Origin of the sequence: Delftia sp. 60 (assembly GCF_002754395.1) — a bacterium.
GTDB lineage: Bacteria > Pseudomonadota > Gammaproteobacteria > Burkholderiales > Burkholderiaceae_C > Comamonas > Comamonas acidovorans.
This window is the reverse complement of the sequence record NZ_PEFD01000001.1, coordinates 3848526-3904046: the sequence shown is the minus strand read 5'-3', so window position 1 is coordinate 3904046 and position 55521 is coordinate 3848526. Positions and strand designations below refer to the sequence as shown.

The 55521-nt window shown below is 64.7% G+C and carries 53 protein-coding genes, 2 pseudogenes and 1 riboswitch (1 of these 56 cut by a window edge); of the genes and pseudogenes, 34 read left to right on the top strand and 21 right to left on the bottom strand.

The window, feature by feature from the left end; genetic code table 11:
• Window positions 1–22: 22 nt before the first annotated feature.
• Together cycA and CLV01_RS17715 are read left to right on the top strand one after the other, a co-directional pair.
• Window positions 23–1471: a D-serine/D-alanine/glycine transporter gene (gene cycA, locus CLV01_RS17720; protein WP_099733648.1), complete on the top strand. Its 1449-nt coding sequence runs from the start codon at window positions 23–25 to the stop codon at window positions 1469–1471.
• Window positions 1472–1803: 332 nt separating this feature from the next.
• Window positions 1804–3801: a TonB-dependent receptor domain-containing protein gene (locus CLV01_RS17715; RefSeq protein ID WP_099733649.1), complete on the top strand. Its 1998-nt coding sequence runs from the start codon at window positions 1804–1806 to the stop codon at window positions 3799–3801.
• 81 nt (window positions 3802–3882) lie between these two features.
• Here CLV01_RS17715 and CLV01_RS17710 read toward each other — a convergent pair whose 3' ends face one another.
• Window positions 3883–4368, bottom strand: coding sequence for a rod shape-determining protein (locus CLV01_RS17710; protein ID WP_034398539.1), 486 nt, complete (start codon window positions 4366–4368; stop codon window positions 3883–3885).
• 9 nt (window positions 4369–4377) lie between these two features.
• A complete protein-coding gene (locus CLV01_RS17705) occupies window positions 4378–4827 on the bottom strand; it encodes a winged helix-turn-helix transcriptional regulator (RefSeq protein ID WP_096916226.1) in 450 nt (149 codons plus the stop codon).
• A gap of 76 nt (window positions 4828–4903) precedes the next feature.
• On the opposite strand from CLV01_RS17705, the gene CLV01_RS17700 reads away from it, so the two are divergent.
• Window positions 4904–6115 carry an MFS transporter gene (locus tag CLV01_RS17700; RefSeq protein ID WP_099733650.1) on the top strand — a complete coding sequence of 404 codons (1212 nt, stop codon included), beginning with the start codon at window positions 4904–4906 and terminating at the stop codon, window positions 6113–6115.
• Here CLV01_RS17700 and CLV01_RS17695 read toward each other — a convergent pair.
• Window positions 6112–6879, bottom strand: coding sequence for an AraC family transcriptional regulator (locus tag CLV01_RS17695; RefSeq protein ID WP_099733651.1), 768 nt, complete (start codon window positions 6877–6879; stop codon window positions 6112–6114). The genes CLV01_RS17700 and CLV01_RS17695 overlap by 4 nt on opposite strands.
• A gap of 128 nt (window positions 6880–7007) precedes the next feature.
• On the opposite strand from CLV01_RS17695, the gene CLV01_RS17690 reads away from it, so the two are divergent.
• A complete protein-coding gene (locus CLV01_RS17690) occupies window positions 7008–7814 on the top strand; it encodes a sulfite exporter TauE/SafE family protein (RefSeq protein WP_099733652.1) in 807 nt (268 codons plus the stop codon).
• Window positions 7815–7823: 9 nt separating this feature from the next.
• Here the strand turns inward: CLV01_RS17690 and CLV01_RS17685 are convergent, their stop codons facing one another.
• Both CLV01_RS17685 and CLV01_RS17680 read right to left on the bottom strand, forming a co-directional pair.
• Complete coding sequence (locus CLV01_RS17685) at window positions 7824–8015, bottom strand: helix-turn-helix transcriptional regulator (RefSeq protein ID WP_013802457.1); 192 nt, start codon at window positions 8013–8015, stop codon at window positions 7824–7826.
• A gap of 111 nt (window positions 8016–8126) precedes the next feature.
• Window positions 8127–8516, bottom strand: coding sequence for a hypothetical protein (locus CLV01_RS17680; protein ID WP_017406629.1), 390 nt, complete (start codon window positions 8514–8516; stop codon window positions 8127–8129).
• Window positions 8517–8612: 96 nt separating this feature from the next.
• Window positions 8613–8838: riboswitch (cobalamin riboswitch) on the top strand.
• A gap of 70 nt (window positions 8839–8908) precedes the next feature.
• Here CLV01_RS17680 and CLV01_RS17675 point away from each other — a divergent pair.
• Together CLV01_RS17675 and CLV01_RS17670 are read left to right on the top strand one after the other, a co-directional pair.
• Window positions 8909–10822: a TonB-dependent receptor domain-containing protein gene (locus CLV01_RS17675; protein ID WP_099735116.1), complete on the top strand. Its 1914-nt coding sequence runs from the start codon at window positions 8909–8911 to the stop codon at window positions 10820–10822.
• A 16-nt stretch (window positions 10823–10838) separates the two neighbouring features.
• Window positions 10839–11789, top strand: coding sequence for an ABC transporter substrate-binding protein (locus CLV01_RS17670; protein ID WP_099735117.1), 951 nt, complete (start codon window positions 10839–10841; stop codon window positions 11787–11789).
• A gap of 42 nt (window positions 11790–11831) precedes the next feature.
• Here CLV01_RS17670 and CLV01_RS17665 read toward each other — a convergent pair.
• Window positions 11832–12151, bottom strand: a pseudogene (locus CLV01_RS17665) (heavy metal-binding domain-containing protein).
• A gap of 480 nt (window positions 12152–12631) precedes the next feature.
• Here CLV01_RS17665 and CLV01_RS17660 point away from each other — a divergent pair.
• Window positions 12632–12859 (top strand): hypothetical protein, encoded by a 228-nt coding sequence (locus tag CLV01_RS17660; protein ID WP_017406633.1) that lies wholly within the window; start codon window positions 12632–12634, stop codon window positions 12857–12859.
• 86 nt (window positions 12860–12945) lie between these two features.
• On the opposite strand, the gene CLV01_RS29330 is transcribed toward CLV01_RS17660, so the two are convergent.
• From CLV01_RS29330 to CLV01_RS28870, 4 genes are all read right to left on the bottom strand, one after another.
• Window positions 12946–13572, bottom strand: coding sequence for an RHS repeat domain-containing protein (locus CLV01_RS29330; protein ID WP_218968191.1), 627 nt, complete (start codon window positions 13570–13572; stop codon window positions 12946–12948).
• Window positions 13573–13702: 130 nt separating this feature from the next.
• Window positions 13703–14011: a hypothetical protein gene (locus CLV01_RS28875; protein ID WP_143290027.1), complete on the bottom strand. Its 309-nt coding sequence runs from the start codon at window positions 14009–14011 to the stop codon at window positions 13703–13705.
• Between the two features lie 3 nt (window positions 14012–14014).
• Window positions 14015–18337: an RHS repeat-associated core domain-containing protein gene (locus CLV01_RS17645; protein WP_143290028.1), complete on the bottom strand. Its 4323-nt coding sequence runs from the start codon at window positions 18335–18337 to the stop codon at window positions 14015–14017.
• A gap of 96 nt (window positions 18338–18433) precedes the next feature.
• Complete coding sequence (locus CLV01_RS28870; protein WP_218968190.1) at window positions 18434–19336, bottom strand: hypothetical protein; 903 nt, start codon at window positions 19334–19336, stop codon at window positions 18434–18436.
• A 287-nt stretch (window positions 19337–19623) separates the two neighbouring features.
• On the opposite strand from CLV01_RS28870, the gene CLV01_RS29660 reads away from it, so the two are divergent.
• From CLV01_RS29660 to CLV01_RS17635, 3 genes are all read left to right on the top strand, one after another.
• A complete protein-coding gene (locus tag CLV01_RS29660; RefSeq protein ID WP_257221607.1) occupies window positions 19624–20040 on the top strand; it encodes a hypothetical protein in 417 nt (138 codons plus the stop codon).
• Window positions 19995–20252, top strand: a complete 258-nt coding sequence (locus tag CLV01_RS29920) for a hypothetical protein (RefSeq protein ID WP_373681061.1) — start codon at window positions 19995–19997, stop codon at window positions 20250–20252. Before CLV01_RS29660 ends, CLV01_RS29920 begins: the two co-directional genes overlap by 46 nt.
• Before the next feature lie 65 nt (window positions 20253–20317).
• A complete protein-coding gene (locus CLV01_RS17635; protein WP_013802462.1) occupies window positions 20318–20659 on the top strand; it encodes an H-NS histone family protein in 342 nt (113 codons plus the stop codon).
• Between the two features lie 212 nt (window positions 20660–20871).
• On the opposite strand, the gene CLV01_RS17630 is transcribed toward CLV01_RS17635, so the two are convergent.
• The 4 genes from CLV01_RS17630 to CLV01_RS17615 all read right to left on the bottom strand — a co-directional run bounded on the left by CLV01_RS17630 (window position 20872) and on the right by CLV01_RS17615 (window position 24130).
• Window positions 20872–21240 carry an antibiotic biosynthesis monooxygenase family protein gene (locus CLV01_RS17630; protein ID WP_012205544.1) on the bottom strand — a complete coding sequence of 123 codons (369 nt, stop codon included), beginning with the start codon at window positions 21238–21240 and terminating at the stop codon, window positions 20872–20874.
• A 95-nt stretch (window positions 21241–21335) separates the two neighbouring features.
• On the bottom strand, window positions 21336–22040 hold the full coding sequence (locus CLV01_RS17625; RefSeq protein ID WP_099733654.1) for a glutamine amidotransferase: 705 nt from the start codon (window positions 22038–22040) through the stop codon (window positions 21336–21338).
• 51 nt (window positions 22041–22091) lie between these two features.
• Complete coding sequence (locus CLV01_RS17620) at window positions 22092–23171, bottom strand: 2Fe-2S iron-sulfur cluster-binding protein (protein ID WP_099733655.1); 1080 nt, start codon at window positions 23169–23171, stop codon at window positions 22092–22094.
• Window positions 23168–24130: an AurF N-oxygenase family protein gene (locus CLV01_RS17615; RefSeq protein WP_012205541.1), complete on the bottom strand. Its 963-nt coding sequence runs from the start codon at window positions 24128–24130 to the stop codon at window positions 23168–23170. The genes CLV01_RS17620 and CLV01_RS17615 overlap by 4 nt, the downstream gene beginning before the upstream one ends.
• Before the next feature lie 495 nt (window positions 24131–24625).
• On the opposite strand from CLV01_RS17615, the gene CLV01_RS17610 reads away from it, so the two are divergent.
• The gene (locus CLV01_RS17610; RefSeq protein WP_170962038.1) at window positions 24626–25906 is read left to right on the top strand and encodes a serine hydroxymethyltransferase; all 1281 of its coding nucleotides are present in this window, start codon (window positions 24626–24628) and stop codon (window positions 25904–25906) included.
• A 30-nt stretch (window positions 25907–25936) separates the two neighbouring features.
• On the opposite strand, the gene pdxR is transcribed toward CLV01_RS17610, so the two are convergent.
• The gene (pdxR, locus tag CLV01_RS17605; RefSeq protein WP_034393446.1) at window positions 25937–27451 is read right to left on the bottom strand and encodes a MocR-like pyridoxine biosynthesis transcription factor PdxR; all 1515 of its coding nucleotides are present in this window, start codon (window positions 27449–27451) and stop codon (window positions 25937–25939) included.
• 191 nt (window positions 27452–27642) lie between these two features.
• Between pdxR and CLV01_RS17600 the strand changes: the two genes are divergently transcribed.
• Genes CLV01_RS17600 through glyA form a run of 4 tightly spaced genes read left to right on the top strand, consistent with a single transcriptional unit; the run spans window position 27643 to window position 32372 of the window.
• Complete coding sequence (locus tag CLV01_RS17600; protein WP_012205538.1) at window positions 27643–28899, top strand: benzoate/H(+) symporter BenE family transporter; 1257 nt, start codon at window positions 27643–27645, stop codon at window positions 28897–28899.
• Window positions 28900–28903: 4 nt separating this feature from the next.
• On the top strand, window positions 28904–29755 hold the full coding sequence (locus tag CLV01_RS17595; RefSeq protein WP_099733657.1) for a YggS family pyridoxal phosphate-dependent enzyme: 852 nt from the start codon (window positions 28904–28906) through the stop codon (window positions 29753–29755).
• A gap of 57 nt (window positions 29756–29812) precedes the next feature.
• A complete protein-coding gene (locus tag CLV01_RS17590; RefSeq protein ID WP_099733658.1) occupies window positions 29813–31051 on the top strand; it encodes an aspartate aminotransferase family protein in 1239 nt (412 codons plus the stop codon).
• Window positions 31052–31097: 46 nt separating this feature from the next.
• Window positions 31098–32372 (top strand): serine hydroxymethyltransferase, encoded by a 1275-nt coding sequence (glyA, locus tag CLV01_RS17585; RefSeq protein WP_099733659.1) that lies wholly within the window; start codon window positions 31098–31100, stop codon window positions 32370–32372.
• A gap of 21 nt (window positions 32373–32393) precedes the next feature.
• Here glyA and CLV01_RS17580 read toward each other — a convergent pair whose 3' ends face one another.
• The 3 genes from CLV01_RS17580 to CLV01_RS17570 form a co-directional block, all read right to left on the bottom strand.
• Window positions 32394–33452 (bottom strand): patatin-like phospholipase family protein, encoded by a 1059-nt coding sequence (locus CLV01_RS17580; protein ID WP_043821927.1) that lies wholly within the window; start codon window positions 33450–33452, stop codon window positions 32394–32396.
• Window positions 33453–33527: 75 nt separating this feature from the next.
• Complete coding sequence (locus CLV01_RS17575; protein ID WP_099733660.1) at window positions 33528–34430, bottom strand: LysR family transcriptional regulator; 903 nt, start codon at window positions 34428–34430, stop codon at window positions 33528–33530.
• 14 nt (window positions 34431–34444) lie between these two features.
• A complete protein-coding gene (locus tag CLV01_RS17570; protein ID WP_013802477.1) occupies window positions 34445–34981 on the bottom strand; it encodes a MarR family winged helix-turn-helix transcriptional regulator in 537 nt (178 codons plus the stop codon).
• Window positions 34982–35185: 204 nt separating this feature from the next.
• Between CLV01_RS17570 and CLV01_RS17565 the strand changes: the two genes are divergently transcribed.
• From CLV01_RS17565 to CLV01_RS17545, 5 genes and pseudogenes are all read left to right on the top strand, one after another.
• On the top strand, window positions 35186–36394 hold the full coding sequence (locus tag CLV01_RS17565; RefSeq protein ID WP_099733661.1) for a 3-hydroxybenzoate 6-monooxygenase: 1209 nt from the start codon (window positions 35186–35188) through the stop codon (window positions 36392–36394).
• 16 nt (window positions 36395–36410) lie between these two features.
• Window positions 36411–37448 carry a cupin domain-containing protein gene (locus CLV01_RS17560; RefSeq protein ID WP_012205530.1) on the top strand — a complete coding sequence of 346 codons (1038 nt, stop codon included), beginning with the start codon at window positions 36411–36413 and terminating at the stop codon, window positions 37446–37448.
• 38 nt (window positions 37449–37486) lie between these two features.
• A pseudogene (locus CLV01_RS17555) lies at window positions 37487–38193 on the top strand (fumarylacetoacetate hydrolase family protein).
• 19 nt (window positions 38194–38212) lie between these two features.
• On the top strand, window positions 38213–38854 hold the full coding sequence (gene maiA, locus CLV01_RS17550; protein ID WP_099733663.1) for a maleylacetoacetate isomerase: 642 nt from the start codon (window positions 38213–38215) through the stop codon (window positions 38852–38854).
• Window positions 38855–38969: 115 nt separating this feature from the next.
• Window positions 38970–40007 (top strand): Bug family tripartite tricarboxylate transporter substrate binding protein, encoded by a 1038-nt coding sequence (locus tag CLV01_RS17545; protein ID WP_099733664.1) that lies wholly within the window; start codon window positions 38970–38972, stop codon window positions 40005–40007.
• Window positions 40008–40021: 14 nt separating this feature from the next.
• Here CLV01_RS17545 and CLV01_RS17540 read toward each other — a convergent pair whose 3' ends face one another.
• Both CLV01_RS17540 and CLV01_RS17535 read right to left on the bottom strand, forming a co-directional pair.
• Window positions 40022–41260 carry a flavin-dependent oxidoreductase gene (locus tag CLV01_RS17540; protein WP_099733665.1) on the bottom strand — a complete coding sequence of 413 codons (1239 nt, stop codon included), beginning with the start codon at window positions 41258–41260 and terminating at the stop codon, window positions 40022–40024.
• A 50-nt stretch (window positions 41261–41310) separates the two neighbouring features.
• Complete coding sequence (locus CLV01_RS17535) at window positions 41311–42291, bottom strand: tripartite tricarboxylate transporter substrate binding protein (protein ID WP_099733666.1); 981 nt, start codon at window positions 42289–42291, stop codon at window positions 41311–41313.
• Between the two features lie 122 nt (window positions 42292–42413).
• Here CLV01_RS17535 and CLV01_RS17530 point away from each other — a divergent pair, with 122 nt between their 5' ends.
• The 9 genes from CLV01_RS17530 to CLV01_RS17490 all read left to right on the top strand — a co-directional run bounded on the left by CLV01_RS17530 (window position 42414) and on the right by CLV01_RS17490 (window position 50620).
• Window positions 42414–42965 carry a MarR family winged helix-turn-helix transcriptional regulator gene (locus CLV01_RS17530; RefSeq protein WP_257221361.1) on the top strand — a complete coding sequence of 184 codons (552 nt, stop codon included), beginning with the start codon at window positions 42414–42416 and terminating at the stop codon, window positions 42963–42965.
• A 190-nt stretch (window positions 42966–43155) separates the two neighbouring features.
• The gene (locus CLV01_RS17525) at window positions 43156–44679 is read left to right on the top strand and encodes a CoA-acylating methylmalonate-semialdehyde dehydrogenase (protein ID WP_099733668.1); all 1524 of its coding nucleotides are present in this window, start codon (window positions 43156–43158) and stop codon (window positions 44677–44679) included.
• Window positions 44680–44740: 61 nt separating this feature from the next.
• Window positions 44741–45142: a lysozyme inhibitor LprI family protein gene (locus tag CLV01_RS17520; protein WP_099733669.1), complete on the top strand. Its 402-nt coding sequence runs from the start codon at window positions 44741–44743 to the stop codon at window positions 45140–45142.
• Window positions 45143–45221: 79 nt separating this feature from the next.
• The gene (locus CLV01_RS17515) at window positions 45222–46388 is read left to right on the top strand and encodes an acyl-CoA dehydrogenase family protein (RefSeq protein WP_065345865.1); all 1167 of its coding nucleotides are present in this window, start codon (window positions 45222–45224) and stop codon (window positions 46386–46388) included.
• Between the two features lie 23 nt (window positions 46389–46411).
• Window positions 46412–46876, top strand: a complete 465-nt coding sequence (locus CLV01_RS17510) for a TfoX/Sxy family protein (RefSeq protein ID WP_034393410.1) — start codon at window positions 46412–46414, stop codon at window positions 46874–46876.
• A 22-nt stretch (window positions 46877–46898) separates the two neighbouring features.
• A complete protein-coding gene (locus tag CLV01_RS17505; protein WP_099733670.1) occupies window positions 46899–47366 on the top strand; it encodes a DUF488 domain-containing protein in 468 nt (155 codons plus the stop codon).
• Between the two features lie 37 nt (window positions 47367–47403).
• On the top strand, window positions 47404–48300 hold the full coding sequence (gene mmsB / locus CLV01_RS17500) for a 3-hydroxyisobutyrate dehydrogenase (RefSeq protein WP_099733671.1): 897 nt from the start codon (window positions 47404–47406) through the stop codon (window positions 48298–48300).
• A gap of 451 nt (window positions 48301–48751) precedes the next feature.
• Window positions 48752–49933, top strand: coding sequence for a tryptophan synthase subunit beta (gene trpB / locus CLV01_RS17495; protein WP_099735312.1), 1182 nt, complete (start codon window positions 48752–48754; stop codon window positions 49931–49933).
• Window positions 49934–50074: 141 nt separating this feature from the next.
• Window positions 50075–50620 (top strand): PepSY domain-containing protein, encoded by a 546-nt coding sequence (locus CLV01_RS17490; protein WP_099733672.1) that lies wholly within the window; start codon window positions 50075–50077, stop codon window positions 50618–50620.
• Between the two features lie 120 nt (window positions 50621–50740).
• Here the strand turns inward: CLV01_RS17490 and CLV01_RS17485 are convergent, their stop codons facing one another.
• Complete coding sequence (locus tag CLV01_RS17485; protein WP_306563461.1) at window positions 50741–51046, bottom strand: hypothetical protein; 306 nt, start codon at window positions 51044–51046, stop codon at window positions 50741–50743.
• A gap of 229 nt (window positions 51047–51275) precedes the next feature.
• Here CLV01_RS17485 and CLV01_RS17480 point away from each other — a divergent pair, with 229 nt between their 5' ends.
• The 5 genes from CLV01_RS17480 to CLV01_RS29320 form a co-directional block, all read left to right on the top strand.
• On the top strand, window positions 51276–51521 hold the full coding sequence (locus CLV01_RS17480; RefSeq protein WP_099733674.1) for a helix-turn-helix domain-containing protein: 246 nt from the start codon (window positions 51276–51278) through the stop codon (window positions 51519–51521).
• A 302-nt stretch (window positions 51522–51823) separates the two neighbouring features.
• Entirely contained in the window at window positions 51824–53431 is a 1608-nt protein-coding gene (locus tag CLV01_RS17475) for an ATP-dependent nuclease (protein ID WP_218968189.1), read from the top strand.
• Between the two features lie 47 nt (window positions 53432–53478).
• Window positions 53479–53778, top strand: a complete 300-nt coding sequence (locus tag CLV01_RS29325) for a hypothetical protein (RefSeq protein WP_218968188.1) — start codon at window positions 53479–53481, stop codon at window positions 53776–53778.
• Entirely contained in the window at window positions 53778–55181 is a 1404-nt protein-coding gene (locus CLV01_RS17470; RefSeq protein ID WP_218968187.1) for a UvrD-helicase domain-containing protein, read from the top strand. The genes CLV01_RS29325 and CLV01_RS17470 overlap by 1 nt, the downstream gene beginning before the upstream one ends.
• Window positions 55166–55521, top strand: the 5' portion of a protein-coding gene (locus tag CLV01_RS29320; RefSeq protein WP_218968186.1) for a 3'-5' exonuclease. The gene runs 151 nt beyond the window's last position; the window shows 356 of its 507 coding nt (coding positions 1–356); the start codon lies at window positions 55166–55168; its stop codon lies beyond the right edge, outside the window. The genes CLV01_RS17470 and CLV01_RS29320 overlap by 16 nt, the downstream gene beginning before the upstream one ends.

Below are 55521 nucleotides of genomic sequence, written 5' to 3'. Positions count from 1 at the left end.
CAGTCTTCCCCGGAGTTCTCTGATGACACACAAGGCCCCGCCAACCGGCCAGGGCCTGCACGGTCAAGACGACCTGCAGCGCAATCTCACCAACCGCCATATCCAGCTCATCGCCATCGGCGGGGCCATAGGCACGGGCCTGTTCATGGGCTCGGGCAAGACCATCAGCCTGGCCGGCCCATCCATCATCTTTGTCTACACCATCATCGGCGTGATGCTGTTCTTCGTGATGCGGGCCATGGGCGAGCTGCTGCTGTCCAACCTGCAGTACCGGTCCTTCATCGACTTCTCGTCCGACCTGCTCGGCCCCTGGGCCGGCTTCTTCACGGGCTGGACGTACTGGTTCTGCTGGATCGTCACGGGCATTGCCGATGTGATTGCCATATCGGCCTACTCCCAGTTCTGGTTCCCGGACCTGCCGCAGTGGGCACCGGCCATTGCCTGCGTGGGCCTGCTGCTGGGCCTGAACCTGCTGACGGTGAAGCTGTTCGGGGAGATCGAGTTCTGGTTCGCCATGATCAAGATCGTGGCCATCGTGGCCCTGGTGGGCACGGGGCTGTACATGGTGGGTGCCGCCTTCGTCTCGCCTGCGGGACGTGCGGCCAGCCTGTCCAACCTCTGGAATGACGGCGGCATGTTCCCCAACGGGATGATGGGCTTCTTCGCGGGCTTCCAGATCGCGGTGTTCGCCTTCGTGGGCATCGAGCTGGTGGGCACCACGGCGGCCGAGGCCAAGGACCCCGAGCGCACGCTGCCGCGCGCCATCAATTCGATTCCCGTGCGCATCATCGTGTTCTACGTGCTGGCCCTGATCGCCATCATGGCCGTCACCCCCTGGCGCGACGTGGTGCCCGGCAAGAGCCCGTTCGTGGAGCTGTTCGTGCTCGCAGGCCTGCCGGCCGCCGCGGGCGTGATCAATTTCGTGGTGCTGACCTCGGCCGCCTCGTCGGCCAACAGCGGCGTGTTCTCCACCAGCCGCATGCTCTACGGCCTGGCGCTCAAGGGCGATGCGCCCCGGGCCTTCCACCGGCTGTCGCGCAGCAGCGTGCCCTCGCGCGGGCTGCTGTTTTCCTGCACCTGCCTGCTGGCCGGCGCGTTTCTGATGTGGGTGGTCCCCGATCTGGTGGAAGCCTTCACGCTGGTGACCACGGTATCGGCCATCCTGTTCATGTTCGTGTGGTCGCTGATCCTGCTGTCGTACATGGCCTACCGGCGCCAGCGCGCGGCCCTGCATGAGGCCTCGCGCTACAAGATGCCCGGCGGCGTGGCCATGTGCTGGGCCTGCTTGGTGTTCTTTGCCGCCATCCTGGGCCTGCTCACCCTGCAGGCCGACACGCGCCAGGCTCTGGTGGTGACGCCGGCCTGGTTTGCCCTGCTGGCCATCGCCTACCAGTTCGTGCGCCGCCAGGCATCGCGCCAGTCGGCGGAGCGCTCCCCCGCCCTTGCAGGCACGGCGGCCGAAACGCGCTGACCCTCTCCCGGCCGCCCCCTGCGCATGGGGGCGGCCATTACAGGGGGCCTTTGGCGCCCGCGCTCCCTCTGCGGCCCCCCTTCAGCGCCTCCCTCAGCGCCTCCGCTGCCCCTCTTGCTGCGCACCAAACTTGTGCACAGCATCTTTGGCCTGTCCAGCAGCTAGATAACGAGTGAACAAAAATACAACTGTCTTTACGCCAACAAAAAGATGTGGATACAAATCGTTATCATTCGCACCTTGATTTTTAACCAAACCGGAACTTTACAAAGATGGTCAGAATCTCGGTGCTCCGCCCGCTTCCTCTTTGCGCCGCCCTGGCATGCACAGCCATGGCCCATGCCCAGTCAGCCGACAACAAGGCCGACACGTCCCTGTCCACCGTGGTGGTGACCGCCTCGGGCACAGCCGTGGACATCAAGGAAGCGCCGGCCAGCATCAGCGTGATTACCCGCGAGGACATCGAGCGCAAGCCCGTCACCAGCATCGGCGAGCTGCTGTCCACCATTCCCGGCGTGACCGGCGGCCTGTCCGGCACGGGCGCCCAGTCCAAGATCAAGCTGCGCGGCCTGCCGGAGAAGTACACGCTGATCCTGGTGGACGGCAAGCGCCAGGGCAACTCGGCCGGCATCAACTACCGCGACGACCTGGGCTCGCAGGATCTGGACTGGATCTCGCCCGAGATGATCGAGCGCATCGAGGTGGTGCGCGGCCCCATGTCCTCGCTGTACGGCTCCGACGCCATGGGCGGCGTGATCAACATCATCACGCGCAAGATCGGCAAGCGCTGGAGCGGCTCGACCACGCTGAACTACAGCAAGCCCTCCGACAGCGACCGCGGCGACACGCGCCAGCTGGGCTTCAACATCAGCGGCCCGCTGTCCGACAAGTTCGGCCTGCGCCTGGGCGGCAACTACACGGACCGCGCTGCCGATGAGAGCACGGGCGGCTTCCCGGGCACCTACCAGTCCACGGCCGGCTCGCGCAAGCAAAACCTCAACGCCCTGCTCAACTGGCAGCTCACGCCCGACCAGGTGATCGGCATCGAGGCCGCGCAAGGCATCCAGCGCGCCACGGGCTCCGACGCGCGCACGGCGTCGGGCGACCAGGTGGTCTATCCCTGGGGCCTGAGCAAGCTGGAGCAGACCAAGTTCGGCCTCAGCCATGACGGCCGCTGGGGCGACCTGACCTCCAAGCTCAACCTCGTGCACAACAAGTACGAGGACAAGGGCGACACCATCGGCAACAACTCCAAGGAAACCACGCTGGACGGCCGCATCGACAAGCCGTTGAAGCTGTGGGGCCTGGACCAGGCCATGACGCTGGGCATGCAGTGGCGCCGCGAGTCGCTGGACAACCGCGACACCATCGGCCTGGCTCCCATCGACTACGCGGGGCGCCCGGTCTCGGGCTCGGGCCTGAGCGCCACCACCTGGGCGCTGTTCGGCGAGGACCAGATCTTCCTGCGCGAGAACCTGGCGCTGACGCTGGGCCTGCGCATGGACCACCACCAGAAATACGGCAACAACTGGAGCCCGCGCGCCTACCTGGTCTACCACCCGGCCTCGGAGTGGACGGTGCGCGGCGGCGTCTCGCGCGGCTTCCGGGCGCCCAACCTGAAGGAAAACTCGGCCAGCGCCGCCACGCAATCCGGGGGCAACGGCTGCCGCAGCCTGGCCGGCATGGGCTGGACCAGCACCAGCGTCAACGCCGACGGCACGCGCGGCTGCTACATGGCCGGCAACCCCGACCTGCAGCCCGAGACCAGCACCAACTTCGAGCTGGGCACGAGCTGGGACCGCAATGGCTGGGCGCTGGGTGCCACCTACTTCCACACCAACTTCAAGAACAAGATCGACTACCAGCCGCTGGGCTTCTACAACGGCTTCTGGTGGACCCGCATGGCCAACGCCCAGCGAGCCCGCACGCGCGGCCTGGAGGGCTTCGTGAACGTTCCCCTGGCCAAGGGGCTGACCTGGAACACCAACATCACCAAGATGTTCGAGTCCAAAAACCTGAGCACGGGCGCCTCGCTGCTGGCCGTGCCCGAGCTGTCCATCTACTCGTCGCTGCAGTGGCAGATCCGCCAGGGCTGGTCCGCCATGTTCAGCGCCCGCCACGTGGGCAAGGAAGTCGTGACCACGGGCACGGCCACCACCTTCGCCAAGGCCTATACGACCTTTGACGTGTCCATGAACTACAACGTGACCGACACCCTGACCCTGCGCGCCGGCATCATCAACCTGGCCGACAAGGAAACCCGCACCATCGGCGCCAACTATGACAACGGCGGCCGTACCTACTTCGTGGGGATGACGGCGCGGTTCTGATGGCCCGTTACCGGCCCTTGCGCTGACCCAGACAAAGCGCCCGTTGTGACGGGCGCTTTTTTCATGGCGAAGAGCAAAGCCTCACTCCCAGACACCGCCCTGCGCAGGGGGCTTGCGCGTCAGCAATTCCTCGTCTGTCAAGGGCCGGCCTGTCCAGACATTCACCTTCGAGGCGCCGGCCGCGTTGGCCAGCTCGCGCAAGGCCCTCAGTTCCACCTGGGTGAATCCGCCCTCGGGGTCGCCGAGCGGATGGATGACGATGTGCGGGGAGGCCGCCAGCCAGGCACGCCGATGCATGCGCCTGAGCTGGTACTTCAGAAGCTGCTCGGCCAGGATGAAGTCCGATATCAGCGAACGCGGGTGGGCGAAGGGATTGACGACTTCGGCAGGCTCCGATGCAGCCGCGAGCCTGGCCTGCGGGCCGGCCGCGAGAATCCGGCGCCGGGGCGGCGGACTCAGGGCCAGCTCGGGAACCTCCGACAGGGTCTGCCCGGTCTTCGGATCCTTCAGCGTCAGGCGCTCGGGAGAAATCTGTACGTAGATGAGTGATACGAAGGCAGAGAGCATGGATATCCATCAATCGATTTTCTGAACCACGGTCTGGCCCGGCAGCAAGGCCCGGCCATCCCCGCTGCGCGGCAGCATGGGCGCGACAGGCTGGCCGGTCTGGCGGTCCAGCAGCAGCGAATGCGCCTCGCCCGGCGCGAACAGATGGCCTTCGCCCCATTGCCGCAACGCCACGATCACCGGGAACAGCTCCAGTCCCTGAGCCGTGAGCACGTATTCCAGGTAGGCCGAGCCTTCGGCGGCCGGGCGGGTTTCGAGGATGCCGGCCTCCACCAGCCGGCGCAGCCGGTCGGCCAGGATATTGCGGGCCGCGCCCAGGCTGCGCTGGAAATCGCCAAAGCGGCTGATGCCATCGAAGGCATCGCGCACGATGAGCAGCGACCAGCGGTCGCCGATCACATCCAGGGAGCGGGCCACCGGACAGGGCTGCGGTGTGTCAGGGCGGATGTCTTCTTTCATGGCGTCATTTTGGTTGCATTTCAAAACTGGTTCAACTAGCATCCAACTAGTTTTGTTTTGCAACTGGATTCAACCCATGAAAGCCTTCCCAGCCCCGGACACGGTCCGCATGCCGCGCAGCCTGGTGCTGTTGTTCGCCGCTGCCAGCGGCCTGAGCGTGGCCAATGTCTATTACGCCCAGCCGCTGCTGGAGGCGCTGGCGGCCGACTTCGGCATCAGCCATGCGGCCGTGGGCGGCGTGGTCACCGCCACGCAGGCCGGTTGCGCGCTGGCACTGCTGCTGCTGGTGCCGCTGGGCGACCGGCTGGAGCGGCGGCGGCTCATGCTTTTGCAGTTGCTGGGCCTGGTGCTGGCCCTGGCGGCCGTCAGCACCGCGCGTTCGGCCGTTCTGCTGCTGGCGGGCATGCTGGCCGTGGGCCTGCTGGGCACGGCCATGACGCAGGGGCTGATCGCCTATGCGGCCAGCGCCAGCCATGCGCATGAGCGCGGGCGCGTGGTGGGCGCAGCCCAGGGCGGTGTTTTCATCGGCCTGCTTTTGGCGCGCGTGTTTGCCGGCGCCGTGGGTGACCTGGCTGGCTGGCGTGGCGTCTATGCCTGCTCGGCCCTGCTGATGCTGGCCCTGGCCTGGCCCCTGTGGCGGCAACTGCCCCGGCTGGCGGTGCCCTTGCATGCACCCAGCTACACGCAGCTGCTCGCCTCCATGCTCCACCTGCTGCGCCAGGACCGCATGCTGCGCACACGCGGCATGCTGGCCCTGCTGATGTTTGCCACCTTCAACATCTTCTGGAGCGCCCTGGTCCTGCCGCTGAGCGCACCGCCCTACAGCCTGTCGCTCACGGCCATCGGCGCCTTTGGCCTGGCCGGCGTGGGGGGCGCACTGGCAGCAGCCCGTGCCGGCCACTGGGCCGACCAGGGTTTCGCGCAGCGCACCAGCCTGGGCGCGCTGGTGATCCTGCTGCTGGCCTGGGCGCCGATTGCGCTGCTGGAGCAGTCGCTGTGGGCGCTGGTCGCCGGCATCGTGCTGCTGGACCTGGGCGGCCAGGCCCTGCATGTGACCAACCAGAGCCTGATCTTTCGCAGCAACCCGCAGGCCCACAGCCGGCTGGTGGGCCTGTACATGCTGTTCTATGCCGTGGGCAGCGGGCTTGGGGCGCTGATTTCCACCAATGCCTACGCGCGGTTTGGCTGGCACGGCGTCTGCGTGGCGGGGGCGGCGTTCAGCCTTGCGGCCCTGGTGTTCTGGGCCATGACGCGGGAAACGGCTGCCCAGGCCAGCGTTCCCGCCTAGACCCGGCTCACCAGCTCCGAAGGCACCCTGCCAAGCGCCTTGCGGAACATGGTGGAAAACGCGCTGGGGCTGTCATAGCCCAGGTCCAGCGCCACCTGCGTGACCGAGGCGCCCGCAGACAGCCGGGACACCGCCGCCAGCAGGCAGGCCTGCTGGCGCCAGGCGCCAAAGGCCATGCCTGTGTGCTGCTGGAAAAACCGGCTGAAGGTGCGCAGGCTCTTGTTCAGCGCTTGCGCCCAGTCCTGCGGCGTGGCGCGGATGCTGGGCTGGGCCAGGAACTGCTTGCACAGGGCGACCAGCTTTTCGTCGCGGGGAATGGGCGCGAACAGCGGCAGGCTGCGGGCCGAGGCCAGCTCATGCAGCACCAGCGTGACCAGGGCGCCGTCGCGGCCTGCTTCGTCGTACAGCGCCGGCAGGTCGGCGCAGGACAGCAGCAGCTGGTGCAGCAGCGGGGTGACGACCAGGGCCTCGCAATGCACACCCGGGCGGGGCGCAGCAGCCGGTTCGATGTACAGGCTGCGCGTGCTCACGCCCTGCATGCGCACGCTGTGCGGCTTGCTGGCCGGAATCCACACGCCGCTGTAGGGCGGGATGGTCCAGGCGCCGTCGTCGGTTTCCACTTCCATCAGCCCGCTCATCCCGTAGAGAAACTGGGCACGCCGGTGGCTGTGCGTGGGCAGCAGCGTGCCAGGCGTGTAGTCGGTGCCGATGGCCAGCACATCGCGCGCCACGGCGTCCACGGAATGCAGCGGGATGTTGAGCATGGGAATGTCCGGAAAACAGCCAACAGGCTTTGGCAGGAATTCGAGGATTATTGACCTATCCGCGAAAGCAGGCCAAACCGCGGCATCCTAAGGTTCAGTCCTTGCTCGTTTTTTCCAAAGGACTGTCTGTGTTCCCTCTCCTGCTGCTGGCTTTCGGTGTGCTTGCCGGCGTGACCACCGTGCTCTTCGGCTTTGGCGGCGGCTTCGTGGCCGTTCCGCTGCTTTATGCGCTGCTGACCTCCATCCACGGCGCGGACTCCGCCATTGGCCAGGCTGCCATGCACATTGCCGTGGCCACCTCCACCTGCGTGATGATTTTTGGCGCCTCCATGGCCACGCTGCGCCAGCACCGCGCGGGCGCCCTGCCCTGGGATCAGGTACGGCCACTGGCCGGCTTCATCGCGGCCGGCGCCGTGGCGGGCGCAGCGGCCGCCACCTGGATCAGCGGGGAATGGGTGCGCTGGGCCTTCATCGCCTACCTGGCCCTAACCATCGCCGACGCGCTGCTGCGCCCGGGCTTCGTGCACGGCACCGCCGTCGGCATGCAACCAATGGGCCGTCGGGCGGCGGCCACGGCGGGCCTGGCCATTGGTGCGATCGCGGCCTTCCTGGGCGTGGGCGGAAGCGTGATGACCGTGCCGTTGATGCGCCGACGCGGCGCCAGCATGGCGGCCGCCACGGCCATGGCCAGCCCGCTGTCCCTGCCCATGGCCGTGGCGGGCACCGCTGCCTACATGCTGGCATCGCGGGGCGCGGGGCTGGGTCCCTGGCATGTGGGCTATGTGGACCTGCAGGCCTTTGCGCTGCTGACGGCCGGATCGTGGACGGGCATCAGGCTGGCGGCCCCGCTGATCGGCCGCATTCCCGATGCCCTGCATGCCAAGGCCTACCTGGCCCTGCTGGGCCTGGTGCTGCTGGTCATGATCGTGGCCTGAGCGCTGCGCTCAACCCTCCTGGAAGATCGCCTCGATCCGGGTCTCGAACACCCGGGCAATGGCGAATGCCAGCGGCAGGCTGGGGTCGTAGCGGCCCGTCTCGATCGCGTTCACGGTCTGGCGCGACACGCCCAGCAGGTCCGCCAGCGCAGCCTGGCTCCAGCCGCGCTCGGCGCGCAGTTCGCGGATGGTGTTTTTCATCGCAGGGCCACCCCAAGATGAAAAAGCACCCCCTTGGGGGGCAGCGGACCTTGCGCAGCAAGGGTAGCGTGGGGGTCATTTCTCATCGCAGGGCGACCTTGGCGAAGCGGCTCATCGGCTGCGCAGCCAGTGGGCCACCGAGGCAGCCACCCAGAGCGCACCCATCAAGGGCCACACCATGAACATGCTGAGCTTGGGAAAACCTGCCATTTCCAGGAATCCGTAGGTGAAGGTGAGGCCCGCCGTACCCGCCGCTGCAATCGCCAGCTGCTCCAGCATGGACTTGCGCAGGAACTCGTCGGTATCGCGCACCAGCCGCACGATGGCCCGCACGGCCAGCGCAAACGCCAGCATGGGGCTCAGCAGCAGCGCTGTGCGCAGGGCCCCGGCCTGCATGTCGGCGCTGAGCAAAAGCGCCCCCACAAGCAGCGCCATGTAGAGCAGCAGCGCAAATCCCAGCTCCTTCTGGTAGCGGCGGTTGGTGACGGTTGTTTGATTCATGGAAGTATCTCGCAATGTGTAAAGGATGCTTGACATTGTGCGATGCCATCCGCGGACATGTCAAGCAAGCTTTACATCGGTACTGAACGCCCCGCCGTACAATCGCCGCCGTTGGTGCCAGCAGCCCCAGGGGCTGCGGTTAAACGGGAAACATGGGGCGGCCAGATAAAGCCGCCCGCATGTACTGCCCCCGCAACAGTGAGTGAAACGCCGCGTGCATTGCACCGGCCCCCGCCAAACCCGTGCCACTGGGCCCTGAGCCCGGGAAGGCCTTGGCGAGTGCGTCACCAGTCTGGATACCGGCCAACAGGCGGCCGGCCGCGCATGCAGCGCAGCCGGTCTTTTTGGTTTCCGTGCCGGCGGGGTCGCTGGCGCGCAACTGGCTCGCATCCATGCACACCCTCGCCCTCGCGCGCGCCCCTGGCGCCGCTCTTCGCTCGCCCTCGGCGTTTCCCGTACTGCGCACGTTGTCCGCCCTGGCTGCGGCCTCGCTGCTGGCCTGCCAGGCCCAAGCACAGGTACAACAGGCACAACAGGCGCAGCGCGCACAGACCTCCCAGCTCGATACCGTGGTCGTCACCGCCTCGCGCAGCGAGCAGTCCCTGCGCACCGTCACGGCCGACATGACCGTGATCGACGCCGAGACCATTGCCCGCAGCGGCGCCACGGGCGTGGCCGACCTGCTGGTGCAGGTGCCGGGCGTGCAGATCAACCGCAATGGCGGGCCGGGCCAGGTCACCTCGGTCTACCTGCGCGGCACCAGCAACCAGCACACTGCCGTATTCATCGACGGCGTGCGCTACAGCTCGCAGGAGCTGCAGGGCGGCGCGGTCTGGTCCACGCTGCCACTGGCGCAGATCGAGCGCATCGAGGTGCTGCGCGGCCCGGCCGCCGCCATCTATGGCTCAGACGCCATGGGCGGCGTGATCCAGATCTTCACCAAGCGGGCGGACGGCCAGACCCGCGCCTATGCCGAGGCGGGCATAGGCAACCAGGGCACCAGCAAGCTGGCCACGGGATTTCAGGGCGGGGCCAACGGCTTCACCTACGGGCTGAACCTGGCGGACGAGCGCAGTGACGGCTTCGACGTCTACCCCGGCAACACCTTCTCGCCCAATCCGGACAAGGATGGCTACAGCAACACCTCACTGGGCCTGAACGCGGGCTACAAAACGGGCATCCACCAGATCGATGCCAGCCTGCTGCACAGCCGCCTGCGCACCCACTACGACCAGAGCCCACCGCCGTTCGACGACTACGACGTGGTCAAGAACACCACCGGCAGCCTGCGCTGGCAGGCCGGCTGGAACGCCATGTACAAGAGCGTGGTCCAGATCTCCCATACCGACAGCCAAAGCGACCGCCACACCCAGTCGCCCGAAAGCGCCAAGGGCCGCTCCACCAACTACCTGCTGCAGAACCTGTTCACGCTGGGCCAGCACCGTTTCAACATCGACCTGGAGCGCCGCGAGGACAAGCTGGACACGCAATACGCCTGGACGCAGAACACCGACAGCCGGCGCGTGCAGAACTCCCTGTCGGCCGGCTGGCGCCTGACCGAGGGGCGCCACCAGTTCGACGCCAACCTGCGCCACGACCAGGTGCGCGACCAGCAGAACAAGACCACGGGCGGCCTGGGCTACGGCCTGCAGATCGACGAGCGCTGGCGCTGGGTGGCATCGGCCGGCACGGCCTTCAGAACTCCCACGCTGTACGAACGCTTCACGGGCCAGGCGGCGGCCGACCTCAAGCCCGAAAGCAGCACCAACGTGGAAACCGGCCTGCACTATGCGGCCGGAGCCAACCGCCTCTCGGCCGTGGTCTACCGCAACAAGTTCAAGAACCTCATCACCTACGACTGGAACAGCGCCCTTCCCTGCAACTGCTACCGCAACTGGCAGAGCGTGGAAATCACCGGCCTGACGCTGGCGGGCAGCACGCGCCTGGGCAGCGCCAACCTGGGCGCCTCGCTGGACTTCATGAACCCCGAGAACCTGGAGACCGGCAAGCTGCTGCCCTACCGCTCCAAGCGCATGCTCAAGCTCAATGCCGACACCCAGGCTGCCGGCTGGACGCTGGGCGGCGAAGCGCAGCTGTACAGCGGCCGCTACGCAGACGAGGCGAACACCCTGCAACTAGGCGGTTACGGCGTGGTCAACCTCTACGCCCAGCGCCAGCTGACCAGGCAATGGACGCTGCTGGCCCGCGTCAACAACATCGCCGACCGCGACTACGCACCCACGCGCGGCTATGCGAACGCAGGCCGCACCGTGTTCGTCAGCGTGCGCTGGACTCCCCTGCCCTGACCCCATGCATCTGCTTCTGCACCTGCTTTTGCGCCTGCTTTCGCGCGCGCCCCGCATCCTGCTGCTGACCGCCGCCCTGGCCTGCGCAGGCGGCGCGGGCAACGCCTTTGCGCAAAAGGCGGCGGATACGGGAACGGGCGGGGCAACCACTGCCTACACCGTCACCGACATGCGCGGGCGGCAGGTGCGCCTGGAGCGGGTGCCGCAGCGCATCGTCTCGCTGCTGCCCTCGCTGACCGAATCGCTGTGCGCGCTGGACGCCTGCGCGCGCATCGTGGGCGTGGACGAATTCTCCAACCACCCGGCCCGCGTGGCCGCCCTGCCCAAGCTGGGCCACACCTTTGCCCCGCTGGTCGAGGCCACCGTGCGGCTCAGGCCCGACGTGGTGCTGATGGCGTATTCCGCACCCGTCATCGCGCAGCTGGAGCGCTTCGGCATTCCTGTGCTGGCGCTGGACGCCAATGACATGGCGCAGCTGGAGCAGGTGCTGCACAAGCTCGACCAGCTGCTGCAGGTGCAGCGCGCCAACGCCCTGCTGGCGCGCATGCAGGCCGAGGTGGACCAGCAGGCCAAGGCGCTGGCTGCGCAAGCGCCCGCCGGGCAGAAGGTGTATTTCGAAGTGGACGCCACGCCTTACGCGGCGGGGCCGGACTCCTTCATAGGCCAGTTGCTGCAGCGCCTGGGCGCGCGCAATGTGCTGCCGCAGAACCTGGGTCCCTTCCCCCGCATCACGCCCGAATACGTGCTGCGCCAGCAGCCAGAACTCATCATCCACACGCCGCAGACGCCATCGGCCAGCTTTGCCACCCGCCCCGGCTGGAGCCGCATGCCCGCCGTGCGTTCCGGCCGCATCTGTGCGCTGGACCTGGTCGAGACGGACGTGGTCTCCCGCCCCGGCCCGCGCCTGGGCGAGGCGGCGCGGGCGCTGGCCCGCTGCCTGGAGATGCGGGGCACGGCGCCGCGTTGACTTCGCTGGCCAGAGCTTGACCCGCTTGGCCGATAGCCTTGCCTACTCCAGCACCACGGCCGTGCCGCTGGCAGACACCATCAACATGCCGTTGCCCTGGCCCAGCACCTCGTAATCCAGGTCCACCCCACCACGGCATTGGCGCCCAGTTCCTGGGCGCGTTCCTCCAGCTCCTTGAGCGCAATCTCGCGCGCCCGCTGCAACTCGCGCTCATAGGTGGCCGACCGCCCACCCACGATGTCGCGCAGCCCGGCAAACAAGTCCTTGAACACATTGGCGCCCAAAATTGCCTCTCCCGCGACCACGCCGCAGTAGCGGGTGATGCGGCGGCCTTCGATCTGGGGGGTGGTGGTGATGATCATGAGAAATCCTCGGTGGTGAGTGACGGAGATGGGCCTTGAGCGCCAAGCGGGCAAGAGGCAGGCGCAAGGCAGGACTGAACGGGGCAGTCTGCCATAGGCGTGGGGTATCATCGCCTTCAGGTGCTGAACACACCTTTTGTTAGCCGGTCCGCCACTCTCGAAAGCAGTGGCGTTTTCTCGTCCATAGGATTCGTGCGCCTGCGCGCGCCTGTTTTATGGCCGGGTAGCGCGCAGTCATAAAAGACCTTTCGAGGGAAAGCTGCGGGCGGAGCTAGCACCGTGTTCAAGTACCCGGCCACCTCTCTGAACAGGAGGTGAAGTTGAACGAAACGCTAGGAGGCCTCTATGGCTGCTTTCTTTGTGGGCGTGTCAACGCCCTTTCTCGTTCCAATTTACATAGCGCCGCAGGTCTCGGACCGGCATGCCACTTCTTGCCCGCTCTCCGCGCTCTGCGCCAGACCAGTTCGTTGAGGATGCGCCATGTTGTACTTTCAGATTTCAGAAGACGAGTTCAACAAGCTGAATCGTGTGCATGATCAATTGGGACTGATCTCCAGCTTATTAATTGGTGCCTATCCTGGAAATGCCCTGGAAGTTGTTGAAACCGATCAGCTGCTCGCGTTCATCAATGCGCAGATTGAGACTATGGAATTGCTTACGGGAGCGGTTAGGCAGCGAGGGGTGATGAAGGAATTGCTTGCTCGCTGAGCAGTTCCCCCCTGCAGCGATACTTCCCAACCATTTCGATCCATAGATGCCTCGCCGACTAACCTGCTCGGCAAGGCATCGCCGCCCTAGGCGGGCTCTGAAATTTTGTAGCCGTTAGTTTTACAGATTGCAGGTTGGATGATGCAAATGAAAGCTAAGCGGATCTGATTTTTTCTCTTGCCTCGCATATCGACCGGAATGGTGTCTTGCACCTGCTTGTTTTCAGGTGCTTGCCAAAGTTGTAGCTTTGAAGGAGTGCCTGGATTGACTGCTCCCTGCCAGCCGTAGCGGTAGTACAGGCCTTGCATTCTTGTAAGCAATGGGTGCAGGCCTTGCGGGTCCACATCGTTGAGCGGGTTGTTTGCCAGATACCCAAACCGATTCCACCCACCCTCCAACCCGATCGGGTCCGCCTGGATGTATCTCCCCGTCGCCGCATCGTAGTACCGGTGCAGGTTGTACGACAGCCCCGTCTCTTCATCAAACACCTGACCCGGATACCACAGATCAAACTTCACCGCCTGTGCATAGCTGGGACCGCTGACCGTCTGGCCGTAGCCACGGTCGCCCGTGGTGGGACGCACTTCGCCAAACCCCGAGATCAGCCATTGCCAGGCCACCTGCCCCTGCTGGTTGGTCAGGCGCCTGGGGGTGTTCAGGTGGTCCGTGTGGATGGCGTACAGGCGGCCGTTGATCTCTGCCGCAATGGGCATGGGGCCGCTGGCCGTGGGCAGATAGGTGCTCTTGATTTGCCAGTCTGAGCTACCGAGTTGCCCTTCTCATGACAATGGATCTAGCCAAAATTGGTTCGCCTACATTTTAAATGCACTTCAATAAAATATTTCAACAATCTGTATTTTCAGCAATTTTACCGATAGCAAAAACCCTGTAACCACTAATTAACTCTATTAACTGCCCCCTCGACAACCATTCAGCATCAATCTCGGAGTACATTTTGCAGCGGGCTTTACCCCTGAAAGTCTCTTCATTATAAGATATTAACTCAATCTCTGCATCATTAGAACACTCCAAGTAAGCGCTAATATATTTTTGCCAACGCACAGTCATACGAATGCCGTCACATGGGCCAAATGAAGAACCACCAAAATCTGATGGCACCCAGAGAAAATCAATAGAGAATACTATTTTCATAACTTAAGGCATTGAAATAAATGGAAGATCGCCACATTGTACACAAAACCCAGGCCCAGTATTATCTATATTCAGATGCTTATAACTTCTCTCGTATACATTAAGAGGTATTTTGGCTTTAATAACTTGATTCAAATCAAAAATATCTCGGAGCTTATTTGCACCAGCCAATGACTCAGAAAACCATTTATCTTCCATAGAGCGGCCACCAGGATGAGGGCGGAATCCGTATAAAGCAATATCACCAGCTTCGGCATTGGAAACCGCGCGATAGCCGTATATATAATCAGCGCCTCCTCGACCAGCACAAAACGCCCCTGACTCCACTCCCTCAGAGATCCCCCGCGCAATCGGCAGCATCCTCGAAACACCCGTCGGAATCTGCGCCACCAGCGGGCTGATCGCCGCAGGCGATGCCACCGCCCCGTTGACCCCCGACGCCCCGGCAATGAACTCCGTGATCGCCGGACCGTACCGGTAGTAAAGCCCCCGTCCCACCTCTGCGATCCTGTTCAACGCAACAACAACATTCAATCCATCCGGATCAATCGCATTGAGCGGATCACCCCCCACATACCCAAACCGATTCCACCCACCCTCCAACCCCATCGGGTCCGCCTGGATGTATCTTCCCGTCGCCGCATCGTAGTACCTATGCAGGTTGTACGACAGCCCCGTCTCTTCATCAAACACCTGCCCCGGATGCCGCAGATCGAACTTCACCGCCTGCGCATAGCTGGGGCCGCTGACCGTCTGGCCGTAGCCACGGTCGCCCGTGGTGGGACGCACTTCTCCAAACCCCGAGATCAGCCACTGCCAGGCCACCTGTCCCTGCTGGTTGGTCAGCCGCCTGGGGGTGTTCAGATGGTCCGTGTGGATGGCATACAGCCGGCCGTTGATTTCTGCCGCAATGGGCATGGGGCCGCTGGCCGTGGGCAGGTAGATGATTTCCGTGCTGTCGCTCTGGCCTGCCGGAGATGCGCTGTTGGCGCTGCGCTGGTTGGCGTACTGGCCCAGCACGGTGCTGCCTATGCCGTCTTCGGCATACAGGGTCTGCAGCGTGGCCGGTTGACCTGCGCCCCGAGCATCGCTCTTGAGCACGCGCTGGCCCAGGGCGTTGTAGACGTAGCTGACGGCTCTTGCGTCGGCAGCGTCTGCGTATTCACCGGCCTTGGCGATGCGGCCGTCCGCGCCGTAGTGCAGGTGGTTGTCGCCCTTCTTGACCAGGGCGCCCGCAGCGTCGTAGCTGAAAGTCACGTTGCTGTTCTGCGCCACGCTGCCCGGGCGCTGCAGCGTCTGGGCATAGCTTTGCAGGCGGTTGGTGCCCGCAGCCGTCTGGTAGTTGCGCTGCAGCGTGGAGGTGCCCGATGCCAGGGCATTGCTGTAGTGCACCTGGGTGCGGTTGCCATTGACGTCCCAGGCGTAGCCGGAGGCGCTGAGCTCGATGGTGTCGGCCAGGCTCCAGCCCGTGGGCAGGGTAAGGCCCGCAGGCGCGCTGTGCGCGCTGGCAGTCAGGCGCCCCACGGCGTCGTAGCTGAAGGCGCTGGACAGCTTGGCCTGCTGGGCTGCGGCCGTACCCGGCAGCATGTGCTGCTGCTGGATGAGGCTGATGCGGCCTGCGGCATCCCAGGTCAGGTTCAGCAGCGTGCTGCTGGCCAGTTGGCCTGCGGTGTTGTAGCCACGCTGCTCGGCCAGGGCCGCCGTGGCGCCGGGCTGCTGCACAAAGCCCGTCCATTGCCAGGCCGTGGGCTGGCCCAGCGGGCTCCAGGTCACGCCGGTGACCAGGGGCTGGCCGTTCCACTGCAGACCCGTGATCTGGCCTGTGCTGTCATACAGGTAGGTGGCCTGCTTGCCACTGGGGTAGGTGATGCTTTGCAGTTCTCCGCCACCGCCCTGCCCAGCAGGTACATAGGAGTGGATCAGCGACCTGGTGTCGCCATTGGCAAGGATCTGGCTCTTGCGCAGCACCCGGCCCAGGATGTCGCGCTGGTATTGGGTGGTGACGCCGGGGTCCCGGATTTCGCTGAGGTGGCCCGTGCTGGCCTTGGGGGCGCCGGGGCCGTTGTAGGTGGTGCCGGGCAGGTCGTAGCGCATCGTGGAGATTGCCGTGCTGCCGTACTGGAGTTGGGTGGGGCGGCCCAGGGCGTCGCGCTGCACGGCGAGGGTGCGGCCTGCGGCGTCCTTGGCGGTCGCGATCAGGCCCAGGGCGTCATAGGTAGCGGTGATGTTGCCGGCGTCGGGGGTGGCTTCGGCCTTGGCGTTGCCCAGGGCGTCGCGGGTGTAGGTGGTGGTGACGCCTTTGAAGTCCTGGGCGGCGGTGACGGCGTCCAGGGCGTTGTAGCTGAGTGTGGCGCTTGCGTTGAGAGGGTCGGTGATTTTGGTGAGGCGGCGCAGACCATCGACGTCCAGCGTGGTGGTCTGCCCCAGGCCGTTGCTGGCCGTGGCCAGATCGCCGTTGGCGTCATAGGTCAAAGCAGTACTTTGGTTGCCGCCTATGGTTTCGCTGCTGATGCGATTGATGCCGTTGATGGAGCGCTGCATCTGCAGGGCTGTCTGGGCCGCGCTGTCCTTGATGAGCTCACTGGTGCGGTTGTCCCACTGGTCCAGAACGTACTGGCCGGAGTTGCCACGGTTGTCGCTCCAGCGATTGATGCGCCGGGCGTCGTCATATTGGTAGGTGATGGCATGGCCGTTGGCGAAGGTGATCGTGCCCAGCCTGTCATTGGGCAGGTAGGTCAACGTGGTTTGCTGCCCGCCGACGCTGACGCGCGTGAGCTGCCCCCGGGGGTTGTAGCTGTAGCTGCGCTCCAGGCCCGAAGGGGCCATGGCCGTCAGGATCCGGCCCGCGCCATCATGGGCGAACTGGTGGACATGTCCCAGGGCGTTGGTGACCTTGTTGCGGTTGCCCCGGGTGTCATAGCCAAGCAGGGTCTGGCCGGCAGCATCGGTATAGGTCTCGGGCAGGCCCTGGGCGTTGTAGCTCCAAGCGCTTGAGTAGGTGGTATTGCTGGCGTTGTCCGTAAGGGCGGCGCCCACCAGTCTGCCGCCACCGCCGTAGCTGAGCTTGGTCGTGCGGCCGGTCTCCGTGATAAGAGTGGGCAAGGCCAGGGTGTCATGCCAATCAATTTGAGTGCTTTGGGCCTCCGTGCGATTGGAAGCAGCCACAACCTTGGTGATCAATTGGCGATTGGCATTCCACTGGTAGGAAGTTCTGTTCCCTTTAAAGTCTTCGATATAGGCTGGAAGAAGATCAGCATTCAACTCCTCCTTGAACTTTGCCCAGAAAGTGGCCTTGCTCTGCCCGACCAAGCGCACGCCGGCAGCCGATCCTTGGTAGTGGCGCGTGGCGCCGTTGCCATCCGGGGCTGTCGTGGTGACCGAAGCTTTGTACCAGTTGGGATCGTCAGCGCCGGGGGCCACCAGCATGCCTGCCGTTCCTATACTGGCAGCGCCTGAATAAGAGACGCTGTAGACACCGCTTACCCCAGCCTTTGATGTGTGTTTGAGCGAGCCATTGGAGTTATAAACAAATCCCAGCACCTGATTACCCTGGGAATCGCCAATGGCAGTCAAGAGGCCCGGAGAAACACTACTTTCGTAGCTGTATGTTCGAGTCTGAAAGCCATTTACCTTGACGGAACTGAGATTTCCCTTCGCGTCGTAGTCATAGCTCACTGTATTGCCGTCAGGCAATGCAACGGAATTTAGCTTGCCATCTGCCCGGTAACCAAAACCCACCTGTCGACCGAAGGAATTTGTCACAGACAAAACCTTGCCGTCATTTTGCAATATGTTGTAGTACCAGCCATTGCGCAAAGTGACGTTAGTCAGCCAACCCTGACTGTCGAAGTTCCACCAACTGTCGTCGCTGGCGCGATAGTACTTCCAACTTCCTCCCACCGAACCCAATAACAAATCAGGCCCAGTGGCGGCATGCCATGGAGATTGCTCGCCAGGCTCTTTCAGAAATAGCACTGAACTGGCATCGGGCAGCAGGATGCTGATGCTGGAAGGGTGGCCTGATCTATATTCCGTAGGCAGCTTGAGGCGTCCCGACCAAGAGTGTACCCAGCCTTTACCCATGCCAATATCTGCATCTTCATCAGGGCCGCCAAAACTTCGGTAGATATGGCTGACAGTGAGTGGGTTGGGGCTTTGATCTATCCAATCCGTTTGGACCTGGAAATTCTCGGGACCTGAGGGAATGCTTTGTGCCTTGGCAAAGTTAAAAAATAGACAAAATACACCCAAGACGACCAACGAGCGAGAGCACGACTTCAATGGAAAAATCGACAGCTTGCGCAGAATTTTCAGATTTTTATTCATAGTTTGTCTTTAAATAACACAATCATCAACGGCAATTCAAGTGCTTCACCCGGCACCCTCCAACAATTCACTCACATTAAATTCAATAAAACTCTTTCAAAGGCACTTACCCGCATTAGAAATCACGCCGCCTACAAGATGCAGGGATTCTTCATCAACACTCAAATCACTCATCAATACTTTGATATTCTTCTTGGCCACTTCAATGCATTTTGAGCATTCCGCCTTCATTTCCACAGTTGTGGATTTTAGGTATGGCGGAATATACAACAATTGAGCCTCACCGTTGACATTGGTTTTTAATGAGAAATTTTGAAATGAGGCAGAACCTTCTTCTTTTAGGCTAATCGACACGTCAGTGAAGGCAGCAGGCTTACCACCACGTCGAACCAAAATATCTTGCATGATAGGCCCAGCCAAAGAAGGCAGTGATTGCGTAACTTCCGGCCCACTGATCTTGATTTCCCACAACCCCTTCTTGCTGCAAACCCTGACATCATCCGGCACTCTATTTGCAGGTAAAAATCCGGCCTCGCATTCTTCTTCGACCAAATATCTGGTGATATAAAATTGATCCGTCAATTCCCTTGGCGTTGCACACGATATAGGACCAGGCTCTGGGTAAGGACTTCCTTCTTGAGAAACAACCGTGCCCCAATTCTGGGATTGGATCTCATGCAGCCTCAATGCCGATATATCTCCAGACCAATTCCCATAAGGCCCTTCCAATCTCAATGGCTTGCATTGCTTAGAGCTCCCACTATCCCAGTAAGCACTCATAAACCCCATGCGCCACCTTAGAGCTTCCTCGGGAGAAGAATAGTTTGCAGCATGAGATGCTGTTCCACCGCACGAAACGGTCGAGGGATAGCCAGGCACGCAAAAATCTCCGGCCTTATGTCCATATCGCAAATATATTTCCCTTGGAATGCAATTATCAAATTCAGGGTTGCAACAACTCGCTTCATTGGGATATGTGGCGCAATAATTCTGCGCCATCGACGGGACCGACATCAAACCAGACAAGGACACTATAAGAATATTAATCAATCTCATATTAGATAGCTAGAGCGTTTTATGAACTTCTGGCAGAAACCAAGTACCTGCATGGCCGCGAGCTACATCGGCACTGCAAAAACCAGAGTGGGACAACTGCCTTTACATAGGCATCAGTCGCATGGAGAGCACACGAGCATACTGCTTGAGCTGCGCTGCAGATGAGAGACGCAACATGTGAGATCCGAACTCCACGCAGAGCACGGCAAAGCCTTTTCTCGAGATCTGGAATGGGACTCCCGGCAGATAGCGTCTGGCATTGCACCAGTTCGGACCATCTTGTTCGACGACAATCCAGTAGGCCATGGTTTCGGCACGTCAGTCTTCAAAGAATTCGAACCATTGGCGAAGCGCTGTCACAGGCCATCGCCTTCAGCGGTATACAAGGGGTGGATTGTGTCGCAAACAAGGGAAAGCCATGGTCACAAACGAGTCAAAAAATTGGCGAAAACTTCTACGCCAATTTCGACTGCATCATGCTCGACACCGGCGGCATCCATATCGGCAACGACGTGCTGCTGGCCCGGGGCGTGGGTATCTACACGCCCAACCATTCGGTCCATGCCGCCGAGAGCGCGGCAGGTGGCTGTTTTCCAGGCAGGTGCGGATTGCCAGCCGGGTCTGGATTGGCACGGGCTGCCACCTGAACCCGGGAGTGAACATTGGCGACGTTTCCATCATCGGTTCGGGCAGCGTGGTCACGAAGGACATTCCGCCGGGCGTGATAGCCGCAGGGGTGCCCTGCCGCGTCGGGCATGCGATCACGGATGCGGACAAGACCGTTTTCTTGCCTAGGTCTGCGCCCCTCGGCACAGCAAAGAGCTCTGACGGGCAAGCAGCTTTTTGTCGCCCGGCATGACCCTGAAGACAGGCATGTCTCGCCCGAACAGCCCCATAATCTGGCTTCAAAAATTTCGCACCCCTATGACACAGTCCCTCAAAGAACTCCTTGCGGCCAAGGCCGCGCTGGACATGGAAATTGCCAAGGCCCGCACCTCGGCGGCCGACGCTGCCCTGTCCAAAGTCCAGAAGCTGGTGACCGATTTCGGATTCACCCAGCAGCAAGTGTTCCCCTACATCCCTGAAAAAACCAGTGCGCCGGCGAAGTATCGCGATCCGGCCACGGGAGCGACGTGGACAGGTCGAGGCAAGCCTCCGAACTGGATCAAGGACCAGGATCGCGAAGACTTCCTCATCGAAAGCAAACCTGAAGCGGCCCAAGGCCCGTTTCTCGCCGAAATGGCGGCAGCGGCAGCTCGCAACTGAAAGCGCTGCACACGGCGGCACGCAGGATGCCGTGCGGTGCGGTGGAGTTCCGATGCGAAGGAATCTGTGCCTTCCGAAAAAAAGCCCTCTGAGCATTCAGCGGGCTTTTTTTCCGGCCTGCGCCGGCAGCGTAGTCACTGCCGGCATCTTTCGAGGGCGTGCATCGCGCTCCGGCAGGGGGATCAGCCGGGCCTTTGCGGCACCGCCAGCGCTCAGGCGTGGCTGACCGGGCAGCTGCCTGCCTTGCCCATGATGCTGTCGGCAGGCGCCTGCGCGCGGTCATTCAGGCCGTAGTCGCGCAGCACCTGGGTGACGCGCACGCGGTAGTCCTTGAAGATCTTGTCGCGGCCCGCGCGCTGGGCGCTGAGGTGGGCTTCCACGTTGCGCCACTGGACAACGGCTTCCTCGTCGCGCCAGGTGGTGACGGACATGACTTTCTCGGGGTTGAGCGTGCTCTGGAAGCACTCCACGGAGATGAACCCCTCCATGGGCTTCAGCATGGGGGTGAGCTTGTTGACCAGGTCCACATAGGTCTGGTTCTGGCCGGGCAAGGCCTGCAGTTCGAACAGTACGACAACCATCTTCAACTCTCCTTTTTTTCGGGAACAGAGATTCCGGCGCCGCGCAGCGCGGCTCCGGCGTGGGGGGAAATGGGTGAATGAGCGGCGCCGCAGGTTCAGCGGCTGCGCTCCAGGTTGGTCAGCCAGGTGGCCAGCACATCGCGCGCGGCCAGGGTCAGCAGGCCGCCGTATTTCTGGGCATCGGCGCGCAGCGTGCGCGGGTCCACCTTGGCCATGCCGAGCTCACAGGCATGGCCGACCAGCCAGCGCTCCAGCCGGGCCGCGTCGGCCTCCAGATGGAATTGCAGGCCCAGCACCTGCGGGCCCACGGCGAAGGCCTGGTTGGCGCCGATGGCGGTGCCGGCCAGGTGCACGGCGCCTTCGGGAATGTCGAACTGGTCGCCATGCCAATGGAGCACGGGCACGCCGTCCAGTTTGGCGAGGGGCGAGGCCAGGCCCGCATCGGTAAGCATGAGCGGAGAAAAGCCGATTTCCTTGACGCCCAGCGGATAGACCCTGGCGCCCAGCGCGCGCGCAATGAGCTGCGCGCCCAGGCAGATGCCCAGCAGCGGCTTGCCGCTGTCCAGCCAGCGGCGCACGGCCGCCAGCTCCTGGGCGACGAAGGGATAAAGCGCCTCGTCATAGGCACCTATGGGCCCGCCCAGCACGACCAGCAGGTCGGCGCGGCCCAGGTCCAGGGTGTCAAGCTCGCCGATGCTGGGATCGACGTACTGCACTTCGTAGCCGCGGCTGGCGAACTCGGCATGCAGGGTGCCCAGGTCTTCGAAGTGGATGTGGCGCAGCGCGATGGCTTTTTTCATGGGAGGAACTCAGGTGGATACAGGAGGGTGGCTTGGAACGTGCGGAGCCCGTCAGGCGCCGGGTTTGAGATCGACGTGGATATGGCCTGCCGAGGGGAAGGTGCAGCAGGCCAAGGCATAGCCGGCTTCCTTTTCCCTGTCGCTGAGGCAAAAGTCCGCCTCCAACCGTGAACTACCTCCGGTGATGCGGATGCGGCAGCTGCCGCAGATGCCGGCCCGGCACTGGCTGCGGATGGCAATGCCCACGCCTTCCAGGATTTCCAGCAGGCTTTTGCCGGACGCGGCTTCGACAATCTGCCCGCTGTGCGCGATCTGCAGCTGGCATGCCTGCGCGGTCTCGCCTGGCTGGGCAGTGGATGCGACGGGCGGCGTGAAGGCCTCGATGTGCTGTATGGCAACGGGAAAGCAGGCCCGCGCATGCTCGCGAAAGGTCTGCGCAAAGGCGTGGCCGCCGCAGATGACCACCGCCTGGGGCTGGCCCAGCGCCAGCAGGGACTGCGGCGAGGGGCGGCCCGGCACGAAGGGGCCGTGGGCGGCGATGTCTTCGCGCGTGATGTGGATACGCAGGTCGAACCAGGGGGCCGTTTCGCACAGCTGCTGCAGCTCCTGCAGGAACGGAATGTCGGCCATGCGCGCAAAGCACAGCAGCAGCGTGGTGCGCGGCACGCGCTGGCCCTGCTGCCGCAGCCGATCCAGTTCGCGCAGCAGCGCCAGCGGCAGGGTCAGGCCGATGCCGCCGGCCAGCATGACCAGGGAGTCCAGGCCCAGCACCAGGTCGGCCGTGATGTCACCGGCCACGTGGCCGAGCGGCAGCGTGGAGCCTGCGCGCAGCACCGCATGCATGTGGTCGGAGACGCTGCCCCGGCCCGAGCTTTTGACGGCAATGTCGAACTGGCCGGCGCCGTCGTGCTCGCTGCAGGGCTCGTAGCGGGTGATGGAGTACAGCCGCTGCTGCACGGCGCCATTGGCGTCGGCATGCTCGATGGCCACATGCCGGCCGGGCCGCAGGCCGCCGAGGAACTGCGCCGAGGCGCCCTGCACGCGCAGGGTGTAGACCATGACGCCGCCCGCCTCTGCCCGTGCCGCGGCGCAGCGCGCCAGCGTGCCGCCTGCCTGGAGGGCGGCGCTCATGCCTGCATCTCCTCGAGGACCGAGGACACCAGCGCCACGCTGCCGCCCAGGTTGCGGCCCGCCAGGCCGATGCGGTCGATCAGGCTTTGCACCGAGTCGGTGTAGACGCCGATCTCGTTGCTGTCGCCCACGTCGTGCAGGATGTCGCGCGCATGCGGCATGCCGACCATGGTGAAGACGGTGGACCAGGCGCCCAGCTCGTTGTTGGCGAACATCTGCACGGTCTTGAGGATGATGGAGCGCAGGTAGCTGCGCTCGCGGTTGCTCAGGCCCTGGACAATGTCGGTGGCCACCGAGCTGAAGACGCTGGAATGGCTCCATTCGTCCACGGCGTGGGTGCGGGTGACTTCATGGCAGATGGGCTGGATGCTGCGGTCCTCGGCCATGGTCTTGAGGTAGTCGGTGATCAGGGTCTCGCTGGCGCAGGCAATGGCGAAGCGGGCCAGGCGGCGCTCCCATTCCGCGCCGCACTGCGCCAGCACGCCGTTGCGCCAGCCGACGAGGTTGAAGTCCGCGTAGTCCAGCGGCGCCAGGCCGCGCATCTCGTAGATGTAGTTGCAGGCCATGATGGACATGCGGGTGTGCAGGGCCTCGTCCAGCAGGGCCTGGGACATGACGTCCTGCAGCAGCGCACGGTTGGCGCTGGGCGGCGGGGTCTTGATGATGTCCTCGCAGGCCGGCGTGACCACGTTGCACTCGATGTAGATGGTCTTGAGGTTGTAGATGCCCCAGGCGTAGGACAGGCATTGGTCGCGCAGGTGCTGTGGCGCCTCCACCCATGCCTGGTGGTCGCGAAACGGCAGCAGCGAGGCGGTGAAGTCCTGCCGGGCGGGGTCGAACGCCAAGCCGCAGTAATCAGGCAGGTCCTGATTCACGGCCGCTCTTGACTTCCAGAGCAGGGACAGCTTTTTGAGCGCATCGCGCACGGCGTCATCTGTCCGAGAGATATCGAGATTCATTTTTCAACTCCGTGTGATTGAACTTGATTGATCTGAGTCAAATCGCCTATTCCCTCCCCCCGCTTTCTCCATCTGCCGCAATCACCAATGGCGCTGCAAATAGCGCTTCAAATTTCGCTGCAGATGGTAGATACGTTGTCATGGATTTCTTCACTCTGTCATATTCCGCCTTGAATCAATCTACCCGACTGCAGATTTCGGATGATTCGTGGCGGTATTGGATCTCATGACTTTCAACGTCTGGCGGCGAATTCTATGGAGAGAGCATGGATTCAAACAGACCTATTTTCGTCAATGAACCAGACCGCTTTTTTCAACGGTTTACATTGGCATGCCACCTTAATTGGTCTGCTCACCCGCTGAAACATGGTCGGAATCAAGGCAGCTGCACTTTGTAGACTGCCCATTACCGATGCGCCCTGGTTTCCAAATCACTCCATAACCCGGACGCTGCCGATTCCCGTGCTTCAGCGCCTCCAAGACAGCCAATGCGACATGGACGATTTATCGCTCCCCAAAATCAATTCACTGGATCTTCAACAGGCAGACAGCGAGGCCTGGGATGCCATCGCGGCCGAGCGGATTCGCCAGTCGCGCTCGATTGAATTGATTGCCTCTGAAAACTTCGTGAGCCGCGCGGTGATGGAGGCGCAGGGCTCGGTGCTGACCAACAAATACGCAGAGGGCTACCCGGGCGTGCGCTACTACGGCGGCTGCGCCAATGCCGATGCCGTGGAGAACTTGGCCATTGCGCGTGCCAAGGCGCTGTTCGGCTGCGCGCACGCCAACGTGCAGCCGCACTCGGGCAGCCAGGCCAACCAGGGCGTGTACTTGGCGTTCCTGGAGCCCGGCGACAAGATCATGGGGCTGGACCTGCGCTCGGGCGGGCACCTGACGCATGGCTCCCGCGTGAGCGTGTCGGGCAAGTGGTTCCAGTCCATCAGCTACGAGGTGGACGCCCGCTCCCAGCGCATCGACATGGACCAGGTGCGGCGCATTGCGCTGAAGGAGCGGCCCAGGCTCATCATTGCCGGTGGCTCGGCCTATTCACGGCAGATGGACTGGGCCGAGTTCCGGCGCATTGCCGACCGGGTGGGCGCCATCTTCATGGCCGACATCGCGCACGTGGCGGGGCTGGTGGCCGCAGGCGTGTTCCCCTCCCCCGTGGAGCACGCCCACGTGACCACGACCACCACGCACAAGACGCTGCGCGGGCCGCGCGGCGGCATGATCCTCTCGGCCGACGCCGAGATCGCCAGGCGCATAGACGCCGCCGTGTTCCCGGGCCTGCAGTCCGGGCCGCTGATGCATGTGGTGGCGGCCAAGGCGGTGGCGCTGGGCGAGGCGCTCAAGCCTGCCTTTCGCACCTATGCGCGGGCCGTGGTGGACAACGCCCGCGTGCTGTGCGACCGGCTTTCGCAGGGCGGACTGTCCGTGGTGTCCGCAGGCACGGACTGCCATCTGGGCGTGATCGACCTGCGCCCCTGGGAGCTGACGGGCAAGGCCGCCGAAACGGCGCTGGAGCAGATCGGCATCACGGTCAACAAGAACGCCGTGCCCGGCGATGGCGCGCGGCCGCTGGTGACCTCGGGCATCCGCGTGGGCAGCGCGGCCTGCACCACGCGCGGCATGGGCGCCGACGAGTTCCGCGAGATCGGCGACATGATTCTTGCCACGCTGGGCGGCATACGCAGCGGCACCATGAACGCGCGCACGCTCAAGTCCATCCACGAAGGCGTGTCCGACCTGACCGGGCGCTTTCCCCTGCCCTATTGAGGCATGCAGCGTCCGGCTTCTCCCAACCTGTCAGGGTTTTCGCAGCGCGTTGGCCAGGCGCAGCACGGCGGCCTCGATCTCGTAGGCCGTGAGCGAGGCATAGCCCAGCAGCCAGCCCGGCTGCCGCTGCTCGCCCGCGTACAGGCGGCTGAGCCCCTGCAGCAGCACGCCGGCCGCGGCGGCGCGGCGGATGGTGTCTTCCTCGGACCAGCCGGGCTCCAGCAGACAGGGCACCTGCATGCCGCCCTGGGGCCGTGGCGCGGTGACGATGCCGGCCAGGTGCCTGCCTATGGATTCGAGGATGACCTCGCGCCGCCCCGCGTACAGCTTGCGCATGGCCCGCACGTGGGAGTTGTAGTGGCCGTCTTCCATGAAGCGCGCCAGCGTCAGCTGCTGGATCTGGGGCGTGTGCCCGTCCATGATGCTGCGCGCCTGGACAAAGGCGCGCACCAGCTCCTGCGGCAAGGCCATGTAGCCCATGCGCAGGCCCGGGTACAGGGTCTTGCCGAAGGTGCCGATGTAGATGGTGCGCCCGTGCTTGTCCAGGCCTTGCACGCAGGCGGTGGGCATGCCGTCGTAGTGGAATTCGCTGTCGTAGTCGTCCTCGATGATCCAGCGCCCGCTCTCAAACGCCCAGCGGATCAGGTCCAGCCGCCGCTCCAGCTGCATGGTGACGCCCGTGGGGTACTGGTGCGATGGCGTGACGTAAACGCAGGTGGCGCCGCTGCGGTCGGCATGCAGCAGGTCGGTGCGTATGCCTTGCGCGTCCACGTCGATGGGCAGGACCTTGGCCTCGGCCGACTCGAAGGCCTTGCGGGCGCCGAAGTAGCCGGGGTTCTCCAGCAGGATGGGCCGGCCCGCATCCACCAGCAGCTGCGCACACAGGAACAGCGCCTGCCGCGTGCTGCTGAGCACCACGATCTGCCCGGCGTCCACCTTGGCGCCGCGCTCCAGGTTGAGGTAGGTGGCAATGGCCTTGCGCAGCGGCTCGGCGCCCTGCGGGTCGCCGTGCAGCAGGACGCTGGCACGGTAGTCCTTGAGCGCCTGGCGCTGCAGCCGCTCCCAGACATCGGTGGGAAAGGTGCGCGTCTCGGGCAGGCCGGTGGCAAAGGCCCGAATGGTCTGCTGGTCGGCGATGCCGCCGCCGTCAACAATGGCCTGGCCGCGCCGGCTCAGGCCGGCACCGGCCCTGCCCGCTGCGGCCACCTGGGCGCTGCGCTCGTGCTCGGGCGACCGGCCGCGCCGCGCCGCCCGGCCCCGCAGCTCGGTGCCGATGGTCTCGGACACATAGCTGCCCGATCCCTGGCGCCGCACGATGAAGCCGTCGCGGTGCAGCTGGGTGTAGGCGTTCTCCACCGTGTCGCGGGCAATGCCCAGCGAGTCGGCCAGCGAGCGCGTGGCCGGCAGCTTCAGGCCCGGCAGCAGCGCCCCATCCAGGATCAGCGCACGCATGGCGCGCTGCACCCGCTGGTGCAGGTCCAGCTGGCGCAGGTCGGCATCTCCCATGCGGATCTTCAGGGTCTCAAGCTCGAAGGTCTTGCTCATGCGGTCTGCCGCCTTTCATCTCATTGCACCTCTTGGGCAGGCCATTGTACTGACGCAAATGCTGCGCGCCCATTGCAAAGTGGTCTGCAACAAGAGAGCGAAGTGTATGGATCATTCAGTCCACTTCGGCGCTCAAATACCCCTTTCTTCAGACAGCCAGGAATCCAACCCCCAAGGAAAACGAGAAGACCATGCCTTCATCAGACACACACTCACCCCTTCGCTTCAGCGACCTCATCCACCCCGTGGTGGCCGGGCTGATCTCGGTCATCGTCAACTACGGCGGCACCTTCATCCTGGTGTTCCAGGCCGCCAAGGTGGCCGGCCTGAGCCCGGAACTCACGGCTTCGTGGGTGTGGTCGATTTCGATTGGCGTGGGCGTCACCGGGCTGGTGCTCAGCTGGCTCTCGCGCGAGCCCATCATCACGGCCTGGTCCACGCCGGCCGCCGCCTTCCTGGTGACGGCCCTGGCCACCACGCCGTATGCCGAGGCCGTGGGCGCCTATGTGGTGTCGGCCGCGGCCTTCGTGGTGCTGGGACTGTCGGGCTGGTTCGAGCGCGTGATCCGGCTGATTCCGCCCGGCGTGGCCTCGGGCCTGCTGGCGGGCATCCTGCTGCAGTTCGGCATCAAGGCCTTTGGCGGCATGAGCGTGGACCCGCTGCTGGCCGGCCTGCTGATCGTGGCCTATGTGCTGCTCAAGCGGCTGACGGCGCGCTATGCGGTGGTCGGCATCCTGGCGCTGGGCCTGGCATTCCTGCTGGCGCAGGACCGTGTGGACCTGTCCGGGCTGCAGCTGCGCTTTGCCGCGCCCGTGTTCACGCGGCCGGAATTCACGCTCAATGCCCTGCTCAGCGTGGCTCTGCCGCTGTTTCTGATCACGCTGACCGGCCAGTACATGCCCGGCATGCTGGTGCTGCGCAACGATGGCTTCAAGACCAGCGCCAACCCCATCGTCACGCTGACGGGCCTGGGCTCGCTGCTGATGGCGCCGTTCGGCTCGCACGCCTTCAACATCGCCGCCATCACGGCCGCCATCTGCACGGGCAAGGAGGCGCATGAAGAGCCGTCCAGGCGCTGGATCGCAGGCATCGCTGCGGGCGTGTTCTACATCCTGGTGGGCGTGTTCGGCGTCACGCTGGCGGCCGTGTTCATGGCGTTCCCGGCCACCTTCATCACCACGCTGGCCGGCCTGGCGCTGCTGGGCACCATCGGCGGCAGCCTGGCCAATGCGCTGGCCGACGCCAAAACCCGCGAGGCCTCGCTGATCACCTTCCTGGCCGCCGCCGCCAACATTTCCATGCTGGGCATAGGCGGCGCCTTCTGGGGCCTGGTCATCGGCCTGGTGGCCCATGCCGTGCTCAACGGCCAGTGGCCGCGCCGGGCCGCCCGCAGCGAGGCGGGCACCGGCAACGTGCCCGCCGCCGATGCCGCCATCAAAAGGAGCTGAAACCATGTTTGCGACACAAGACACCACCGGCGGCACCGCCCAAGCCGCCGACACCTTGACCCGCCACGACCAGCACGGCCGCTACCCCCAGGCCGAGACGGTGGACGATTTCCGGCACAACCTGGCCACCGTGCAGGCGCGCATGGCCGCTGCCTGCCGCCGCACGGGGCGCGACCCGGCCAGCGTGCGCCTGCTGCCCGTGAGCAAGACCAAGCCCGAGTCCAGCCTGCGCCTGGCCCACGCGGCGGGCTGCCGCATGCTGGGCGAGAACAAGGTGCAGGAAGCCTTCGGCAAGTGGGAGGCCATGCAGGACCTGGCCGACCTGCAGTGGTCCGTCATCGGCCACCTGCAGACCAACAAGGCCAGGCTGGTGGCACGCTTTGCCAGCGAGTTCCAGGCGCTGGACAACCTGCGCGTGGCCGAGGCGCTGGACCGCCGCCTGCAGGCCGAAGGCCGGGCGCTGGACGTGTTCGTGCAGGTCAACACCTCGGGCGAGGCCAGCAAGTACGGCCTGCCGCCCGACGAGGTTCAGGGATTTGTCCAGGCCCTGCCCGCCTTCAGTGCGCTGCGCGTGCGCGGCCTGATGACGCTGGCCCTGTTCTCCAGCGAGGCCGAGCGCGTGCGCCAGTGCTTCGTGCTGCTGCGCCGCCTACGCGACCAGCTGCGCCAGAGCGCGCCGGCGGGCTTCTCGCTGGACGAGCTGTCCATGGGCATGTCCGGCGACTTCGAGATCGCCATCGAGGAAGGCGCCACCGTGGTGCGCGTGGGCCAGGCCATCTTCGGCGCCCGCGCCCAGCCGGACAGCTTCTACTGGCCCGCAGGCGGCCCCGATCCTGCCGCCCTGGCACTGCCCTGAGCGCGCCCCCTCGCCACCCTTTTCGATTCAACCCTGACCTCGCTTGAGGACCTTGACATGCAAAAAGCCATGCAACCCCTTGATTCCCGCCTGATGAAGGCCTATGCCCGCCAGCCCGTGTCCTTCGTCCGTGGCCGTGGGGCCCGGCTGTGGGACGAGCACGGCACCGAATACCTGGACGCCATTGCCGGCGTGGCCGTGACCGCCCTGGGCCACGCCCATCCGGAGATCGCCGCCGTGATCGCCGAGCAGGCCGGCCTGCTGCTGCACACCTCCAACGTGTTCCGCATCGACTGGCAGGAACGCCTGGGCCAGCGCCTGTGCACCCTGGCCGGCATGGAGACGGCCTTTTTCTGCAACTCTGGCGCCGAGGCCAACGAGGCCGCGCTCAAGCTGGCGCGCCTGCACGGCCACCGCAGGCAGGTGGCGCGGCCGCAGATCCTGGTGATGGACAACGGCTTTCACGGCCGCACGCTGGCCACGCTGTCGGCCACGGGCAACCCGGCCAAGCAGCGCGGCTTCGAGCCGCTGATGCCGGGCTTCGTGCGCGTGCCCTATGACGACATCGCGGCCGTGCACCACGCCGCCGCACAGCATGGCGACATCGTGGCCGTGCTGATCGAGCCCGTGCAGGGCGAAGGCGGCATCCGCCTGGCAAGCCCCGACTACCTGCGCCAGCTGCGCAGCCTGTGCGACCGGCACGGCTGGCTGCTAATGCTGGACGAGATCCAGACCGGCCTGGGACGCACCGGCGCCTGGTTCGGCCACCAGCACGCGGGTATCACCCCCGATGTGATGACCCTGGCCAAGGCCCTGGGCAACGGCATTCCTATCGGCGCCTGCCTGGCGCGCGGGCCTGCGGCCGACCTGATCTCGCCCGGCCAGCATGGCTCCACCTTTGGCGGCAATCCGCTGGCCTGCCGCGTGGGCTGCACGGTGCTGGACATCATGGAGAGCGAGGACATCCCCGGCCGCGCCAGGCAACTGGGCCGGCGCCTGCTCAACGGCCTGCAGCAGGCGCTGCCAGGCCACCCCGACGTGCTGGCCGTGCGCGGCCAGGGCCTGATGGTGGGCATCGAGCTGAACCGCAACTGCCAGGACCTGGTGGGCCGCGCGCTGGCCCAGCAGCGCCTGCTGATCACGGTGACGCGCGAATCCACCATCCGCCTGCTGCCGCCGCTGATCTGCGACGAGCGCCAGATCGACGACATCGTCGCCCGCCTGGCCTGCCTGCTGGAGCCGGCCAGCGCCGCGCAGGCAGGCGCGCCCGCCGCAGGCCAGCTGGCAGCTGCATGACCATCGATTCCCCCAGCCCTTGCCCCAACACAGGAACCACTCACCCATGTACGACGCATCCCTGACACTGGCCGACTTCGACCTGCAGCTGGCCAAGGCCATCCAGAGCGAGAAACGCCGCCAGGAAGACCATGTGGAACTCATCGCCTCCGAAAACTACGCCAGCCCGCTGGTGATGGCGGTGCAGAACTCGGTCTTCACCAACAAGTACGCCGAGGGCTACCCCGGCAAGCGCTACTACAGCGGGTGCGAGAACGTGGACGTGGCCGAGCGCCTGGCCGTGGAACGCGCCATGGCGCTGTTCGACTGCGACTACGCCAACGTGCAGCCCCATGCCGGCGCCCAGGCCAATGCCGCCGTGTTCCTGGCGCTGGCCCAGCCCGGCGACACCGTCATGGGCATGAACCTGGCCCAGGGCGGCCACCTGACGCATGGCAACCCGTCCAACTTTTCGGGCCGCCACTACCGCATCGTCCCCTACGGCCTGGACCCCGCCACGGGCCTGATCGACTACGACGAGATGGAGCGCATCGCCCTGGAGCACCGGCCCCGCATGCTCATCGGCGGCTTCTCCGCCTACTCGCGCCACAAGGACTGGGCCCGCATGCGCGCGATTGCCGACAAGGTGGGCGCCGTGTTCTGGGTGGACATGGCCCATGTCGCAGGTCTGGTGGCCACGGGCGAATACCCCAGCCCCGTGCCCCACGCGCATGTGGTCACCAGCACCACGCACAAGACGCTGCGCGGCCCGCGCGGCGGCCTGATCCTGTCCAAGGGACAGGACGAAACCTTCAACCGCCGCCTGAGCTCGGCCGTGTTCCCCGGCGTGCAGGGCGGGCCGCTGATGCATGTGATCGCCGCCAAGGCCGTCGCCTTCAAGGAGGCGCTGCAGCCCGGCTTCAAGGCCTACCAGCGCCAGGTGCTGGCCAACGCCCGCGCCATGGCCGCCGTGATCCAGCAGCGCGGCTACCGCATCGTCTCGGGCGGCACGGACAACCACCTGATGCTGATCGACCTGTCCGACCGCAGCTACACCGGCAAGGATGCCGACGCCGCGCTCAGCGAGGCGCACATCACCACCAACAAGAACACCGTGCCCAACGACCCGCGCTCGCCCTTCGTGACCTCGGGCCTGCGCATAGGCACGCCCGCCGTCACCACGCGCGGCTTCGGCCAGGCGCAGTGCGAACAGCTGGCCGGCTGGCTGTGCGATGTGCTCGATGCGCTGGACGCGCAGGAAGGCGCCCGCTTTGCCAAGGTGGCGGCGCAGGTCAGGGAGCAGGTGACGGAGCTGTGCAGCCGTTATCCGGTGTACGGATAGCCCGCGCGCAGCCGTGGTGGATCAGGGGTTGGCGTTGAGGTTGGGGTTGGCGCAGGCGCCATCCATTCCCGCCATCTCCGCCAGCTTCTGCATGCGCGAGCGCTGGTCCAGGCAGGCCTGGTGCTGGGCTTCGGCCGCCTTTTGCTGCGCCAACTTCGCGGCCTTGGCGCGCTCGGCCTGCAGTTGGGCGATGCGCTCGCGGATCTGGGGCATGGCGGCCACGGCGGCCTTTTCGCCCTCAAGAATGGCGCTGGCGCGCTGGGTGAAGTCGGCCGGGCCGATGTCCAGCACCTTGGGGCGGATGGTGATGTCGGCGCGGGCCAGCTCGGCCTGGCCCAGCTTCTGGCCCATGATGGCAATGGACTGGCCCAGTGCGCCCAGCATGTTCTCGGGCGCCTTGCCACGGGCCTTGTTGGAGATGTCCACGGCGATCACCAGATCGGCGCCCAGCTGGCGCGCGGCGTCCACGGGCACGGGGCTGGTGATGCCGCCATCGACGAAGTGGAACTTGCCGATGGCCACAGGCTGGAACACACCCGGAATGCTGCTGGAGGCACGCACCGCCTGCCCCGTATTGCCGCGCGCGAACACGGTGCGCTCGCCGTCTTCCAGCCGCGTGGACACGGCCACGAAGGGCTTGGCCAGCTGCTCCAGCGGCTTGCGGCCCACCTGTTCGTTCACATAGTCTTCCAGCTTCTGGCCCACCAGCAGGCCGCCCGAGGACAGCTGCAGGTCGCGGATCTTGGTTTCATCCAGCGCCACGGCCTTTTCCTGCAGCTCGAAGGCGTTCATGCCGCTCGCATACAGCGCCCCCACCACGCTGCCCGCGCTGGTGCCGGACACCACCGCAGGCGCAAGGCCATTGGCTTCCAGCATCTTGATGACGCCGATATGGGCAAAGCCCTTCACGGCCCCGCCGCCCAGGGCCAGGCCGATCCTGATGGGCGCCACGGGTGTGCCCGGCGCGGTGGGCGTGGACTCGGGCGTGGCCGCCGAGGGGCTGGGCGGGTTGCTGCCGCAAGCGGCCAGCCCCGCCAGGCTCAGGTACACCAGTGGACGCAAAAGGGCTTTCAGGCGCATGCCAGGGATCCTGCTGTCGGATGACGAGATTCGGGGCGGGCAGTATAGCGGCAGGGGCCTGACCGCCGCAGGCCCTCAGACTCTGGGCTTCAGCAAGCCGCCCATGCCCTGCACAGCCTCCCGCAAAAACCCCCAGACCGCCTCGATGCGCTGAACCTGCCGGGCATCCGAGGGCATGCTCATCCAGAAGGTGCGGGTGAAGCAGGCCTCGGCGGGCAGCACGCGGCTGAGCACGGGGTCGCGGTCGGCAATGAAGGCGGGCAGCACGGCCAGGCCGGCGCCGGCGCGCACGGCCTCGTACTGGGCGGTGATGCTGGTGCTGCGAAAGGCAAAGCGCTCGGGCTGGAACAGGGTGGACAGCAGTTGCAGCTCGCGCGTGAACAGCAGGTCGTCCACGTAGTGGATGAAGCTGTGGTGGCGCAGGTCCTCGGTGCGCGCCACCAGCGGGCGGCGCGCAAGGTATTCGCGCTGGCCGTAGAGGAACAGCCGGTAGTCGGTGAGCTTGGTGACCACGGCCGAGCCGCGCGTGGGGCGCTCCAGCGAGATGACGATGTCGGCCTCGCGCCGCGACAGGTGCAGCAGGCGCGGCAGGGCCAGCAGGTCGATGCTCAGCAGCGGATGGCGCTGCGTCAGCGCGGCCAGCTGCGGGGCCAGCAGCTGGGTGCCGAAGCCTTCGGTGGCGCCCACGCGCACCAGGCCGGACGGGCCCTGGCTGGTGGATTCCGCCGCCAGCGGCATGCGCTCCAGCCCGGCGGCGGCGCGCTGCATGGCGTCTGCCACGCCCAGCAGCTGTCGGCCGGCCTCCGTGGGCCGCCATTGGCCCGCTTCGCGCTCGAAGAGCACGGCCCCCAGCTGTTTTTCCAGGGCCTGGATGCGGCGCGACACCGTGGTGTGCTCCACGCCCAGTTGCCGCGCGGCGGCGGCCATGCTGCCGCTGCGTGCCAGTTCGCCAAAGAATCTCAGATGGTCCCAGTCCATGGGTCGAGGCCGCCTCAGTCGGCTGCGGCGCGGCGCGCGGCCAGCGTGCTGGGCGCACGCGCCAGCTCGTCGTTTTGCCGCACCAGGACGGCCATCATGTCCATGAACAGGCCCCGCTGCTCCTGCGGCAGCGGCTCCAGCATGCGCTGCTGGGCCCGCAGCACCGAGGGCTCGGCAGCGGCCAGCAGCGCGGCGCCTTCTGCGGTGACCGACAGCAAGCGCACGCGCCGGTCGGCCGGGCTGGTGTTGCGCACCATGAGGCCGCGCGCCTCCAGCCGGTCGATGACGCTGCCGATGGTCGAGGTGTCGAAGCCGATCATCCGCGCCAGCGTGCGCTGGTCCACGCCGGGCTGGCGCAGCACGGCCGACAGCGCCGCGTACTGCACGGGGGTCACGCCGAATTCCTGGGTCTCCTCCATGAAGACGGCTACCGCGATCTGCTGCAGGCGGCGGATGTGATAGCCGGGGTAGTTTTCTAGTTCTGCGGGTTGGTAGTCCATGGCCATTGCGCTCTTTTCCGTGTCCCTGCGGGCAAGCGCAGATGTTCGCATGAACCGCCCCCTCCGTTGGCGTTGGCTGGCAGACAGGTGATTCACCCGGACACGCTGTCCGCCGTCGTTTTGCCTGCATCCAGGGAAACCCCAGGCTGGCCTGATGCAAATCAACACTACACTCATCGTCAGCATACTGTTTAATTACTCGCGACGCAGCTGACCCGCAGGCTGGCGACACGCACCACGAAGCACAGGACATCCATGAGCACCAGCATTTCTTCTCGGGCGCTGCCCGTTCTTGTGGCAGGCGGCGGCATTGGCGGCGTGGCGGCCGCGCTGGCCCTGGCGCGCCAGGGATTCGCCGTCAAGGTGCTGGAGCAGGCACCGCAGCTGGGCGAGATCGGCGCCGGCATACAGCTGGGGCCCAACGCATTCGCGGCCTTCGACGCGCTGGGCATTGGCGAGCTGGCCCGTGGCCGCGCGGTCTATACCGACGAGATGGTGATGCACGACGCGCTCGATGAAAGACTGGTCGGCCGCATTCCCACGGGCGAGGCGTTTCGCGCCCGCTTCGGCAACCCGTATGCGGTGATCCACCGCGCCGACATCCACACCTCGCTGCTTGAAGGCGCACGCGCCCACGGCCATATCGAGACGCTGACGGGCACCCGCATCGAAGCCGTTCAGCAGGAAGGCGACACGGTCACCGTGCGCGACCAGCACGGCCAGGTCCATGTGGGCCAGGCCCTGATCGGCGCCGATGGCGTGAAATCCGTGGTGCGCCAGCAGTATGTGGGCGATGCGGCGCGTGTCTCCGGCCACGTGGTGTACCGCGCCGTGGTGGAGAAGAACGACTTCCCCGAGGACCTGCGCTGGAATGCGGCCAGCATCTGGGTCGGCCCCAACTACCACCTGGTGCACTACCCGCTGCGCGGCGGCGAGCAGTACAACGTGGTCGTCACCTTCCACAGCCGCGAGCAGGAGGAATGGGGCGTGCGCGAAGGCAGCCGCCAAGAGGTGCAAAGCTACTACAGCGACTGCTGCCCGCGCGCCCGCCAGCTCATAGACCTGCCCAAAAGCTGGAAGCGCTGGGCCACGGCCGACCGCGAGCCCATTGGCCAGTGGAGCTTCGGCCGCGCCACGCTGCTGGGCGATGCGGCCCACCCTACCCTGCAGTACATCGCCCAGGGCGCCTGCATGGCGCTGGAAGACGCCGTGACGCTGGGCCAGGCGCTCAAGCGCTGCGGCAACGACTGGCCGCAGGCGCTGCGGCTGTACGAGCGCTCGCGCATTGCCCGCACGGCGCGCGTGGTGCTGTCCGCGCGCGAGATGGGCCGCATCTTCCACGCCAGCGGCGTGGAGCGCCTGGTGCGCAACGACCTCTGGAAGGGCCGCACGCCCCAGCGTTTCTACGACGCCATGGAATGGCTGTACGGCTGGAAGGCCGAAACCTGCCTCGCCGAAGACTGAACACAAGGAGACCGCCATGCAAGAACTTGGCCGCCTGGAAGACCTGCCCCAGGACTACCGCGACGAACTCACGCGCAACAACCTGGTGCCGCTATGGCCCAGCCTGCGCAACGTGATGCCGCCGCATACGCCGCGCCCGCGCACCCAGCCCATTGCCTGGCCCTACCAGGCCATCCGCCCGCTGTTGATGCAGGCCGGCGAGCTGACGCCCATCGAAAAAGCCGAGCGCCGCGTGCTGGTGCTGGCCAACCCCGGCCATGGGCTGGAGAAGATGCAGGCCAGCTCCTCCATTTACCTGGGCATGCAGCTGCTGCTGCCCGGCGAGTGGGCGCCCTCGCACCGCCACACGCCCAATGCCGTGCGCATGGTGGTGGAAGGCCAGGGCGCATGGAGCCTGGTCGACGGCGAGAAATGCCCCATGGAGCGCGGCGACCTGATCCTCACGCCCACGGGCCTGTGGCACGAGCATGGCCATGACGGCGACGAGCCCGTTGTCTGGCTCGATGTGCTGGATCTGCCCCTGGCCTACTACCTGGAAGTCACCTACCACGTGGACGGCCCGCGCCAGCCCGCCCTGCCCGGCCGTGGCGACCGGGCGTATGCGCGCGGCGGCCTGGCACCCACGCAGGTGTTCGCCCGCAGCGCCAAGGCCTACCCCATGCTGCGCTACCCATGGAAGGATGCGCGTGCCGCCCTGCTGGAGCTGGCCGCCGACCGGCCGGACCTGGACTGCGTGCAGCTGGCCTACACCAACCCCGAAACCGGGGCCGACTGCGAAAACATCCTGGGCTTTTACGCGCTGATGCTGCGACCGGGCCAGACGCTGCAGCTGCCCGCGCGCTCGCCGGCCTGCGTGTTCCATGTCATCGAGGGCGGCGCCAGCGTGGCCGCCGTGGACCGCCATTTCGACCTGGCCCCGGCCGACACCTGCTGCGTGCCCGGCTGGGCGCCCGCCACGCTGGCCAATGCCAGCGCCAGCGAGCCCGCCTTCCTCTTCCTGGCCGACGAGGCTCCTTTGCACCGAAAGCTGGGCCTCTACGAAGTCCGGCCTTGAATCCTCCGATGTCTCTTTACTCCCCCATCGCCAATACCATGACCGCCCCCCAATACCTCTGGACCCCGCCCCCGTCCAATCCCTGCCCGTGCGCGGCAGCACGCAGCGCCTGCCCGTGAACCGCCTGTTCTTCGTGGGCCGCAACTACCACGCCCATGCCGTCGAGATGGGCCGCCCGGTGGACAAGAGCGTGGAGCGCCCCTTCTACTTCACCAAGGCCCCCTCCACCCTGAGCGAATCGGGTGCCACCGTGGCCTACCCGCCCGAGACGAACAACTACCACTTCGAGATGGAACTGGTGGTGGCCATCGGCAAGGCGGGCTTTCGCATTGCGGCGGACCAGGCGCATGAACACATCTACGGCTACGCCTGCGGCCTGGACATGACGCGCCGCGACCTGCAGTTGGTGGCGCGCGACAAGGGACGGCCCTGGGACCTGGGCAAGGACGTGGAGCAGTCCTCGGTAGCCAGCGAGATCGTGCCCATGCCGGGCCAGGTGATCGAATCCGGCGCCATTGCACTGGCCGTCAATGGCGAGACAAAGCAGCAGTCCGACGTGGACAAGCTGATCTGGAACATCCGCGAAATCATTGCCGACCTCTCGCTGTTCTATCACCTGCAGCCCGGCGACCTCATCTACACGGGCACGCCCGAAGGCGTGGGCGCCGTGCTGCCGGGCGACCGCATCACCGGCCATGTGCAGGGCGTGGGCGAGATCGCGCTCACCGTGGGCCAGCCCGAATAAGACCGGGGAGACCACCACCATGAAGCTCTACAGCTTTTTCCGCAGCGGCACCTCGCACCGCCTGCGCATCGCGCTCCACCTCAAGGGCCTGCGCCCTGACTACTTTCCCGTGGACCTGCGCGTGGACGAGCAGGCCCAGGCGCCGTTCAAGCAGGTCAACCCGCAGGGCCTGGTGCCGGCACTGACGCTGGACGATGGCCGCACGCTGATCCAGTCGCCGGCCATCATCGAATGGCTGGAGGAGCGCCACCCCGAGCCGCCGCTGCTGCCCGCCGGCCCCGAGGACCGCGCCCAGGTGCGCGCGCTGGCCGCCATCGTGGGCTGCGACGTGCATCCCATCAACAACCGCCGCATCCTGCAGACCCTGCGTCGCCAGTTCGGTGCGGACGAGGCCGCCATCAACGCCTGGTGCGCCACCTGGATTGCCGACGGCTTCGACGCCATCGAGGCCCTGCTCGCGCAGGACACGCGGCGCGGCGACTTCTGCTTCGGCCACGCACCCACGCTGGCCGATGTCTACCTGGTGCCCCAGATCGAAAGCGCACGCCGCTTTGGCGTGGACCTGGACCGCTGGCCGCTGATCAGCGCTGTGGACAGGGCCTGCGCGGCCCTGCCCGCCTTTGCGCAGGCCGCGCCCCTGGCCCAGCCTGACGCCGGCTGAACCTCGCCTGAACCCCGCCGCGCCTTTGCCGGCAGCCCTACCCCGCCCCGAGTCCTCGCCAGAAGGACCGGGGCATTGCAAGCAGTGAAAAAGCAGATCCAACAGGAGACAGACTGTGAAAGCATCCCCATCCAGCCGCCTCGGCACCGCGCCCTCCCGCCGCAAGGCCCTTGCAGGCGCCGCCCTGCTGCTGGCCTCCATCGCCCCGCTGCATTGCGCCTGGGCACAGGCAGGCTCCAGCAGCGCCGCCAGCTTTCCCACGCGCCCCGTCACCGTGATCACGGCCTTTGCCGTGGGCAGCGGCCCTGACGCCGTGCTGCGCATCGTGGGCGAAAAACTGGCCGCGCGCTGGAAGCAGGGCGTGACCGTGGACAACCGCCCAGGCGGCGGCGGCTTTGTCGCCATCGAAGCCGCACGCCGCGCCAAGCCCGACGGCTACACCCTGCTGCAGCTCGACAGCGAACATGTCTCCGCCCTGCCCTACCTCTACAAGCAGCGCAACTTCCATCCGCTGCAGCACTTCGACCCGGTGGCGCCGCTGTTCCTCACGCCCTTCTTCGTGGCCGTGCCAACGAACTCGCCCTGGAAAAGCATGGGCGACCTGATCAAGGCGGCCAAGTCCGAGCCCGGCAAGGTCAGCTACGGCTCCTGGGGCGTGGGCAGCCCCGGCCACCTGGGCGGTGAATGGCTGGACTTCCTGACCGGCAGCAAGATGACCCATGTGCCCTACCGCGAGGTCAGCCAGCTCTACACCTCGGTGGCCAATGGCGATCCGGCCTGGAGCTTTGCCAGCCTCCCCTCCAGCCAGGGCATCTACAAATCCGGCAAGATCCGCTACCTGGCCGTGGCCGCGCCCCAGCGCATCGCCCAGATGCCCGACGTGCCCACCGTGGCCGAATCGGGCGGTCCCGCCGACCTGATCGTGAATTCCTTCGTCTCCCTGCTGGCGCCCAAGGGCGTGGACGCCGCCCTGCGCGACAGGATCCATGCCGACGTGGTCGCCGTGCTGCAGGACCCGCAGGTGCGCGAGAAGTTCGCCACCTTCGCCTTCCAGCCCATCACCTGGGAAGTGCCGGAAATGGAGAAATTCGCAAGGACCAAGGCGGACCAGTACAAGCTGCTGATCCAGAAGGCGAATATCAGCCTGGATTGAGCCCGCCGCCTGCCTCACCCCTGCGACTGCGGATTCGCAAACCCCGCCACCTGCTCGTAATGGCGGGCAATGGCACGCAGCTCGTCCTGGCTGATCAGCTCGTCGATATGGCCGAAGGGCTGGCCGCCGCTGAGCTCGTCGGCCTTCATGATGATGAAGTCGGGCGGCGTGGAGCGGTTGGTCAGCACCACCTGGCTGGTGGCGGGCAGGCGGCTGGCCTCATAGGCGGCCAGCAGCGCCAGCGGGTCGCCTTGCGGGTCGGCGGCCAGCAGGTCGGCCAGCACCCGCGCATCGCGCATGGCCTGGGCCGAGCCGTTGGAGCCGCGCGGATACATGGGGTGGGCGGCATCGCCCAGCAGGGTCACGCGGCCGAAGCTCCACTGGTCCACGGGGTCCTTGTCCACCATGGGGTACTCGAAGATGGTCTCGGCCGAGCGGATCAGGGCCGGCACATCCAGCCAGTCGAAGGTCCAGCCGCCAAAAATCTCCAGCACATCCTCCATGCGGCCTGCGCGATTCCAGTCATTCATGCGCATCTGCGGGTCGCGGATCTCGGCCACCCAGTTGATGCGCTGCATGCCCTGGCCGTCGACGTTGTCCTCGATGGGATAGATCACCATCTTGCCGGTATCGACCGAGCCGATACGCAGATAGCTCTTGCCCGTGAGGATGGGCTTGAAGCGCGAGACGCCGCGCCAGGTGTTGATGCCGCCGAAGGCCAGCTCCTCCTGCGGATAGAACTGGCGCCGCACGGCGGAGTTGACGCCATCGCAGGCCACGACGATGTCGGCCGTGGCGGACGGCGGCACATGGCCCTGGGCATCCGGCGCGAAATGCATGGTGGCGCCATGGGCCGACTGGTCCACGCGCACGCAGCGGTGGCCCGTGTGCACGGCACCCGGGCCCAGGCGCTGCACGGCGGCCTCGAAGAGAACGCGGTGCAGGCGGCCCCGGTGGATGCCCAGCTCCGGCAGCTCATAGCCGGCATGGCGGCCGCGCGGCTCGCGGTAGACGAACTGGCCGTAGCGGTTGAAGAACACGCTTTCCAGGTTCTCGATCGCCTGGGCCTCCAGCTGCGGCTGCAGGCCCAGGTCGCTGAGCTCGCGCATGGCATGCGGCAGCAGGGTAATGCCCGCGCCGATCTCGCGGACCTCGGGCACGGCCTCGAAGACTTCGCAGGCAATGCCTCTTTGATGCAGGGCCAATGCCAGGCACAGGCCTCCGATGCCGCCCCCCACGATCGCTACTTTCATCCGCTGACTCTCCATGCTTTCTCCAGGGGCGCCTTGGGCGCCCGTCCCGCCTACTCGGCGGTAATCCCCCGCGCCTTGACCAGATCGGCCCAGCGCCGGGCGTCCTTTTGCACCAGGGCCTTGAACTCGGCCGGCGTGCTGCCGGCCGGATCCATGCCCTGGGGCGCGAAGGCATGCCGGACTTCATCCGACGCCAAAATCGCGCGGATCTCGCGATTGAGGGCATCGACCTGGTCCGCCGGCATGCCGGCCGGCGCAAACACGCCGTACCACATATCCACGTTCACATCGCCCGCCTTGGCCTCCTTGAGCGTGGGCACATCGGGCAGCAGCGGGTGGCGCTGGTGGCTGCCAATGCCCAGCGCGCGCAGCTTGCCGGCCTTCACATGCGTCAAGGCCACATGAATGGGCAGGAACATGCATTCCACCTGGCCGCCCAGCAGGTCCGTCAGCGCCGGCCCTGTTCCGCGATAAGGGATGTGCGTGATCGACACCCCGGCCGTGCTCTTGAAAAGCTCCATCGCCATATGGTGCGGAGTGCCCACTCCCGGCGACGCGTAATTGATGCGGCCCGGCGAGGCCTTGGCGGCCTTCACCAGATCGGCCGCCGTCTGATAGGCCGAGGCCGTGGGCGTCACCAAAATCAACTGCCCCCAACTGGTCAGCGTCACGGGTTCGAGGTCTGTCAGCGGATTGAATGGCAATTTGGGATACAGCGATGCATTCATCACCAGGGTATTCACTGTCACCAAAAGCGTCTGGCCATTGGCGGGCGAGCGCACAACGGCCTCGGTGCCGATATTTCCAGAGGCGCCCGGCTTGTTCTCCACCACCACGGGCCGGCCCTGGCGCTTGGCCAGCAAAGGTCCGATGGTTCGCGCTATCGTGTCGATTCCTGTTCCGGGAGTGAAAGGCACAATCAATTTCAGAGGCACACTCTCGGTACTGGCGATGGCACCTGCTACGGGTAAACCCAATACTCCCAATCCGCTCGTCTTCAAAAATTGCCGTCTGCCAACAAAATTTCGCATGTAGACCTCTTTTGTAGTTAGCATGCAAACGCATGGTAATCATGCACCAAAATGGGCACAATTGGTGGAAATCGAATGAATACTGGACACTTCTGCAAGAATACTAGACGCATATGGACACGATGACGCCTGCACCACTGCCGCTATATCAGCGCCCTGGCTTTTTGCTGCGGCGCGCCCACCAGATTTCGGTCGGCATTTTTGAAGAGCAATGCCGCCCCCTGGGACTGACGCCGCCACAGTACGGCGCCCTGGTCCTGATCGACGCCTCCCCCGGCTCCGACCAAAGCTCCCTGGCCCGCGCCATGGGCTTTGACAAGGTGACCACGCTGCGCCTGGTGCGCGGGCTGGAAGAGCGCGAATACGTGCACCGCGCACTGAGCACGCGCGACCGCCGCCAGCACGAACTTACGCTGACCGACAAGGGCCGCGCCCTTCTGGCCGCCAGCGTGCCGCTGGTGGACCAGGCCTACCACCGCTTGGTGTCCCCGCTGGAAGACGGCGAGCTGCAGGAGCTGCTGCGCCTGCTGGCCAAGCTGGAGTCCGGCCTGGGCGCCAATGCCCGCGTGAAGCTGGAGCCGCTGCGCAAGCCCGGCGCCCGCGCCGTTCAGACCCCTGCTCATGTGGCTGCTCCTGCCGACGACGCCCGCCTGCCGGCCACCGGCACGGACTGAGCCGCTGACCGCCTGAACCAGCATGGCCTGCGCCTGCCGCAGGCCATGCTCTTTTTTGCGCCAGCCTGTGCAAAAACGCACATAAATACTGCACATATCTCCATTGCTTGCGAAAAACCGCACAGCTACCATGCGATGAACGCCCGGCGCACGCATGCCGGGCTGACACCACCGCAACAGGAGACAAGCCATGAATGCATCCACGTCCGCCAAGGTTTTGGCGCCCACGGTCAAGCTGCTGATCAACGGCAAGCTGGTCGAATCCCAAAGCACCCAATGGCGCGATGTGGTCAACCCGGCCACGCAGGAAGTGCTGGCCCGCGTGCCCTTTGCAACGCCCGACGAGGTCAACGCCGCCGTCGGCAACGCCAAGGAAGCCTTCAAGACCTGGCGCAAGACCCCCATTGGCCAGCGCGCCCGCATCTTCCTGAAGCTGCAGCAGCTGATCCGCGAGAACATGAAGGAGCTGGCCTCCCTGCTGACCGCAGAACAGGGCAAGACCCTGCCTGACGCGGAAGGCGACGTCTTCCGCGGCCTGGAAGTGGTGGAGCATGCGGCCAACATCGGCTCGCTGCAGCTGGGCGAGCTGGCCAACAACGTGGCCAACGGCGTGGACACCTATTCCGTGCTGCAGCCGCTGGGCGTGTGCGCGGGCATCACCCCCTTCAACTTCCCGGCCATGATTCCGCTGTGGATGTTCCCCATGGCCATTGCCACGGGCAACACCTTCGTGCTCAAGCCCTCCGAGCAGGACCCCATGGTCACCATGCGCCTGTGCGAACTGGCGCTGGAAGCCGGCATTCCGCCCGGCGTGCTGAACGTGGTGCACGGCGGCGAGGACGTGGTCAACGCCATCTGCGACCATCCCGACATCAAGGCCATCAGCTTCGTGGGCTCCACCAAGGTCGGCACCCATGTCTACAACCGTGCCAGCCTGGCCGGCAAGCGCGTGCAATGCATGATGGGCGCCAAGAACCACGCCATCGTCATGCCCGACGCCAACAAGGAGCAAACGCTCAACGCCCTGCTGGGCGCAGCTTTCGGTGCGGCAGGCCAGCGCTGCATGGCGCTGTCGGTGGCCGTGCTGGTGGGCGATGCACAGAAGTGGATTCCCGAGCTGGTGGAAAAATCCAAGACCCTCAAGGTCAGCGGCGGCACCGAGCCCGGCACCGACGTGGGCCCGCTGGTGTCCTGCGCGGCGCTGTCGCGTGTGGAAAGCCTGATCGAACGCGGCCTGGCCGACGGCGCCAAGCTGGAACTGGACGGCCGCAAGCCCCAGGTGGCCGGCTACGACAAGGGCAACTTCGTCGGCCCCACCGTGTTCAGCGGCGTCAAGCCCGGCATGAGCGTGTATGACCAGGAAATCTTCGGCCCCGTGCTGTGCCTGGCGGCTGCCGACAGCCTGGACGAGGCCATCGAGTTCATCAACGCCAACCCCAACGGCAACGGCACGGCCATCTTCACGCAGTCGGGCGCTGCGGCGCGCAAGTTCCAGGAAGACATCGACGTGGGCCAGGTCGGCATCAACGTGCCGATTCCCGTGCCGGTTCCCCTGTTCTCCTTCACGGGCAGCCGCGCCTCCAAGCTGGGCGACCTGGGGCCCTACGGCAAGCAGGTCGTGCTGTTCTATACGCAGACCAAGACCGTCACGGCGCGCTGGTTCGACGACAGCACCACCAGCCAGGGCGTGAACACCACCATCAGCCTGCGCTGATGCACGGGTGGGCGGGCCTGGATTGATCCGGGGCAGGCCCCGGCTCTGGGATGATGGCGGCATGCGTTTTCCAATGACCGCCTCCCTCTCCCGGAGCCTGGGTGCCGCCTTGCTGACCGCCCTGGCCGCCCTGCCCCTGACCCTACACGCGCAGGCCGGTGCAGCCTGCGACCCGGCCTCCACCGCCGCCGCCAGCCGCAATGCCTGCGCGGTCCAGGCCTTCCAGGAGGCCGACACCGCGCTCAACATCCGCTACCTGGACGTCATGCAGCAACTGCCCCAGGGCAAGCGCACGGGCCTGCGCCACGACCAGAACGGCTGGATCAAGGGCCGCACGGCGCGCTGCAAGGCCGCCACGCGCGACAGCGAAACCCAGCCTGAAGGCCCGCGCCTGTACCACGACTGCCTCACGGCCGCGACACAGGAGCGCATGCAGGCGCTGGAGCGCTGGCTGCAGCACTGACCGCCGCACGCACCCACAGCCACCGAAAGCCCCCAGAACAACAAGGGCCCCAGAGCCCAACGCAGGAGACAAGCCAGCCATGGACTTCGAACTCAACGACGACCAGCGCGCCTTTGCCGAATCGGCCCGCGCCTTTGCCCAGGCCGAACTCGCGCCCCATGCCGCGCACTGGGACCGTGAATCCATCTTCCCGCGCGAGGCCATCGCCAAGGCGGGCGAACTGGGCTTTTGCGGCCTGTACGCGCCCGAGAACGCCGGCGGCCTGCAGCTGCCGCGCCTGGATGCCACCATGGTCTTCGAGGAACTGGCCGCCGTCGATCCCTCCACCACCGCCTTCATCACCATCCACAACATGGCCACCTGGATGCTGGGCACCTGGGCCACCGACGCCGTGCGCGCCGAATGGGGCGAGGCCCTGACCAGCGGGCGCAAGCTGGCCAGCTACTGCCTGACCGAGCCCGGCGCGGGCTCGGACGCCGGCTCGCTCAAGACCCGGGCCGAACTGGCGGGGCATGAATACATCATCAACGGCGCCAAAGCCTTCATCAGCGGCGCGGGCAGCACCGACATGCTGGTGCTGATGGCCAGAACGGGCGACGCCGGCTCTGGCGCCAGCGGCATCTCCGCCTTTGCCGTGCCCGCCGACCTGCCCGGCATCAGCTACGGCAAGAAGGAAGAGAAGATGGGCTGGAACAGCCAGCCCACGCGCGTCATCAGCTTCGACAACGTGCGCATTCCTGCGCACAACCTGCTGGGCCGCGAGGGCGAAGGCTTCAAGATCGCCATGAAGGGCCTGGACGGCGGGCGCATCAACATCGCCACCTGCTCCGTGGGCGCCGCCCAGGGCGCGCTCACCCAGGCCCAGCAGTACATGCACGAGCGCAAGCAGTTCGGCAAGCCCATTGCCAGCTTCCAGGCCCTGCAGTTCAAGCTGGCAGACATGGCCACCGAACTCGTGGCTGCGCGCCAGATGGTGCGCCTGGCCGCCTCCAAGCTCGATGCCGGTGCGCGCGACGCCTCCACCTACTGCGCCATGGCAAAGCGCTTTGCCACCGACGCCGGCTTCATGGTCTGCAACGAAGCCCTGCAGCTGCACGGCGGCTACGGCTACATCCGCGAATACCCGTTGGAGCGCCTCATGCGCGATGCCCGCGTGCACCAGATCCTCGAAGGCACGAACGAAATCATGCGCGTCATCATCGCGCGGCGCATGCTGGAAGGCGATGCGCCCGACATGATCCGCTGATCCATCCACATCCAGCCCACGCCATGCCCGCCCGCCCGCTCTCCGACACCACGCTGCACCTCATAGACGCCGTGCGCGAAGCCCTGGCCGGCTGCGACGACGTGCAGGAAAAGCGCATGTTCGGCTGCCATGTCTTCATGGTCAACGGCAAGCTGTGCCTGGGCGTGGAAGACGACGAACTGCTGGTGCGGCTGCCGCCCTCGCAGCACGCCGCCGTGGCCGAGACGCCGGGCCTGCGCCCGCTCTCGTCCAAGGGCCAGATGGACGGCTACTTCTTCATCGGCCCCGCCGCCTACGCCACGCGCCAGCAGTGGCAGCACTGGATTGCCCAGGCCCTGGCCTTCAACCCCCACGCCAAGGCCACGCCCCCGAAAAAGCGCAAGGCCCAGGCCAGCGAACCCGCGCCCGCCGACGCAAAGACACCGCCAGCGCCGCCCGCCCCGGCCGGGCGCCGCACACGCAAGCACCCCATCTTCGGCGACGAATAAGCCGCCTTTGCAGGAGAGCCCCATGCCCATCCGCATCGTCCAGCTAGGCAGCCCCCGCCACGCCGATGAAGGCCTGCGCATAGGCACCGTGCGCCGCCCGCCGCGCGGTCTGCCCAAGGCCGAATTCGCCAGCCGCGACTACTACGACGTCTGGTACCCCGAACTCTCGCCCCAGCCCGACACCATGCACACCGCGCTCGAATCGCACCGCCTGCAGGACCACGGCCAGCAGGCCGAGGCAGACAAGCTCTGGCAGCAATTCGTGCGCAAGTTCCGCAAGGAAATGGCCGAGCCCGCCGCCAGCCGCACCCTGGACCTGCTGGCCGCCCTCTCGCAGCACAGCGCCTTCGCCATCGGCTGCTACTGCGAGCAAGAGGCGCGCTGCCATCGCGGCATCCTGCGCTCCCTGCTCAAGGAACGTGGCGCCGACATTGCCAATGGCGACACGAACACTGGCGACACCAACGTCACCAGCGACACCGGCCACTGAGACACACCACAAGCTTCACAACACAGGAGACAAGCACATGCAGATCGCATTCATCGGACTCGGCAACATGGGCGGCCCCATGGCCATCAACCTGCACAAGGCCGGCCACACGGTCAAGGCCTTCGACCTCTCCAAAGACGCCTGCGCCAAGGTCGCTGCAGAGGGCGTGACCATTGCCGCCAGCGCCGAGGACGCCGTGCAGGGCGCCGAAGCCGTGGTCTCCATGCTGCCAGCCAGCCAGCACGTGGAAGGCCTCTTCCTCGGCCGTGACGGCGCGGCCGGCCTGCTGCAGCGCATTGCCAAGGGCGCGCTCATCATCGACAGCTCCACCATAGCCGCCGCCACCAGCCAGAAAGTCGCCAAGGCCGCCCAGGCCGCAGGCGTTGCCTTCATCGACGCACCCGTCTCCGGCGGCACGGGCGGTGCCATTGCAGGCACCCTCACCTTCATGGTCGGCGGCAGCGACGCCGACCTGGAGCGCGCCCGCCCCCTGCTCGAAAAAATGGGCGCCAACATCTTCCACGCCGGCGCCGTGGGCGCGGGCCAGACCGCCAAGATCTGCAACAACATGCTGCTGGGCATCCTCATGATCGGCACCAGCGAAGCCATCGCCCTGGGCGTGGCCAACGGCCTGGACCCCAAGGTCCTCAGCGAAATCATGCGCCGCAGCTCGGGCGGCAACTGGGCCCTGGAAAAATACAACCCCTTCCCCGGCGTCCACGAAAACGCCCCCGCCTCCAAGAACTACGCAGGCGGCTTCGGCACCGACCTCATGCTCAAGGACCTGGGCCTGGCCCAGGAAAACGCCATGGCCGTCAAGGCCTCCACGCCCCTGGGCGGCATGGCCCGCGCCATGTACGCCATGCACTCCATCGCCGGCAACGGCGCCCTGGACTTCTCCAGCGTCATCCGCTCCCTGCAAAAGAACGGCTGACCGCCAGGCACCCGAACCCGCTCCCAATCCCGTATGCCCGCGCCTGCGTCGGGCCGCCTGCGGGGTTGCAGTCCTGCCGAAGGACAGGACTGCCTCGTCATCTGACTCGCCGTGATGTTTGAGTGAAGCGCGCAGCGCGCAACGAGTTTCACGGCGAACCCCGCAGGCGGCCCGACGCAGGTTGCCCCGCAGCGCAGCGAAGGGGTCGCGGGCATTCGGGCGCGTTTCTTTGCCTACTTTCTTGCCGCGCGGCAAGAAAGTCGGTCGGCCGCCGGGCCGAAACCCGGCCTCGAAAAACAACCACCCGGCAGGGTCAAAAACAAGAAACCCCGACCGGGGTTTTCTCTCTTCAGACCCATGGCAGCCCTACGTAAGCTGCCACCGCCACCATCAGCCATTCCACAGAACACCCGCCAGCAACCATGACCACTACACCCCCACCTTCGCCCCCATGCCCACAGCAGAAGGCTACTTCGGCCCCTACGGCGGCCAGTTGGTCCCACCCCACCTCAAGCAGGCCATGGACGACATCAACACCGCCTACGCCGAAATCACCAAACGCCAAGACTTCCAGCAGGAACTGGCCCAACTCTTCGCCGACTACGTGGGCCGCCCCAGCCCCATCTTCCACGCGCGGCGCCTGTCGGAGCAGCTCGGCGGCGCACAGATCCACCTCAAGCGCGAAGACCTCAACCACACCGGCGCCCACAAGATCAACCACTGCCTGGGCGAGGCCCTGCTGGCCAAGTTCATGGGCAAGAAAAAGGTCATCGCAGAAACCGGCGCCGGCCAGCACGGCGTGGCCCTGGCCACGGCCTGCGCGCTGGTGGGCATTCCCTGCGAGATCCACATGGGCCAGGTGGACATCGAGAAGGAGCACCCCAACGTCACCAAGATGCGCATCCTGGGCTGCAAGCTCGTGCCCGTCACGCGCGGCGCGGCCACCCTCAAGGAGGCCGTGGACAGCGCCTTCGAGGAATACCTCACCAACCCCACGGACTACATCTACGCCATCGGCTCCGTGGTCGGCCCCCACCCGTTCCCGATGATGGTGCGCGACTTCCAGAGCATCATCGGCCGCGAGGCGCGCGAGCAATTCCAGGCCAGGCACGGCAAGCTGCCCGACCACGTGGCCGCCTGCGTGGGCGGCGGCTCCAACGCCATGGGCATCTTCACGGCCTTCCTGGGCGATGCCTCGGTCAAGCTCGTCGGCGTGGAGCCCTCGGGCGAAGGCACGGACAAGCCCGGCCGCCACGCAGCCACCCTCAGCATGGGCAAGCCCGGGGAAATCCACGGCATGAAGTGCTACGTGCTGGAAAACGCAGATGGCACGCCGGCTGCCGTGCACAGCATTGCCTCGGGCCTGGACTATCCGGGCGTGGGCCCGCAGCACAGCTACCTCAAGGACCTGGGCCGCGTGCAGTACGAATCCGTCACCGACAAGGAATGCCTGGACGCCTTCATGCAGCTGTCGCGCGTGGAAGGCATCATCCCCGCGCTGGAAAGCGCCCACGCCGTGGCCTGGGCCATGCGCGTGGCGCCCGGCCTGCCCAAGGACCAGCACATCCTCATCAACCTCTCGGGCCGGGGCGACAAGGACGCCGACTACGTGGCCAAGGTATTGGGTCTCTGACCCAAAGCCTGCGCTGGATCAAACAGCAGCACACCGGAGAGGGCAAAGGGCGCCCTCTCCGACAACCGCTCTCCGGGGCGGTGGAGACAATGGCCCCGACCGTTGTCTTGTCCAACCCCATTCCCGGAAGGAGCCACACCCATGAAGCCTGCCCCGTTCGCACGCACCGCCGCCCTCTCCATCGCCCTGGCCCTGACCTGCGCCACTGCCGCCCTGCCCGCCGCAGCCAAGTCGGTGGCCGAATGGCAGACCATCACCAGCCAGGCCAAGATCCCGCTGGAGCAGGCCATCACCCGCGCCACCCAGGCCGTGCCCGGCAAGGCCATCGAAGCCCAGCTGGACGACGGTGACGGCATGGGCCCGCGCTACGAAATCGAAGTCATCACCTCGGCCGGCGACAGCGTGGAAGTCTGGGTCAACGCCATCACCGGCCAGGCCGCCCAGCACAAGAACGACGGAGCCGCCAAGCGCAAGGACCGCCAGCGCCTGGAAAAGGCCAAGTCCACCATAGAGCAAGCCATACAGGCCGCCACCCGCCACACCCCCGGCACGCCCGTCAGCGCGGAACTGGACTCCCACTGGGGCCAGACCAGTTACCAGGTCGAAGTGCTGCAGGCCAACGGCACGCTCATGGAAGTCAAGATCGACGCCGTGGGCGGCGAAGTCATCCGGGCCAAGAAGGACTGACCCACGGCCCCCACCCAGCAGCGCGCTTCAGCATGAGGCGCGCTTTTTTTCGCCCATTTTTCGCCTATTTTTTGCCTCGTTCCCGCCGTGTCCGCAGGCCATTCGCGCCTGCCGCACTCTTCAGGCCAACGCTACCGACACCCCCTCATCCGCAAACCGCTTCGCGACCCTGAGCAGATAGCTCACGGCATAAAGAATGGGGTCGTCGGCCTCATCGCCATTGAGATGCTCCACCACCTCAATGGCATAGCCCAGGTTCACCGCCGTGTCGTGCAGCAGGCCCACCAGTTCCTTGTCCTGCGGCTCCAGCGACTGCGCCTGATCGGCCTTCACGTAGTAGATGCGCAGCAGGTCGCGGCACACGCAATTGATGGCCGTGACCTTGTGGCGAGCGTGCAGGTCCAGCACATCCAGCGCAGCGCCCATGTGCAGGACGGCGTCTATGGCGAGGTCTTCGAGTTTGGGTGGGGGTGTGGTGGGTAAGGCTTGCTGGTCCATCGGCACTCCTATTGGGAATTGCGCAGCGCCCAAGATCACTGGGCAGAGGCGACGCCCAACCCCTCTAGGCGTCATCATTGCTTTACAAAACTCCAACTATAGGTGGAAGACCATTCGCACGCAAACCCGGAAGCTTTGCTCACTTTAGTGAGCAGCCATGACAGAACTTGATAAAGCCTTTGGAAGCTTGTTGCGTGAACTACGCAACGAGCGCGCACTGTCCCAGGAAGCCCTTGCCGCGGAGGCCGGACTGGCGCGCAACTACATCAGCCAACTGGAGCTTGGTAGCAAATGTCCGAGCCTTCGGTCTGTTTTCAAGCTGTGCAAGGTGTTGGGGGTTGCGCCGGGGGATGTGGTGGGCGAGGTGGATAGGCGAGTAGAAAGGTGTGGAAGTCGTACTTAGTGCAGGCTTGCTGCCGGCCAGAAGCAGTCCTCAGACGCGTTACCACAGGCAACTGCTTCGGGGACAGAGCAGTCTTCCTTTTTCGGCAAGTCAATGAACGCTGCCATTTTTATCGGCAATTAGACTTACGTTGCTCGCAAAATTCATAACCTAGAAAAATCCTCCCATTCCCCCGAGCTTTCGATAGGTCGACTAACTTATTTCTCTCTGCACTTTAAGCTATGCTCTTTTTCAAATAGATGAGAGCGCTGCAAGCGCTCGTAGCTGTAACAAGTTTTACAAACGGCCTCCGAGGAATTGCGATGCATATTGAACGAATAGAGCTTGAAGGTTTTCGGTGTTTTGGCCTCGTTCGGACTAAAGTCCAACTTGGTCCCGAGCTAGTCGCGCTAGTTGGCGACAATGGCACCGGAAAAACAGCGCTGATGCAAGCTTTACAAAGAATGTTTGGCGTCACGGCCGATCAGCGACGTCTGCGCAAGCAAGACTTTCACGTTCCATTTAATGAACCGGTACGTCCCGCCACACGCACGCTGGCCATTGAAGCTATCGTTGCTTTTCCGGAACTAGATGACGACAGTGAAAGCCGCGCCGTGCCAGCCTTCTTCAAGAACATGGCAGCCGAGGAAAATGGGAACCTGAAGGTGCGTCTACGCCTAGAGGCGACGTGGACGGACGATGGAACACTCGATGGAGCGATTGATGAGTCATACAGCGCCGTACAGACTTTCGGTCCATTCGAGGAAAGCGACCTCCAACGGTTGGGAGGCCCTGACCGGGCACGAATCCAACTCTTCTACATTCCTGCGACACGTGACGGTGCATCGCAAGTCTCTGCGCTCGTTCGCGGAAGACTGTGGCGGGCCATTAACTGGTCACCAGAAGTCAAAGAATCTCTGTCTGACGCAGGTACTGACGTTAATGTGGCCTTCTCAACTGAAGCAGCTGTTACAAGCATCGGTAAGGTAGTGACCCACCGTTGGCAGCAACTTCACTCCGCAGGAACAGATAGCTTGCCCATCTTCCGGCCGGTCGACACTCGATGGCAGGAGTTCATCCGGCGCGTAGATGTCGTTTTCCATCCAAATGAGCTTGGCCAAGACCGCGCGCTAGAAGACCTCAGTGATGGCCAGCGCTCGCTATTTCATCTCGCGATGGCGGCAGCTACGCTTGATATTGAGGCGAAGCTGGCAGAGGGCAACGCCCCGGCGGGGTTTATAGATGGCGGCGTCGCCTTGCCCGTCTTGACTCTCGTCGCCTTGGAAGAGCCCGAGAACAATCTTGCCCCTTTCTACCTGTCCCGCATCATCAAGCAAGTGCAGGAGATTGCTGCAGGCGGTAATGCCCAGGCTATCGTCTCTAGTCACTCGCCCAGTATTCTCGCGCGTGTCGATCCCGCCTGTGTGCGTCACTTTAGATTGAACACGGCGACCCGGTGCGCCGAAGTTAAGAGTATTAGCTTGCCCGAGGACAATGAGGATGCATCCAAGTTCATTCGTGAGGCTGTACGCGCCTACCCCGAGCTCTACTTCGCGCGTCACGTGATCCTCGGCGAAGGGGCAACAGAAGAAGTCGTGCTGCCGATGCTGGCGAAAGCCTTGGATTTCCCCATCGATCGGTCCTTTGTCGCGGTCGTGCCACTTGGTGGCCGCCACGTGAATCATCTTTGGAGGCTACTCCATAGCATTCAGGTACCTTATTCCACATTGCTGGATCTTGACTGGGGCCGCAGCGGTGGCGGCTTCGGTCGTATCAAGACGGTGTTGGCGCAGTTGTTGAATGTGGGGTCACAGGCGAAGAGCTCTTCGACGAGCGGCTCAAACCAGAAGGCCCTGAAGCCAATGTTGCCGAGATTGCAGCATGGAAGCCCAATGACACTGAATATTTGCTCAAATTGTTGGACCATTTAGAGAAATTCAATGTCTTCTATTCCCGCCCGCTTGACCTTGACTACACAATGCTTAATGCCTACAAAAAGGCCTATCAACAGTTGGAGATTGGTATGAAAGGGCCATCCAATATAGGCAACCCTCGTGATGCGGTACTTGGCGACGACGGTAGCCCAGATTTTTACAACGCTGAAAAAGAAGACATGTTGCGCTGGTATAGGTACTTATTCCTCGGTCGAGGCAAGCCCAGCACTCATGTCAGAGTGCTTAGTGGGCTAACGCATGCCGAACTACAAAAGGACATGCCGAAGGTACTCCAACGGCTAATTAAAAAGGTCAAAACCACGCTGGAACAGGCAGCTGTGTGATGAGTAACCGATCCATCGCACCCGACAGCTGGCGCCCGCGTGGTATAGCGAACTTGGAGCCTGCCGCATGGACGGCATTACGTCACGAGGGGTCTACCTCGGTTGTAGCGGGCCCTGGTGCCGGTAAATCCGAATTTCTTGCGCAACGGGCTGCCTATCTATTGGAAACAGGGTTATGCAAACCTACAAAGCAGATCCTTGCAATCTCCTTTAAGACGGACGCCGCAGCCAACCTTGCAGTTCGTGTACGCAAACGCGTACCACCTGAGCTCGCAGGGCGCTTCACATCTCTCACGTTCGATGCTTTCACCAAGAGCTTGGTTGATCGCTTTCTCGCGGCCATTCCACAGAGATTGCGCCCAACCCGACCGTACGACATCGTATTTCATGCGCGAAGGCAGGTGGAAACCGAGTTGACGCGCATACGGGATCTAGCACGGCCGGATTGGAAGGAGCATTTAGCCTCATTTTCCCCTCAGAGCTTTGAAATATTCGACGTTGGCGGCTACCGCCTTCCCACCGACTTTCCCACAAGCATAAAGACGCCAGAAGACTTTGCAATATATCACTGGCTACATGCTCAGCTATATGGAACAGGCACCTCTAAACTGACCTTCATCACTTTGAATCGTCTGGCTGAACTGATCGTTCGTGCGAATCCCAAGATAGCTCGCGCAATACGCGCGACTTACCCTTATGTTTTCGTGGACGAATTCCAGGACACCTCGTTTGCCCAATATGACTTCCTCCTGTCTACATTTGGGCATGGGGGAACTAACATTACAGCGGTCGGCGACCACAAGCAGCGAATTATGGGATGGGCAGGCGCTCGCCAGGACGCTTTCGAGCAATTCGAAAACGACTTTCAAGCTCAGCGGGTAAACCTACTCTTCAATTTCAGATCATCGCCCGAGCTCGTCCGCGTCCAGCATTTCGTCGCAGAAACACTGGACCCCCATTCTCCCCAGATTCAATCTCAGACCACTGGGCAACTGGATCGAGATGTTGTCCAAGTATGGCGGAGTACCTCGAAAGCCATCGAGGTGCAACGCTTGGCGCAATGGATTTCTACAGACATGACCGGGCGCCGCAAGAAGCCGTCGGACTATGTACTGCTTGTGCGCCAAAAGGCTGATGAGTTCGAGGAGGAACTTCAGTCTGTATTTTTAGCCGAAGGCCTCAGCTTACGCAACGAGAGCCGTGCCGTGGGGAAGACAAACGTCCAAGATCTGATGGTCGACGCGGCCGCCTCAATTGCGATCGCAGCTCTGAGGCTTGCTATTGGTCAGCGCAGTCCCGCAGCTTGGGTTACCCTGTCCAAAATTTTCTACGTAATTCGGGGGCAGACGAAGAAGATGAGCTACGGCGTGCCGTTGCCGATCGAGATATGGAAGATTTCTTGAGCCAGTTAGGGAAGGACATTCGAGGCCAAGCACCATCCGAAGAATCGGCCATCGAGATCACTAAGCGAATTTTTAATTTTCTAAGTATGCCTGCACTCAAGTCGGCCTTTGCTGCATACACGCGAAATGATTTGTTAGAGATCATGATCGAAGCTTTCTGTTTGCACCTTCAGCAAGCAGCAGCCGAGACAACCACATGGGCAGCTTGCATTGATCGCTACTTGGGCACGAATGATATTTCAATGATGACGGTTCACAAGAGCAAAGGACTTGAGTACGACACTGTCTTCTTTTTAGGTTTAGACGACAACTCTTGGTGGAGTCACACGCCAGGGAATCC

What these genes read in the sequence shown, in the direction of transcription:
- cycA (WP_099733648.1), top strand. Translation starts at nt 23, where the DNA reads ATGACACACAAGGCCCCGCCAACCGGCCAGGGCCTGCACGGTCAAGAC.
- CLV01_RS17715 (WP_099733649.1), top strand. Translation starts at nt 1,804, where the DNA reads ATGGCCCATGCCCAGTCAGCCGACAACAAGGCCGACACGTCCCTGTCC.
- CLV01_RS17710 (WP_034398539.1), bottom strand. Translation starts at nt 4,368, where the DNA reads ATGCTCTCTGCCTTCGTATCACTCATCTACGTACAGATTTCTCCCGAG.
- CLV01_RS17705 (WP_096916226.1), bottom strand. Translation starts at nt 4,827, where the DNA reads ATGAAAGAAGACATCCGCCCTGACACACCGCAGCCCTGTCCGGTGGCC.
- CLV01_RS17700 (WP_099733650.1), top strand. Translation starts at nt 4,904, where the DNA reads ATGAAAGCCTTCCCAGCCCCGGACACGGTCCGCATGCCGCGCAGCCTG.
- CLV01_RS17695 (WP_099733651.1), bottom strand. Translation starts at nt 6,879, where the DNA reads ATGCTCAACATCCCGCTGCATTCCGTGGACGCCGTGGCGCGCGATGTG.
- CLV01_RS17685 (WP_013802457.1), bottom strand. Translation starts at nt 8,015, where the DNA reads ATGAAAAACACCATCCGCGAACTGCGCGCCGAGCGCGGCTGGAGCCAG.
- CLV01_RS17680 (WP_017406629.1), bottom strand. Translation starts at nt 8,516, where the DNA reads ATGAATCAAACAACCGTCACCAACCGCCGCTACCAGAAGGAGCTGGGA.
- CLV01_RS17675 (WP_099735116.1), top strand. Translation starts at nt 8,909, where the DNA reads ATGCACACCCTCGCCCTCGCGCGCGCCCCTGGCGCCGCTCTTCGCTCG.
- CLV01_RS17660 (WP_017406633.1), top strand. Translation starts at nt 12,632, where the DNA reads ATGTTGTACTTTCAGATTTCAGAAGACGAGTTCAACAAGCTGAATCGT.
- CLV01_RS29330 (WP_218968191.1), bottom strand. Translation starts at nt 13,572, where the DNA reads ATGCCCATTGCGGCAGAGATCAACGGCCGCCTGTACGCCATCCACACG.
- CLV01_RS28875 (WP_143290027.1), bottom strand. Translation starts at nt 14,011, where the DNA reads ATGAAAATAGTATTCTCTATTGATTTTCTCTGGGTGCCATCAGATTTT.
- CLV01_RS17645 (WP_143290028.1), bottom strand. Translation starts at nt 18,337, where the DNA reads ATGAATAAAAATCTGAAAATTCTGCGCAAGCTGTCGATTTTTCCATTG.
- CLV01_RS28870 (WP_218968190.1), bottom strand. Translation starts at nt 19,336, where the DNA reads ATGGCGCAGAATTATTGCGCCACATATCCCAATGAAGCGAGTTGTTGC.
- CLV01_RS29660 (WP_257221607.1), top strand. Translation starts at nt 19,624, where the DNA reads ATGGGACTCCCGGCAGATAGCGTCTGGCATTGCACCAGTTCGGACCAT.
- CLV01_RS17635 (WP_013802462.1), top strand. Translation starts at nt 20,318, where the DNA reads ATGACACAGTCCCTCAAAGAACTCCTTGCGGCCAAGGCCGCGCTGGAC.
- CLV01_RS17630 (WP_012205544.1), bottom strand. Translation starts at nt 21,240, where the DNA reads ATGGTTGTCGTACTGTTCGAACTGCAGGCCTTGCCCGGCCAGAACCAG.
- CLV01_RS17625 (WP_099733654.1), bottom strand. Translation starts at nt 22,040, where the DNA reads ATGAAAAAAGCCATCGCGCTGCGCCACATCCACTTCGAAGACCTGGGC.
- CLV01_RS17620 (WP_099733655.1), bottom strand. Translation starts at nt 23,171, where the DNA reads ATGAGCGCCGCCCTCCAGGCAGGCGGCACGCTGGCGCGCTGCGCCGCG.
- CLV01_RS17615 (WP_012205541.1), bottom strand. Translation starts at nt 24,130, where the DNA reads ATGAATCTCGATATCTCTCGGACAGATGACGCCGTGCGCGATGCGCTC.
- CLV01_RS17610 (WP_170962038.1), top strand. Translation starts at nt 24,626, where the DNA reads ATGGACGATTTATCGCTCCCCAAAATCAATTCACTGGATCTTCAACAG.
- pdxR (WP_034393446.1), bottom strand. Translation starts at nt 27,451, where the DNA reads ATGAGCAAGACCTTCGAGCTTGAGACCCTGAAGATCCGCATGGGAGAT.
- CLV01_RS17600 (WP_012205538.1), top strand. Translation starts at nt 27,643, where the DNA reads ATGCCTTCATCAGACACACACTCACCCCTTCGCTTCAGCGACCTCATC.
- CLV01_RS17595 (WP_099733657.1), top strand. Translation starts at nt 28,904, where the DNA reads ATGTTTGCGACACAAGACACCACCGGCGGCACCGCCCAAGCCGCCGAC.
- CLV01_RS17590 (WP_099733658.1), top strand. Translation starts at nt 29,813, where the DNA reads ATGCAAAAAGCCATGCAACCCCTTGATTCCCGCCTGATGAAGGCCTAT.
- glyA (WP_099733659.1), top strand. Translation starts at nt 31,098, where the DNA reads ATGTACGACGCATCCCTGACACTGGCCGACTTCGACCTGCAGCTGGCC.
- CLV01_RS17580 (WP_043821927.1), bottom strand. Translation starts at nt 33,452, where the DNA reads ATGCGCCTGAAAGCCCTTTTGCGTCCACTGGTGTACCTGAGCCTGGCG.
- CLV01_RS17575 (WP_099733660.1), bottom strand. Translation starts at nt 34,430, where the DNA reads ATGGACTGGGACCATCTGAGATTCTTTGGCGAACTGGCACGCAGCGGC.
- CLV01_RS17570 (WP_013802477.1), bottom strand. Translation starts at nt 34,981, where the DNA reads ATGCGAACATCTGCGCTTGCCCGCAGGGACACGGAAAAGAGCGCAATG.
- CLV01_RS17565 (WP_099733661.1), top strand. Translation starts at nt 35,186, where the DNA reads ATGAGCACCAGCATTTCTTCTCGGGCGCTGCCCGTTCTTGTGGCAGGC.
- CLV01_RS17560 (WP_012205530.1), top strand. Translation starts at nt 36,411, where the DNA reads ATGCAAGAACTTGGCCGCCTGGAAGACCTGCCCCAGGACTACCGCGAC.
- maiA (WP_099733663.1), top strand. Translation starts at nt 38,213, where the DNA reads ATGAAGCTCTACAGCTTTTTCCGCAGCGGCACCTCGCACCGCCTGCGC.
- CLV01_RS17540 (WP_099733665.1), bottom strand. Translation starts at nt 41,260, where the DNA reads ATGAAAGTAGCGATCGTGGGGGGCGGCATCGGAGGCCTGTGCCTGGCA.
- CLV01_RS17535 (WP_099733666.1), bottom strand. Translation starts at nt 42,291, where the DNA reads ATGCGAAATTTTGTTGGCAGACGGCAATTTTTGAAGACGAGCGGATTG.
- CLV01_RS17530 (WP_257221361.1), top strand. Translation starts at nt 42,414, where the DNA reads ATGACGCCTGCACCACTGCCGCTATATCAGCGCCCTGGCTTTTTGCTG.
- CLV01_RS17525 (WP_099733668.1), top strand. Translation starts at nt 43,156, where the DNA reads ATGAATGCATCCACGTCCGCCAAGGTTTTGGCGCCCACGGTCAAGCTG.
- CLV01_RS17520 (WP_099733669.1), top strand. Translation starts at nt 44,741, where the DNA reads ATGCGTTTTCCAATGACCGCCTCCCTCTCCCGGAGCCTGGGTGCCGCC.
- CLV01_RS17515 (WP_065345865.1), top strand. Translation starts at nt 45,222, where the DNA reads ATGGACTTCGAACTCAACGACGACCAGCGCGCCTTTGCCGAATCGGCC.
- CLV01_RS17510 (WP_034393410.1), top strand. Translation starts at nt 46,412, where the DNA reads ATGCCCGCCCGCCCGCTCTCCGACACCACGCTGCACCTCATAGACGCC.
- CLV01_RS17505 (WP_099733670.1), top strand. Translation starts at nt 46,899, where the DNA reads ATGCCCATCCGCATCGTCCAGCTAGGCAGCCCCCGCCACGCCGATGAA.
- mmsB (WP_099733671.1), top strand. Translation starts at nt 47,404, where the DNA reads ATGCAGATCGCATTCATCGGACTCGGCAACATGGGCGGCCCCATGGCC.
- trpB (WP_099735312.1), top strand. Translation starts at nt 48,752, where the DNA reads ATGCCCACAGCAGAAGGCTACTTCGGCCCCTACGGCGGCCAGTTGGTC.
- CLV01_RS17490 (WP_099733672.1), top strand. Translation starts at nt 50,075, where the DNA reads ATGAAGCCTGCCCCGTTCGCACGCACCGCCGCCCTCTCCATCGCCCTG.
- CLV01_RS17485 (WP_306563461.1), bottom strand. Translation starts at nt 51,046, where the DNA reads ATGGGCGCTGCGCTGGATGTGCTGGACCTGCACGCTCGCCACAAGGTC.
- CLV01_RS17480 (WP_099733674.1), top strand. Translation starts at nt 51,276, where the DNA reads ATGACAGAACTTGATAAAGCCTTTGGAAGCTTGTTGCGTGAACTACGC.
- CLV01_RS17475 (WP_218968189.1), top strand. Translation starts at nt 51,824, where the DNA reads ATGCATATTGAACGAATAGAGCTTGAAGGTTTTCGGTGTTTTGGCCTC.
- CLV01_RS29325 (WP_218968188.1), top strand. Translation starts at nt 53,479, where the DNA reads ATGCTTAATGCCTACAAAAAGGCCTATCAACAGTTGGAGATTGGTATG.
- CLV01_RS17470 (WP_218968187.1), top strand. Translation starts at nt 53,778, where the DNA reads ATGAGTAACCGATCCATCGCACCCGACAGCTGGCGCCCGCGTGGTATA.